This window comes from Bradyrhizobium sp. SZCCHNR1043, assembly GCF_032489675.1.
GTDB lineage: Bacteria > Pseudomonadota > Alphaproteobacteria > Rhizobiales > Xanthobacteraceae > Bradyrhizobium.
In genome coordinates, this window is sequence record NZ_JAUEYN010000003.1 from 1 (window position 1) to 57,671 (window position 57,671).

General features: G+C 64.9%; 47 protein-coding genes, 1 tRNA gene and 2 pseudogenes. 36 read left to right on the plus strand and 14 right to left on the minus strand.

Annotated features, from left to right (window positions below; all coding sequences use genetic code 11):
- The 6 genes and pseudogenes from QX039_RS05385 to QX039_RS33045 form a co-directional block, all read left to right on the plus strand.
- Positions 1 to 1,458 (plus strand): thioester reductase domain-containing protein (locus QX039_RS05385; protein ID WP_315771917.1); only part of this gene is annotated, 1,458 nt, incomplete at its 5' end.
- Positions 1,459 to 1,474: 16 nt separating this feature from the next.
- A complete protein-coding gene (locus QX039_RS05390) occupies positions 1,475 to 2,896 on the plus strand; it encodes a glycosyltransferase (RefSeq protein ID WP_315771919.1) in 1,422 nt (473 codons plus the stop codon).
- 168 nt (positions 2,897 to 3,064) lie between these two features.
- Entirely contained in the window at positions 3,065 to 4,276 is a 1,212-nt protein-coding gene (locus tag QX039_RS05395; protein ID WP_315738709.1) for an efflux RND transporter periplasmic adaptor subunit, read from the plus strand.
- 1 nt (position 4,277) lies between these two features.
- Positions 4,278 to 7,406, plus strand: a complete 3,129-nt coding sequence (locus QX039_RS05400) for an efflux RND transporter permease subunit (RefSeq protein ID WP_315738745.1) — start codon at positions 4,278 to 4,280, stop codon at positions 7,404 to 7,406.
- A 7-nt stretch (positions 7,407 to 7,413) separates the two neighbouring features.
- A pseudogene (locus QX039_RS05405) lies at positions 7,414 to 8,113 on the plus strand (DUF932 domain-containing protein); the annotation flags it as partial.
- Between the two features lie 1,924 nt (positions 8,114 to 10,037).
- Positions 10,038 to 10,328 carry a hypothetical protein gene (locus QX039_RS33045; protein WP_409998865.1) on the plus strand — a complete coding sequence of 97 codons (291 nt, stop codon included), beginning with the start codon at positions 10,038 to 10,040 and terminating at the stop codon, positions 10,326 to 10,328.
- Between the two features lie 45 nt (positions 10,329 to 10,373).
- On the opposite strand, the gene QX039_RS05415 is transcribed toward QX039_RS33045, so the two are convergent.
- The 3 genes from QX039_RS05415 to QX039_RS05425 all read right to left on the minus strand — a co-directional run bounded on the left by QX039_RS05415 (position 10,374) and on the right by QX039_RS05425 (position 17,925).
- Positions 10,374 to 10,937, minus strand: coding sequence for a DUF4399 domain-containing protein (locus QX039_RS05415; RefSeq protein WP_315738744.1), 564 nt, complete (start codon positions 10,935 to 10,937; stop codon positions 10,374 to 10,376).
- Positions 10,938 to 11,321: 384 nt separating this feature from the next.
- A complete protein-coding gene (locus QX039_RS05420) occupies positions 11,322 to 12,836 on the minus strand; it encodes a formylglycine-generating enzyme family protein (RefSeq protein WP_315738708.1) in 1,515 nt (504 codons plus the stop codon).
- A gap of 34 nt (positions 12,837 to 12,870) precedes the next feature.
- Positions 12,871 to 17,925 (minus strand): helicase, encoded by a 5,055-nt coding sequence (locus QX039_RS05425; protein ID WP_315771922.1) that lies wholly within the window; start codon positions 17,923 to 17,925, stop codon positions 12,871 to 12,873.
- A gap of 919 nt (positions 17,926 to 18,844) precedes the next feature.
- On the opposite strand from QX039_RS05425, the gene QX039_RS05430 reads away from it, so the two are divergent.
- From QX039_RS05430 to QX039_RS05490, 13 genes are all read left to right on the plus strand, one after another.
- The gene (locus tag QX039_RS05430; protein WP_315771924.1) at positions 18,845 to 20,683 is read left to right on the plus strand and encodes a porin; all 1,839 of its coding nucleotides are present in this window, start codon (positions 18,845 to 18,847) and stop codon (positions 20,681 to 20,683) included.
- Positions 20,684 to 20,820: 137 nt separating this feature from the next.
- Positions 20,821 to 23,178, plus strand: coding sequence for a type II secretion system secretin GspD (gspD, locus tag QX039_RS05435; protein WP_315771926.1), 2,358 nt, complete (start codon positions 20,821 to 20,823; stop codon positions 23,176 to 23,178).
- Positions 23,175 to 23,702 (plus strand): tetratricopeptide repeat protein, encoded by a 528-nt coding sequence (locus QX039_RS05440; protein ID WP_315771927.1) that lies wholly within the window; start codon positions 23,175 to 23,177, stop codon positions 23,700 to 23,702. The genes gspD and QX039_RS05440 overlap by 4 nt, the downstream gene beginning before the upstream one ends.
- Before the next feature lie 113 nt (positions 23,703 to 23,815).
- Complete coding sequence (locus tag QX039_RS05445) at positions 23,816 to 25,489, plus strand: GspE/PulE family protein (protein ID WP_409998866.1); 1,674 nt, start codon at positions 23,816 to 23,818, stop codon at positions 25,487 to 25,489.
- Between the two features lie 4 nt (positions 25,490 to 25,493).
- The gene (locus tag QX039_RS05450; protein ID WP_315771931.1) at positions 25,494 to 26,708 is read left to right on the plus strand and encodes a type II secretion system F family protein; all 1,215 of its coding nucleotides are present in this window, start codon (positions 25,494 to 25,496) and stop codon (positions 26,706 to 26,708) included.
- Between the two features lie 18 nt (positions 26,709 to 26,726).
- Positions 26,727 to 27,206, plus strand: coding sequence for a type II secretion system major pseudopilin GspG (gene gspG / locus QX039_RS05455; RefSeq protein WP_315771933.1), 480 nt, complete (start codon positions 26,727 to 26,729; stop codon positions 27,204 to 27,206).
- A 2-nt stretch (positions 27,207 to 27,208) separates the two neighbouring features.
- Positions 27,209 to 27,682, plus strand: coding sequence for a prepilin-type N-terminal cleavage/methylation domain-containing protein (locus QX039_RS05460; RefSeq protein ID WP_315771935.1), 474 nt, complete (start codon positions 27,209 to 27,211; stop codon positions 27,680 to 27,682).
- On the plus strand, positions 27,651 to 28,064 hold the full coding sequence (locus tag QX039_RS05465; RefSeq protein ID WP_315813765.1) for a type II secretion system protein: 414 nt from the start codon (positions 27,651 to 27,653) through the stop codon (positions 28,062 to 28,064). The genes QX039_RS05460 and QX039_RS05465 overlap by 32 nt, the downstream gene beginning before the upstream one ends.
- Positions 28,064 to 28,768: a prepilin-type N-terminal cleavage/methylation domain-containing protein gene (locus tag QX039_RS05470; RefSeq protein WP_315771937.1), complete on the plus strand. Its 705-nt coding sequence runs from the start codon at positions 28,064 to 28,066 to the stop codon at positions 28,766 to 28,768. Before QX039_RS05465 ends, QX039_RS05470 begins: the two co-directional genes overlap by 1 nt.
- Before the next feature lie 2 nt (positions 28,769 to 28,770).
- Entirely contained in the window at positions 28,771 to 29,712 is a 942-nt protein-coding gene (locus QX039_RS05475; protein ID WP_315771940.1) for a type II secretion system protein GspK, read from the plus strand.
- Positions 29,713 to 29,714: 2 nt separating this feature from the next.
- Complete coding sequence (locus QX039_RS05480) at positions 29,715 to 30,812, plus strand: PilN domain-containing protein (RefSeq protein WP_315771942.1); 1,098 nt, start codon at positions 29,715 to 29,717, stop codon at positions 30,810 to 30,812.
- Positions 30,809 to 31,366 carry a type II secretion system protein GspM gene (gene gspM, locus QX039_RS05485; protein WP_315738695.1) on the plus strand — a complete coding sequence of 186 codons (558 nt, stop codon included), beginning with the start codon at positions 30,809 to 30,811 and terminating at the stop codon, positions 31,364 to 31,366. Before QX039_RS05480 ends, gspM begins: the two co-directional genes overlap by 4 nt.
- On the plus strand, positions 31,363 to 32,049 hold the full coding sequence (locus QX039_RS05490; RefSeq protein ID WP_315738694.1) for a hypothetical protein: 687 nt from the start codon (positions 31,363 to 31,365) through the stop codon (positions 32,047 to 32,049). The genes gspM and QX039_RS05490 overlap by 4 nt, the downstream gene beginning before the upstream one ends.
- Before the next feature lie 97 nt (positions 32,050 to 32,146).
- On the opposite strand, the gene QX039_RS05495 is transcribed toward QX039_RS05490, so the two are convergent.
- Positions 32,147 to 32,449: a hypothetical protein gene (locus tag QX039_RS05495; RefSeq protein ID WP_315771944.1), complete on the minus strand. Its 303-nt coding sequence runs from the start codon at positions 32,447 to 32,449 to the stop codon at positions 32,147 to 32,149.
- Positions 32,450 to 33,029: 580 nt separating this feature from the next.
- Between QX039_RS05495 and QX039_RS05500 the strand changes: the two genes are divergently transcribed.
- From QX039_RS05500 to QX039_RS05520, 5 genes and pseudogenes are all read left to right on the plus strand, one after another.
- On the plus strand, positions 33,030 to 35,024 hold the full coding sequence (locus tag QX039_RS05500; protein WP_315772088.1) for a multicopper oxidase domain-containing protein: 1,995 nt from the start codon (positions 33,030 to 33,032) through the stop codon (positions 35,022 to 35,024).
- A 628-nt stretch (positions 35,025 to 35,652) separates the two neighbouring features.
- On the plus strand, positions 35,653 to 36,111 hold the full coding sequence (locus tag QX039_RS05505; protein ID WP_315715594.1) for an FMN-binding protein: 459 nt from the start codon (positions 35,653 to 35,655) through the stop codon (positions 36,109 to 36,111).
- Positions 36,092 to 36,982, plus strand: coding sequence for an FAD:protein FMN transferase (locus QX039_RS05510; RefSeq protein WP_315771945.1), 891 nt, complete (start codon positions 36,092 to 36,094; stop codon positions 36,980 to 36,982). Before QX039_RS05505 ends, QX039_RS05510 begins: the two co-directional genes overlap by 20 nt.
- The gene (locus QX039_RS05515; protein ID WP_315771947.1) at positions 36,972 to 37,502 is read left to right on the plus strand and encodes a hypothetical protein; all 531 of its coding nucleotides are present in this window, start codon (positions 36,972 to 36,974) and stop codon (positions 37,500 to 37,502) included. Before QX039_RS05510 ends, QX039_RS05515 begins: the two co-directional genes overlap by 11 nt.
- A gap of 93 nt (positions 37,503 to 37,595) precedes the next feature.
- Positions 37,596 to 38,183 (plus strand): annotated as a pseudogene (locus QX039_RS05520) (tyrosine-type recombinase/integrase); the annotation flags it as partial.
- 17 nt (positions 38,184 to 38,200) lie between these two features.
- Here QX039_RS05520 and QX039_RS05525 read toward each other — a convergent pair.
- From QX039_RS05525 to mobA, 5 genes are all read right to left on the minus strand, one after another.
- Positions 38,201 to 38,273 (minus strand) — tRNA-Ile (locus tag QX039_RS05525).
- A 175-nt stretch (positions 38,274 to 38,448) separates the two neighbouring features.
- Positions 38,449 to 39,420, minus strand: a complete 972-nt coding sequence (locus QX039_RS05530) for a tripartite tricarboxylate transporter substrate binding protein (protein ID WP_315771948.1) — start codon at positions 39,418 to 39,420, stop codon at positions 38,449 to 38,451.
- An 84-nt stretch (positions 39,421 to 39,504) separates the two neighbouring features.
- Positions 39,505 to 40,716 carry an ABC transporter substrate-binding protein gene (locus QX039_RS05535; protein ID WP_315771949.1) on the minus strand — a complete coding sequence of 404 codons (1,212 nt, stop codon included), beginning with the start codon at positions 40,714 to 40,716 and terminating at the stop codon, positions 39,505 to 39,507.
- A gap of 186 nt (positions 40,717 to 40,902) precedes the next feature.
- Positions 40,903 to 41,493, minus strand: a complete 591-nt coding sequence (locus tag QX039_RS05540) for a cation transporter (protein WP_315771951.1) — start codon at positions 41,491 to 41,493, stop codon at positions 40,903 to 40,905.
- On the minus strand, positions 41,493 to 42,116 hold the full coding sequence (mobA, locus tag QX039_RS05545) for a molybdenum cofactor guanylyltransferase MobA (protein ID WP_409998867.1): 624 nt from the start codon (positions 42,114 to 42,116) through the stop codon (positions 41,493 to 41,495). The genes QX039_RS05540 and mobA overlap by 1 nt, the downstream gene beginning before the upstream one ends.
- Positions 42,117 to 42,363: 247 nt before the next feature.
- On the opposite strand from mobA, the gene mobB reads away from it, so the two are divergent.
- The 4 genes from mobB to QX039_RS05565 all read left to right on the plus strand — a co-directional run bounded on the left by mobB (position 42,364) and on the right by QX039_RS05565 (position 46,122).
- Positions 42,364 to 42,897, plus strand: a complete 534-nt coding sequence (mobB, locus tag QX039_RS05550) for a molybdopterin-guanine dinucleotide biosynthesis protein B (protein ID WP_315771953.1) — start codon at positions 42,364 to 42,366, stop codon at positions 42,895 to 42,897.
- A 118-nt stretch (positions 42,898 to 43,015) separates the two neighbouring features.
- On the plus strand, positions 43,016 to 43,255 hold the full coding sequence (locus QX039_RS05555; RefSeq protein WP_315738740.1) for a sulfurtransferase TusA family protein: 240 nt from the start codon (positions 43,016 to 43,018) through the stop codon (positions 43,253 to 43,255).
- A gap of 732 nt (positions 43,256 to 43,987) precedes the next feature.
- Positions 43,988 to 45,643 carry an OFA family MFS transporter gene (locus QX039_RS05560; RefSeq protein WP_315771955.1) on the plus strand — a complete coding sequence of 552 codons (1,656 nt, stop codon included), beginning with the start codon at positions 43,988 to 43,990 and terminating at the stop codon, positions 45,641 to 45,643.
- A gap of 227 nt (positions 45,644 to 45,870) precedes the next feature.
- Positions 45,871 to 46,122, plus strand: a complete 252-nt coding sequence (locus QX039_RS05565) for a hypothetical protein (RefSeq protein ID WP_315738681.1) — start codon at positions 45,871 to 45,873, stop codon at positions 46,120 to 46,122.
- A gap of 36 nt (positions 46,123 to 46,158) precedes the next feature.
- On the opposite strand, the gene dapA is transcribed toward QX039_RS05565, so the two are convergent.
- The 4 genes from dapA to QX039_RS05585 all read right to left on the minus strand — a co-directional run bounded on the left by dapA (position 46,159) and on the right by QX039_RS05585 (position 48,269).
- Entirely contained in the window at positions 46,159 to 47,109 is a 951-nt protein-coding gene (gene dapA, locus QX039_RS05570; protein WP_315771956.1) for a 4-hydroxy-tetrahydrodipicolinate synthase, read from the minus strand.
- Entirely contained in the window at positions 47,106 to 47,381 is a 276-nt protein-coding gene (locus tag QX039_RS05575; protein ID WP_315771958.1) for a hypothetical protein, read from the minus strand. The genes dapA and QX039_RS05575 overlap by 4 nt, the downstream gene beginning before the upstream one ends.
- 132 nt (positions 47,382 to 47,513) lie before the next feature.
- On the minus strand, positions 47,514 to 47,798 hold the full coding sequence (locus QX039_RS05580) for a hypothetical protein (protein ID WP_315771960.1): 285 nt from the start codon (positions 47,796 to 47,798) through the stop codon (positions 47,514 to 47,516).
- Between the two features lie 18 nt (positions 47,799 to 47,816).
- Complete coding sequence (locus QX039_RS05585) at positions 47,817 to 48,269, minus strand: hypothetical protein (protein ID WP_315771961.1); 453 nt, start codon at positions 48,267 to 48,269, stop codon at positions 47,817 to 47,819.
- 301 nt (positions 48,270 to 48,570) lie between these two features.
- On the opposite strand from QX039_RS05585, the gene QX039_RS05590 reads away from it, so the two are divergent.
- The 7 genes from QX039_RS05590 to QX039_RS05620 all read left to right on the plus strand — a co-directional run bounded on the left by QX039_RS05590 (position 48,571) and on the right by QX039_RS05620 (position 56,892).
- Positions 48,571 to 48,729: a hypothetical protein gene (locus tag QX039_RS05590; RefSeq protein ID WP_315771963.1), complete on the plus strand. Its 159-nt coding sequence runs from the start codon at positions 48,571 to 48,573 to the stop codon at positions 48,727 to 48,729.
- A 10-nt stretch (positions 48,730 to 48,739) separates the two neighbouring features.
- On the plus strand, positions 48,740 to 48,829 hold the full coding sequence (locus QX039_RS05595) for a K(+)-transporting ATPase subunit F (RefSeq protein ID WP_018454042.1): 90 nt from the start codon (positions 48,740 to 48,742) through the stop codon (positions 48,827 to 48,829).
- Between the two features lie 33 nt (positions 48,830 to 48,862).
- Complete coding sequence (gene kdpA, locus QX039_RS05600) at positions 48,863 to 50,566, plus strand: potassium-transporting ATPase subunit KdpA (protein WP_315771966.1); 1,704 nt, start codon at positions 48,863 to 48,865, stop codon at positions 50,564 to 50,566.
- 16 nt (positions 50,567 to 50,582) lie between these two features.
- Positions 50,583 to 52,703: a potassium-transporting ATPase subunit KdpB gene (kdpB, locus tag QX039_RS05605; protein WP_315738675.1), complete on the plus strand. Its 2,121-nt coding sequence runs from the start codon at positions 50,583 to 50,585 to the stop codon at positions 52,701 to 52,703.
- 113 nt (positions 52,704 to 52,816) lie between these two features.
- On the plus strand, positions 52,817 to 53,422 hold the full coding sequence (locus QX039_RS05610; protein WP_315738674.1) for a K(+)-transporting ATPase subunit C: 606 nt from the start codon (positions 52,817 to 52,819) through the stop codon (positions 53,420 to 53,422).
- A 66-nt stretch (positions 53,423 to 53,488) separates the two neighbouring features.
- Positions 53,489 to 56,206: a sensor histidine kinase KdpD gene (locus tag QX039_RS05615; RefSeq protein WP_315738673.1), complete on the plus strand. Its 2,718-nt coding sequence runs from the start codon at positions 53,489 to 53,491 to the stop codon at positions 56,204 to 56,206.
- Positions 56,203 to 56,892 carry a response regulator transcription factor gene (locus QX039_RS05620; protein WP_315771967.1) on the plus strand — a complete coding sequence of 230 codons (690 nt, stop codon included), beginning with the start codon at positions 56,203 to 56,205 and terminating at the stop codon, positions 56,890 to 56,892. Before QX039_RS05615 ends, QX039_RS05620 begins: the two co-directional genes overlap by 4 nt.
- A gap of 179 nt (positions 56,893 to 57,071) precedes the next feature.
- Here QX039_RS05620 and QX039_RS05625 read toward each other — a convergent pair whose 3' ends face one another.
- Positions 57,072 to 57,329: a hypothetical protein gene (locus tag QX039_RS05625; RefSeq protein WP_315771968.1), complete on the minus strand. Its 258-nt coding sequence runs from the start codon at positions 57,327 to 57,329 to the stop codon at positions 57,072 to 57,074.
- On the opposite strand from QX039_RS05625, the gene QX039_RS05630 reads away from it, so the two are divergent.
- Positions 57,328 to 57,507 carry a hypothetical protein gene (locus QX039_RS05630; RefSeq protein WP_315738670.1) on the plus strand — a complete coding sequence of 60 codons (180 nt, stop codon included), beginning with the start codon at positions 57,328 to 57,330 and terminating at the stop codon, positions 57,505 to 57,507. The two genes, QX039_RS05625 and QX039_RS05630, sit on opposite strands and share 2 nt — an antisense overlap.
- Positions 57,508 to 57,671 lie beyond the last annotated feature (164 nt).

Below are 57,671 nucleotides of genomic sequence, written 5' to 3' on the forward strand. Positions count from 1 at the left end.
CCCGTGACCGAATACACCCCGCCGCGGACACCACGCGAAGAGAAACTCTGCGCTCTGTTTGCCGAGACCCTCGGGCTCGAGCGCGTCGGGATCCATGACAACTTCTTCGATCTCGGCGGCCATTCGCTGCTCGCCATCCGTCTTGGCCGCCGCATCCGCGACGAGATCCAGCCGGACTTCCCGATCACGGCGGTCTATGCGACACCCATCGTCCGGGACCTCGCAGCGCAGCTCGATCTCGACGGACCTTCGGAGGGGCCGCTGGACTTGTCCGGCGACATTCTCCTGCCGACGCACATCAGGCTGATCGGCGGGCGCGCGCCGCAGAAGCCCAAACGCATTTTCCTGACGGGCGCCACCGGCTTCGTCGGCAGTCATCTTCTCTCCACGCTGATCCAGGAGACGGACGCGCAAATCGCCTGCCACGTTCGCGCCCCAGATCGGCAATCGGCCGAAGCCCGTTTGCGGCAGGCGCTCGATAAGCGAAAGCTTTCGGCGTGTTGGGACGAGGATCGTATCGAGGTTCTGACCGGAAATCTCGGACATCCGGCTCTCGGACTCGATGAGAGGGGTGTCCGCATTGTGCGAGACGAGTGCGAAGCGATCTATCATTGCGGCGCGAGCGTCGAATTCCTCCATCACTATGCTGCGATAAAACCCGCCAATGTGGACAGCGTCCTCACGCTGCTCGATTGGACCGTGAGTGGACGACCAAAGCGGCTGCACTACGTTTCCACCCTTGCGGTGATCGACAAATATCAGTCTGGGCCGGTGTCGGAGCAGACTGATCTGACCTCGTGGCAGGGTCTCGCGAGCGGCTATAGCCAAAGCAAGTGGGTCGGCGACACGCTCGTCCGGCAGGCGCAGCTTCGCGGCCTGCCGCTGTCGATCTATCGCCTCAGCAGCGTCACTGGTGATCGCGCGAACGGAATCTGCAACGAAACGGATCTGATCTGGCGCCTTGTCCGGCTCTATGCGGAACTTGGCGCGATTCCCGACCTGGACCTGATGTTGAACATGACGCCGGCCGATGACGTCGCGCGAGCGATCGTCCGGCTCGCGGGCAGGGAAGCGTCCTGGGGAAGCGTCTATCATCTCATGAACCGTGAACCAATTGATGTGCGGGAGGTCCCACGGATCTTTCGCCGGCTCGGCCTTCGGCTCGACCTCGTGCCGCTCGATCAATGGATCGACATTGGACGACGGCGGCTTGCCGAAACACAGGACGATGATCTCGCAGCCGTCCTGTCGATCGTGTCAAAGGAGGACACGTCGCGATCGCACCCGGAAATTACCTCGGACTTCACGCAGGAACACTTGGCTGCGGTGGGCGCGGCGATCGCTCCGGTCAGCGCGGCCCTTCTCGAACGCTATTTTGTCAATCTGCGGCTCGCAGGAACTGTGTCCGATGCGGTTGCCAGAAACGGCGAAATGAACAGCGATCGGTTGGTGGGTTAGGATAGGAGAGCACAACATGGCGCGGTTTCTCATCGCGGTCACCGCGCTACCCGGTCACGTATTTCCCTTGTTGGCCGTTGCCCAACTCCTCGTTGGTCGCGGCCACGAGGTCGTCGTATATAGCGGGAGCCTGTTCAGAGAGCGAGTGGAGGCGACCGGCGCGCGCTTCGTCGCGTTTCGCCCGGAAATCGACGTCGATTATCGGAAGCTCGACGAGCGCTTTCCCGAACGCCGCAAGTTTGCACCTGGCCCCGCTCAGCTCTGCTTCGGATTGAAGCACATCTTTGCGGATGCAATGCCGCATCAGGCCGCCGGGATACGCGAGCTGCGCCGCGACTTTCCTTTCGATGCGATCATCACCGATACGATGTTCTGCGGGACCTTTCCGCTCGTGCTCGGGCCGCCGGAAAAAAGAGCCCCGATCGTCGCGCTCGGGATCACCGCTCTCGCCTTGTCGAGCGCGGACACCGCATTCTTCGGCACCGCGCTCCCGCCATCCATCACGCCAGCCGATCGCGCGCGCAATGCTGCAATGAACAGCCACCTGCAACAAGCGATCTTCGGCTCGGTGCAGCAATACTTCAACGATGTCCTGGTGAAGAACGGGGCGCGCCCTCTGCCGGCATTTCTGTTCGATAGCATGATCACGCTGCCGGATCTGTATTTGCAGCTTACGGCCAAGGAGTTCGAATATTCGCGTGGCAAGATGCCAGACAGCATCCGCTTCGTCGGACCGCTGCTGCCACCGCCATCGATCGGCTTCCACCCGCCGCCTTGGTGGGACGACGTCGACAAAGCGGGTCCGATCGTACTCGTCACGCAAGGCACTCTCGCAAACGGCGATCTTGGGCAGCTTGTCGGACCAACTCTGACGGCCCTGGCGAACGAGGAACTGACGGTGATCGCATGCACCGGCGGCCCACCAGTCGAATCGATCCCGGTGGTGTTGCAGCCCAATGCGAAGGCGGTGACATTCCTGCCGTTCGACCGCCTGCTCCCGAAGGTGAGCGTCATGGTGACCAATGGCGGTTATGGCGCCGTCAATCACGCGCTCAGTCTCGGTGTGCCGTTGGTGGTTGCCGGGGATAGTGAGGAAAAGCCGGAAATCGCTGCGCGGGTCGCGTGGGCAGGCGCCGGCATCAATCTTGGAACCGGCCGGCCATCCGTCTCGCAGATTCGCGAGGCGGTCCGTGCCGTGCTCACCAAGCCGCAATACCGACGCGGTGCGCAAGCGTTACGCACCGCGTTCGTCCGCCACAACGCTCGTGACGAGATTGCGGAACTGGTCGAACGGCTTGCGGCGGGCGGATCGTCGGCCAGCTCTCAGGGAAATCCGCGTCACAGGTTCGACCCTGTCGGTACTCCTGCGGAGGCCGCCAGCCGCCGGACGATCGACGTCGACGCTGGTTTGATACGCGGGACGTTGGGAACGGTTTGATCCGTCCTGATCCTCGAACGGCGTACGCCATACTCATTCGAAAAGCGGTCGATCGCGGATGCTGACGCCGGCCGTCGGATTCACATCATGCCGGCTTCGCGGTCGGATCCAAAGGAAGGTAGTCGGGTGAAAAGGCCGGTGTTAAGGTTCGCTTGGATCGCCCTCCTAGTGCTCGCCGTCACGGTCTGCGTCTACATCTTCGCTGTGATCGGCGCGGGGCGCCAGCAGGCCGAAGCGGTCGCAACGCAAATCTCCGATCCGCGACGGGACGCAGCCGAGCGCCCGGGGGCCGCACCGATCGCCACGACGCTCGCCCGAGCCGTACGGCATTCGATCACCGAGACACTCGCGGTGACCGGATCCCTCGTGGCCCGAGAGGAGGATGTTGTCGGTGCGGAAGTCGACGGGTTACGTATCGTCGAGATGCTGGCCGACGTCGGCGATCGCGTCGAAGAAGGGCAGGTGCTCGCTCGCCTCGACAGCACGATGCTCCGGACACAGCTCGCGCAAAACACCGCGATGATCGCGATAACCCAAGCGTCGGTCGCGCAGATGAACGCGTCGTTGACGGAGATGCAAGCCAACGAAGCGGAAGCGGCGGAGACGTTGAAACGCACGCAAACCTTGAACGCGACCGGCGCGATATCTCCAGCGCAACTCCTGACGCGTGAGACCCAGGCCAAGGTCGCCGCGGCAAAGTCCGCTGCCGCTGCGGAGAATTTGCGCATGGCCGAAGCCCAGGAAGCGTTTGCGGAGGCGCAGCGTGGCGAGATCGAGCTGAAAATCGCGCGAACCGAACTGAAGGCGCCGTCTGCGGGGATTATCTCGCACCGCGCCGCCCGCCTGGGCGCGGTGGCCGGCACGGGGGGCGAACCTCTATTCCGGCTCGTCCGCAACGGTCAAATCGAATTCGATGCCGAGGTTCCGGAAACGGTGCTTCCACAGATCGAGCCAAGCCAAGACGTCGAGGTTTGGCTGCCCGGCGTCAGCGAGGCCGTCATCGGCCATGTGCGGCTGGTCGATCCCACTGTAGACAAATCGAGCCGTCTCGGCCGCGTCGCGGTCGCGCTCCCGCCGCATACGGCCATGAGGGCCGGTGTTTTTGCCCGCGGCAGCATTACAATCGGCAAGCGACAAGCCATCACTGTGCCGTTGTCCGCCGTGAGCTTCAGCAAGAATGGCACCTATGTTCAGCTTGCGACCAACGATGTCGTCGAAATCCGCAATGTCCAGACCGGCCTCAAACGCGGCACCCGTGTCGAAATTGTCGACGGGCTGATCGAAGGTCAGGAGGTCGTCGTTCGAGCCGCCGCTTTTGTCAGGCCAGGCGAACGGATCTTGCCGGTCCGCAGCGATGCTGGACCAGGGCGGGCAGATTGATATGGCCCTCAACATCTCCGCCTGGTCGATTCGTAAGCCTATTCCGTCATTGGTGTTGTTTGGCGTCCTGATCGTGCTCGGCGCGGTCAGCCTGAAGACCCTGCCGATAACGCAGATGCCCAACATCGACATCCCCATCGTGACCGTCACGATCGCCCAGACCGGCGCTGCGCCGAGTGAGCTGGAAACGCAGGTCACGAAGAACGTAGAGAATGCGGCGACCGGGGTCGTCGGGGTCAAGCACATCACGTCGAGCATCTCTGACGGGGTCTCCGTGACGACCATCGAGTTTCAACTGGGGACGCCGGCGGACCGTGCGGTCAACGACGTCCGCAATGCGATGGCTAACATCCGGTCGGAGTTGCCGCAGAGCATCGAGGAACCCTCGATACAGCGGGTGGAGGTCGAAGGGATGGCAATCGTTACCTATGCCGTGTCGATTCCCTCTTGGACGACCGAGCAGGTGTCCTGGTTCGTCGATGACGTCATCACGGGGGCGCTTCAGGGCGTTCGGGGCGTCGCGCAGGTCAAGCGTGCGGGCGGCGCCGATCGTGAAATCCGGGTATCGCTGCTGCCCGACCGGCTGATCGCACTTGGCATCACCGCGGCGGACGTGAACGAGCAACTGCGAGCGACCAATGTCGATCTCACCGGCGGGCGCGGTGAAGTGGGGTCGGGAGAGCAAACCATACGGATGCTCGCGGGGGCCGCGACGATCGACGGACTGACCAATAGCGCGATCGTGCTGCCGGGCGGTCGAAGGGCTGCGTTGAAGGAGATTGCCACGGTCACCGATGGCGCAGCCGAAGCACGCAGCTTTGCTCGCCTCAATGGGAGTCCGGTGGTCGCCTTCGGTGTCTTTCGTGCAAAGGGCTTCTCCGACGTGGCCGTCGCGGAGGCGGTCGCGAAGAAGTTGCAGGCGCTCACCAACGAGCATCCCGACCTGTCCGTGTCCGAGATCGACAGCACGGTGCGCTATACCAAGTCCGATTATAGAGCCACCATGCAGACGTTGGCCGAAGGCGCAATCCTCGCGGTCATCGTCGTATTGATTTTTCTGCGCGACCTTCGAGCGACGGCGATTTCCGTGCTCGCGATACCACTGTCAATACTTCCGACCTTCTGGGCGATGGACCTCATCGGGTTTTCGCTGAACGCCGTTAGTCTGCTTGCGATCACGCTGGTCACCGGCATCCTGGTCGATGATGCGATCGTCGAGATCGAGAACATCGTCCGGCACATCCGGATGGGCAAATCACCCTATCGCGCCGCGCTCCAGGCGGCCGACGAGATCGGGCTCGCGGTCGTCGCGACGACCATGACCATCGTCGCCATGTTCGTGCCGGTCAGCTTCATGGGCGGCATCGCCGGTCAATACTTCAAGCAGTTCGGCCTCACGGTCGCAATTGCAGTGGCGTTTTCTCTGCTGGTCGCAAGGCTGATAACGCCGCTAATGGCGGCATATTTCCTTCGCGACCGTCAGCACCATGCCGAAGGGCACGGAGTGATCATGCGGCACTATCTTCGCATGCTCGAATGGTCGCTTCGCCACCGCTTCGTCACGCTCGCGCTTGCGGCGCTGGTCTTCCTGGGCTCGCTAATGGTCGCAGGATCCTTACCGCTTGGCTTTCTGCCGACCAATGACCTGTCGCGTTCAGTTCTCCAGATCGAGCTGCCACCGGGCTCGACGATCGCGGATACCGCGGCCGCCGCGGACCGCATCACGGCCCTGCTCGCGAAACGGCCAGAAGTCAGGAGCGTCTATGTCACCGGCGGCGCCGCCGGCGCCAACGGGCTGAGCGTCACCGCCGGTGACGTCCGCAAGGCCACCATCATCGTCGAGCTCGTTGCGCGCAGGAACAGGTCGCACGACCAGAAGGCATTCGAGCACGACATGCGCGCGACGCTCAGCGCGATCGCGGACATACGTTACAGCTTCGGCAATGGCGGCGGCGGACGCGAGTTCACGCTGATCCTTTCCGGACCCGATGGCGCCGCAGTTGAGCAGGCGGCGCTCGCGGTGGAGCGGGACGTCCGGCAGAACGTCTCCGTTCTCGCGAATGTCGTCTCGACTGTGGCTCTTGCCCGGCCGGAGATTCGCATCTTGCCAAGGCTGGAGGAGGCTGCCGATCTTGGAATCTCCGGGACGCAGATCGCCGAAGTTGCACGGATTGCGATGATCGGAGATACATCCGCAAATCTGGCGAAGTTCTCGGCCATCGACCGGCAAGTACCGATCCGCGTGCAACTCGACGAGCGGGCGCGGGGCGATCTATCGACCCTCGATATGCTGCGAATCAGGGCCAAGAACGGCACCGTACCGTTGGCCACGGTCGCCGACGTCGGCTTCGGCGAGGGGCCGACGACCATCGAACGCTATGACAGCAGGCGTCGCGTCGCGATCCAGGCCGATCTCGTCGGAAACACCCCGCTCGGCGAGGCGATCGAGCAGGTTATGGCGCTGCCCTCGGCGCGAAACTTGCCAGCCGGTGTGACGATCGCAAGGTTCGGCGATTCAGAGATCATGGAAGAAGTTTTTTCGAGTTTTTCGCTCGCGATCGCTGCAGGCGTACTCATGGTGCTCTCCGTCCTCGTTCTTCTCTTCGCCGACGCGATGCATCCGATCACCATTATCTTCTCCATGCCGCTTTCGATCGGCGGAGCGTTCCTTGCGCTGCTTCTGACCGGCAATGCCATCAACCTCTCGGCCATTATCGGCTTCCTCATGCTGATGGGAATCGTAACGAAGAACGCGATCCTGCTGGTGGACTTCGCAATCACCGAGGTGGCGAGCGGTGTGGAGCGCACGAAGGCGTTGATCGAAGCCGGCCGCAAGCGCGCTCAGCCCGTGATCATGACCACAGCGGCTATGACCGCAGGCATGGTCCCTTCTGCATTGGGAGTCGGCGAAGGCGGCGCATTCCGTTCCCCCATGGCGGTCGCATTGATTGGCGGGCTGCTCGCCTCGACCTTTCTCAGCCTCGTATTCGTGCCGGCCGCCTTTACGATCATGGACGACGTCGGCCGGATTTTAAGCAGAAAGCTTTCGCGCTTTGTCGGGCCGAAGGATGAAATGAAGCTCGACGAGAGTGACCCGGCCTCACCACGCAGATCGTCTGCACGGCATTGATCGGCTTGAACTCGTTGCGGCCGTTGTGCAGATCGCTGGCAATGGCACCGGTGACACACGATGGAAAGTGCCGGGCGTGCTGGACTGGTCGAGCATGAGCCATAATCCCTTCGTGGACGTGACCAAGGATACGACCACGCTCTATGCCAGTGATCGCGACGTGTCCCTGTTTCTGGTCGACGACACCAATCCAATCGAGGCGGGACGGCTGCCGGACGGCTCGCCCGATGTCTATTTCCGGGGCTTCTACTGTTGGAACAGTGAGGTCGGGAGCAAGACGCTTGGCATAGCGAGCTTCTATCTGCGCGCCGTCTGCATGAACCGCAATCTCTGGGGCGTGGAGAACTTTGATCACCATCCGGCATTCGAAGTTCGCCGCGCAGCGGTTTGCGCATGAAGCTGCACCGGCATTGACGAGTTTTGCCAATTCCTCGCCCGCGCCGTTTGTCGCTGGTATTGCAGCCGCACGGCAGCGGATCGTTGCTCGCACGGATGAGGACCGGGAGAGCTTTCTGCGCAAGAATGGCTTTTCCAAAGCCGAGACATCGAAGGTCATTGAAGCCGTTCTTGGCGAGGAGAACCGCAAGCCGGAGAGCATCTTCGACTTCGTGCAGGGCATCACCGCCGTGGCCCGAAGCAAGGCGCATCAGGACGGAAGACTCGAGCTCGAAAGCAAGGCCAGGCGCCTGATGGAGCGTGCCGCCTGAGCACAAGCCGCGCAACCGGTTGACACCGGTTGCGCGGCCGTCTGCACGCACGGTCTTCAGCGCTGCCGCTCCCGCAAGCCGAACCGGCGGCGCGGCCGCGTGCACACGGCCGGGGGCTCGCCGGTCCTTCAGCCCGGCTCGCGAGAGCATAAATCGAACAGTCGATCACAGATACGACTTCCAGGCGGACGAACGATTCGTCCGACGTTTCTGGATCGCGCTGGTTTGCCAATTTCGCGAGATCATGGGCTTAGTGCGCATCCTGCACGGAACGATATCGCCAACGACGTCGGCATGCAGTGGCGAGCTTGGTGCTGACGTCTGGCCGAAAATCGACTGACAACCGACATCTGATTTGCCGTGGGTGGGCAGAAAGTCAGGCGGCGTGCGTCAGTTGCCACGCGTTGGAAGCGGCTTCATCCTTGGCCCCGCGGCGCTGAATCGTCTTGGTCCAATTTATCAGGCTGACGATTCCCAGGATCGATCGGCCGCTGCGAGCCGCGATCGGTCTGCAGCGGGACTGCCGAGATAGTCTCATTGCTATACGGGGGTAGGAATATGCTCGCCCGATCGTAATGCAAAGAGCCTCCACGAACTTCGCACTCGGAAGGCAGTTTGTTGGCAGCGCAACTGTAGCCATATCGACTTGCCGACCGCAGGACTTAAGCGATTTGTCCGCTGAGATCTGGCTGATCCACAAGCCCCGGAAGAGGACGAGAAGCCAAGCCAAGGATCAAGGAAGGAAGGGAAGGGAGATTTCACACCCTATGCACCCCTGGTGCAGGTCTGAAGCGAGATGATAGTCGCAATTGAACGATATCACCGCCAACCGATGATGGTGCGCTCTCGCCACGGAAATCGATCTGCCTGCTAACTCTTTGCGGCTCGACCGTAAGCCTCTTAGCAATGATCTGACAGAAATTTTTGCCGAAAGATCAGGTGAGAAGAGGGTAGGGTCTGATGGCAAGATAAAAGCGGCTCGCCTGTTGATCAGCAAGCCATTGACATGGCTAGCGTTCAATCGTGCTCGTTCGGTCGAGCTGAGTGCCGCAATCGAGCTTTTTGTCAGCAAAGTGAAAGGCGATTTCGGCACTGATCGCAGTCTAGCGAACTCCGGCGAAAAACTCGGTGGAGCTACGCAACGAGTGCAGGATCTGCGACTCGGAGTGCGGGTTGACCGATCAATCGTGTTGCGCCGCCGTATCTCGGAGCCTTGGCCGATGCGTTCCGCCGCCGCGGCCGGAATGAAATCTTGGTCGTTTCCTTCGGGGGATCACTCGGGTCAGACGGTGCTACTGCCGCCGACCTCGGCCTCCTGTGCGGGCCTATCGATCTCAGCTCCTTATCGCTCCAGCCAAAAGCCAGGGGCATGATACCAGACCCGTTCGGAATCTGCGGACGATGGCTTCCCGCGGTGGAGTGCCCGGATCGGGACATTCACCGTGTTCGCGCTCTTGAGTGCGCTCTTCAGCCGGCGGCTGGCGTCCTCATCGCGGCCATTTGTGCAGGGGTAGATGCTGACCCCACCGGTGGACGAGGCGTCGAAAGAAGTGCCGCGGCGCGCAGCAGGAAGCCGGACCAATCCTCGGTGGTCAGCGGGAGGAGCAGCCGGCCGTTCTCGGCGAGGCCATCGAGCCATCGCGCCGTGGTATGCGTGCAGCCCGCGAACACGATCACGAAGCGCGTGCGACGTCTGCGCAACTGGCCCCGTGGAATCCCCGGGCGGCGACATCGGCGACGACATGGTCGACGAGCGTGTCGGCGCGTCCCCGCGTCTGCTGGGCGAGGTCGGCGCGGCTAACGAGCATTCGCGGGGGTGTGCCGGCTGCCGGGGAGGGCGGCGAGGATCCCTTTCGCTTTGCGCAGGGACCAATGCGCTGAGCAGCGGCTCGGAAGAGGTCACCGGGAGCTTGAGCCGGACTACATGTTCGGCAGGATGGGCGTTGACGCCAAGGTCGGTGGTGCCGCAATCCCAGGCTGGACCGTTACGGCTCTGGTGTTCATTCCATTCGCGGCTGGTTATTTCCTGTCGTACCTGTTCCGGACGATCAGTGGCGTGGTCTCCCAGCGCCTCGCCTCCGAGCTTGGACCGATGCTGATGATCGCTCTTGGCGCTCGCCGAGGCGAAGCAAGCCACGCGTCTGGAGGTCGTATCAATAGAGCCGAGCCGGACAAATGCAGCGCTGCGGTTGGAGGCTTCGGCACGTCGCGATGAACTGATGTGCCGGCCGAACCGGCTCCATGGGGGAGCGGCGGAGGTTCATTTCGCACCCGACAGGAAGCTCTTGATGAAATCGACGGCTCCCGCCGATTTTGCCGGATCCGGCGGCGGCGCTTCGGCGGCCGACGGTTGCGCCGCCTGACGCGCGGTGTGCGCGTGAAGATGCCGCGTCCGCCGGTGGGCGTGAGTGGCGCTCCGCCCGTGCCTCTGCGAAGCACTGCTCACGGTGATCGTGATCTTCTTCGATACCAGCGGCGGATCGAAGTTGAAGTGCAAGCCGTCGCCCAGGACGAGCTGCAGGGTATGCTTGCCGGGGGGCAGCTCGATCAGAGCCTCGGTCTCGCCCGCGCCGTAGTGCAGGTGCTTTCTGTCCTGCGGAATCGGCTCGCCTGGGCTGATCGGCTCATCGGCGTCGATCAGGAGGTGATGATGGCCGGTATTGGCAAAGGCGTCACCGGCATGGGTCACGCCCATGTTGCGAAGTCCGAAGCGGCACCAGAACGCGCTCTTCACGGTGTCGCCGTCGGTTGGCGTGATGAAATACAGGTAGGCGTCCTTCGGCGTCGTTTTCGCCTGCGCCCATGCGAAAGGCGGCAACAGCACCAGCGTGCAGGCCAACACGGTGGACCCGAGCGTCGCGACTGTGGCGAGACGACGTCGTCGCCAGGGCGTCAGATCCAATAGCGGCGCGCGACGCGTAGATTTCTCACTCCACATAAATCCCCAACTCATAAACAACGACGATCATCGATCGCAAATATCGAACGGTGTAGCCGGTCCATGAATGGGGCGTAGCGCGGCAAATTTGAGGTTTCGATCGGTCTCGTCCTACGATTCCCGATAAGAATTTGAATAAAGAGGCTCGGCAGAACAGGCGTCCTGCGGATCTGCGACGCTGGTGTTCGCTGTGGTGCGAGACATTTGCGGGCGCAGGCCCAGCATCGGTGTCGACGGCACCCTGGCCTGGCTCAGCATACAGCGGCCGCATCAGAGCGAAAGAGCGAGGCGGAAGCCATGGGTCGGATACCTGACGCGCCCATCATAGCGATCGCGGCTCCCGCTGCGGGCATAGCCCGCATCCTTCTTCCATGAACCCGAGCGAATGACATGGACGAAGCTCTGCTCGTCGATCCATGCCGAGCCATCGGACGGCGCGCCCTGATAGCTCTTGTGCCAGCTGTCGGCCACCCATTGGTCGACGCTCCCGCCCATGTCGAACAGGCCAAACGGATTGGCCGCAAAGCTTCCGACCTTCATGAGCTGCGCGGGCGCGCCGGGCTCGTTGCATCCGTTGCAATTGGCCATGCCGGAGCGCATCTGGTCGCCCCACCAGAACGCCGTCGTTGCGCCGCCGCGCGCTGCATATTCCCATTCGGCCTCGGTCGGGAGCCGGAACGGCTTGCCGACGGCCCGCGAGAGCCAAGCCAGATAGCCCCTGGCGTCGTCGTAGCCGACATTTGTCACGGGGTTGTCGTCCGGGCCGCTCATCACGTCGGCGCATGCCCTGTCAGCCACGCACGCCTTCCACTCGCCAATCGTGACGGGGTATTTGCCGAGCGCGAACGGCTTGATCGTGACGCGGTGGACCGGAAGCTCGGAGCTCTCGACGCCGCCCATTGCGAATGCCCCTCCTGGAATCATCACCATGTCAGGCAGGCGAATCGCCGCTGCCTCCGCCGGCCCTGGGGTCGCAGTCGACTCTGCCGCCGGCGCAGTCTCGGGAGTAGTCGCAGCGCTTGCCGACGCGAGCAGGGCGGGCGCCTCGAGCGGCGCGGTTTCCGCGGAACGCGAGAGCGTTGCAGTGTCCGAGGGCGCGTCCGGCATCGGCGCCGGGGCGGGGGCGGTCGCGGCCGACATGGCCTCTGCCGTGACGACGCGCACCGAACTCTCGACGCTTGCGCGGCTCGACGCGGCCACGGAGGCCTCGGCGGCTTGCGGCTGTGTTGGCGGGGGAGCGGCCGGCTCCCGCGCCAGCATGAACCAGCTAGCGGCGGCAGCGAGCAACAATGCGCCGAGGCCGGCCGCCGCAGCGCGGGTCCAGACCAGCGGCCTGCGCTCCGCCCTCGCCGCGGCCGCACGAAGCGTCGTGGCCAGCTTGTCGTAGCCGTGCGCCTGCCAGATCTCCGCGCGGCTGCGCGCCTCGTTCGGGGCGTATTGAGCGATCGAGACGCCGGGAATGCTGCAGACGACCCGTCCCGCCTGTCCGCCACCGGGAGCGGTGGCCTCGACCTCGGCCGCATCGCATCGTGCGGCGAGCGATTGCTTCAAGGGGCCGCACATCATCAACAACAGTCCGCCGTCGCCCCTGCTGCGGCGTTCCTGGATCTCGGGGCAGGCGACCTGCTCGTCGACACGGTGGAAACTGGGCGGGCGCAGCGTGTTCATCGCCACCCGCACGATCCGGCCGCACTGCTCGCAAGGCACCGGATAGGTGACGGCGGTCAGCGGTCGCTCGTCCCGATCGGTGGCCGGCGCCTGCGCTGGCGCGACGACGTCGATCATCGGACGCCTTTCGTGCGCCGGCCTTGCCGCCGGGTCATTGGCCCCAGGCGGCAAACGCATCCTTGAATGCGCGCTCACCGTCCGCTCCCTTCTCGATCGCCAGCACCGCCCGGCCGCCGCCATTGTAGACGATCGGGATGTCGATCCAGTCCTTGCCCTTGAGCAGCAACACGTTCCGCTTCATGTCGACATCACCCGCCGACAGCGCGATCATGAAGAACTCTGGCGTCACTTTGGCGGTCATGGTGGTCAACGGGGTCCCGCGGCCCGCTTCCTTGGGTTTCATGCTGACGCCCTTCAAAGTCTCCACCCCGACGTGAGACGGATCGTCCGGCCAGTTGAACTTGATCTCCATGATGTGGCTCGCTGGCATTTCGGTTTCCTTGTTTGGACGCAGCGACAACGTCGCCTTCATCCTCTTGTCGATCTCCACATCGCCTTTGATCGATGCCGGCACCGCTCCTGCCTCAGGCTCGACATGCCAGGTTACCTTCCCGAGATAGCGCTTGCCGTTCGGATCCTGCGGATCCTCCTGATACAGCACGGCGTGGGATACCATCGTCGCGGTCGCGTTCCCCGTGGTGATCGCATCGCCGCCTGCACCGCCCCTGACGTCGGGCGTGATCCGATCCGCGGTGACCTTGCGGGGCTCGGTGCCGGCCGGTAGCGCGGCGGCCGGCGAGGCCGCATTCCAGGAGAGCGGGAGTCGGTTCAAGACCGTCTGCCAGGACGTCGTGATCCGGCTCGCCGCCGGCTGCCAGTAGATCGATGCGCCAACCACCGCGACCGCCAAGCCGGCGGCAGCGGCCATCATGTGCCGGCGGAGCGAGCGGTGTGGACGCCTCGCTCCATGATCAGGCCGCGGACGCCGACCCGGCGACAGCGCGCGATGATCGATACGGACAGCGGCAGGCTCCGACTCGGCTTGACCGGGTGTCATCGTCTCGGACGTTTCCACCTCGTGGGCGAGCACGGCCACTCGTGCGACGGCGACATCGTCCGCCGGCGACCTTGCAGCCTGCGCAAAACGATCGGCCACGGGCGGCTCATTCTCCGCGATTTCGACCGGCCCTGCGGGCGCGACGGACGCTGGCGGCGCAGAGGCGAGCGTATCAGACGACGAGGCGGCAGGCGTTTCGTCGGTCGCGACCTCACGCGCCCCGCGCCGCGATGGGCGTGCATCGATGCCGGCGCCTGTCCTGTTGCTCAGCCAATCCGGCACCGGACTCTCGATCGAGATGGCCGGCTCGTCGCGTTGCTCCGACAGCCGGGCCATCGACAGGCTTTCGGCCACCGTGGCGATCTCGTCTTCCAGCGAATAGGCGCGGCGCGTCAGGGATAGCGCAGATGCAGGGTGATCCGCCGCCGTGCCAGCAGCGGGTCCCGTGGCAGCCGGATGCATACCGGTCGCCGGCTGTGCCGATGGCTGCGGTGAGCCGACGGCTGCAAGCGCGACCGGATCGACCCGGCGAGCGTGCTCCCGAAGTCTGATCATCCGATCGGGAAACAGCATCTTGACGAAATCGCAGAGCGCTGTGCCCGGCAGCAGGAACTGGCGCATGGCAGCCGGACCGCTGCGCAGGATGCTGCGTGCGATGGTTTCGATGTCGTGCTCACCTTGCGCGACGCGCTCGCCGGTCTGCCGATCGTCCTCGATGACGACGACCTTGCGGGCCCGGAGCATCGCAGTGAGTTCGCGCAGATCGGATTGCGAGGCATCGTCGATGACGACGAGATCAAATGCGCCGAGCCGGGCCGGTAGCTGCTCGGCCACGCGCCATGCCGGCACGAGCTGGCATGGGATGCCTTCGTAGCAGCTCTCGAGTGCCTCGCGTGTAACCTGACGCAACCGGCATGCGGTGGGGCCGGAACAGGTCGCTGCCATTTTTCGCAGCGTGGTCATGAACACGGTGAGGGCCTGCCTCATGGCGCTGCCGGTGTTCTGTACCAGGCCGAGATGCATCCGTGCCACGACCACCTGGCCGAACAGCTCGCGCAGTCGCATCTCCATAGCCGCGCGCTGGTCGGACAGATCTCGCAAGCGCTGATGCTGACCGATGCCTTCGTTCTGCCGCATCAGCACCGCCCAGTTCCAGGCCATCATCCAATCTGCAACGAGCACCGGATCGCCGGTCTGCGGATGTGCCGGCTCGGTCCTGAGCCGACGGGCGAAGGCATCTGCTCCGGCCTCGGTCATCGCTCGGCAGACCTCGTCGAGCAACTCGAGATCCTGGCGCCGGTCGTGCAGCGACTTCAGCCGGGTGCGAAGGGTGGTCCAACGCGTCTCGATGTCGCGCGGCTCGACACCATCGCAGCCGATCTGCGACAGCACGTCGGCATGAGCCAGCGTTGTGAGCTTACCGCTGCCGCGAAACAGCCCGTTCAGCCGGGTGAGCTCCAGCCGCTGCTTGGTGATGCGGAGAGCCATGCTCCTCACCGCAGCTGCCAGCGCAGAAAGTCGTCGGCCGTCAGCGAGCAATCCGGCGATCGCGTCGTCCGGCATCGACAGCTTCGGTGCGGCGGTGAGAACATTGCGCTTCGCCAGCGCCGCCAGCACGATCGCGGCCTCGACGCTTTTGACGACGCGCTCGTGACCGTGAAACGTATGAGAGGAGTCCGGCTCAGGCGTAGGCGCACCGATTTCGGCCGCCAGCGATCGCCATCTGGCGTCGAGCGAATGCAGGTGACGACGCCAGGTCAGATAGTCGCGAACATGGCCCCAGTCGGCCGCGCCGTTCGGCGCGAAGCCAGCCACCCTGATCGCCTCCACGGTCTGCTTCAACGCACGGCCGGACAGGGAGAATGCCGCGAGCGGCCTTGCTCCGGCCGACAGCCGTTCGACAATCGTGAGCAGTTCCTGGCTGGCGAAGGCGTCCGCCGGCGTTTCCACCGGCCGAACCAGGAAGCCGGCACGTTGCGACAGCAGGGACGACGCATCGCGGGCAAAATCGACGAGGATGCCACCGTCAACCGACATTGCATCGGCCTTGCGGCCGACCGGCGACAGCGCTGCGAGCCAGGGCTCGTCGGCAATGACCCGGTGGGCCGCCGCGAGCGCGTCGAGGTCGCCGGCGAGCAAGTCCGCTCCGTCCGGCCCGAGCTCCGCGATGATCTGGCAGGCAAGCCGGCCGTCACGGCTTTCGCCGTCGATCCGCGCCGGCTGCAGGTCCTGGTGCAGACGTCTCACTGTCGCGGCGTCCGGCAGGGCCGCGATTTCCGGGAGCGCGTCGTCGACATATGCGAGATCGGCACCCAGCCGAACACGCGCCTCACGGGCCTGCTCGACCGCCGCGACCAGAAGGTCGTTCTCACTCACGAATCGTGACGGCTGGTCGGTGAACCAGGCATAGGCGTCGCGGTCGGCGATCAGCGTCGTCAACGCGTCGAACGGCAGGTCGGGGACACCGGATGACCGCAGCATGCTGCGGCTGGCGATGTCTGCGAACGCATCATCGAGACGTGATATCTCGACGCTGGTCGCGATGATGTCGCGCTCCAGCCGATTGACCTGTTCCGCCTGCGCGCGCGGGTTCGTGGTCTTGAGGATCGACAGCAGCCGGCTGACGACTGTCTCTGCATGCTTCAAGACGTCCTTGTCGGAGCCGGTCAGATCGACGGTCAGATCACGGACGGCGCGCGGCAGCTTCTCGGACAACAGTCCGAGCGCAGCCTCGTTGCGCGAGACGACGAGAACGCGCAGGCCCATTGCGAGGTGATGGCAAACCAGGTTGACGAGGGTGGACGTGCGCTCGGACCCGCGCGCGCCTTGCACGACAAGTCCGTCCGATCGCCGGAGCTGTCGCACGATCTCCATCTGGTCGGAGTTCGTCGGCAGCGGAAAGAACAGGTCGCCGTGATCCGCCGCGATCTGCGCATCCGGCCCGACGTCGATCGGGTCACCGATCACGCCGGATAGACGACGGCGCGCGCCGTCATGGGCTTCGTGGTCCGGCGCGCCAAGCAGGAGGCGAGACAGTGCGGCCAGGCAGCAAGCGTCGCCGGGCGCGTATTCGATCGCTCGCTTCAGTCGGTCGATGTCGCGCAACAGCAGTGCGTCCGAGCGCGGCCGCGCAAAGATCACCCAGCGATCGGAGACGACCAGTTGCTCGTCCTCCTCGGGAAGCAGCAACGCGGAGTCGGGCATGGTGGGACAGTAGATCCCATGCGGGTCGAGCTGTGAGCCGATGGCGCTGAGAACCGGCTCGAAGCTGGCGGGCTGGAATGGCGAAAGCTCGTTGCCGCGCTCGATCGTCTCGAGCAACTGCTCGGCCGTTTGCCCCGCCAAGCCGGCCGCTGATGTCAGCGGTTCGAACGCCTTGAGATTGGCCGTCGCGCCGACCATGCGGGGCCGGATTCTGATTTCGGTGTCGGAGCCATCGAGGACCTCGATCTCGACCAGGCGTTCGAGCAGCGGCAGATCCAGCTCGCGGCCTTGTCGCCGCCAGCGTGACACGCCAACGCCCCACACGATTTCGCAGCTGCCATCGTTGCCTCCGGCTCCCGCCACGCGAGCCATCTCGCGCAATCGCTGGTGAACCGTGATGGTCTTGCGGCGTGGCCGCTCGGCCGCGGCCCAATTGGCCCACGAGCCGGCGAGATAGCGGTCCAGACGCTCGACGATGTCCGGGCGCTGCTCAAGATGCAATCGCACGCTCCAGAGCCCGGCGGCCACCCCCGGGCCGTTCGCCGGCGAGCAGTGCTCGGCGCGTGCGTGACCGGCCGCGATCAGCAGGTCTTTTTCCGCCGCGTGCACCGTGATCGTCACGCGCTGCCGAACCAGAGGGCGACGGTCCGGATCGGCGGACACGTCGATCCACATCGCCAGGTCGTACTCGACGGCGGGAGGATCGGTGGCGACCAGGCGTTCGATGGAGAGCCACACGGGGCCATCAGCATCGAACGTGTTGTAGGTAATGCCGGGCAGCTTCTCCAGCTCATGCTGATGAAACACGAAGCATTGTCCGCCCGCAAGCCGATGGTCAGACAGGCGCGCGACCGCACGTGCATCGCGCAGGATCATCTCGGTGAGATATCCAAGAACATTCTGCAACGGTCCGGCCGCCGGCTCCAACCGATGGACAGCGTTCATAGTGCCTCTCCGATGATAGCGGCGACCAAGCGAAGCAATCGGTTCACCCGCAACTCCCGTCCTGACGTTCGTCCCGCTTTGCAGAAAATTCCGTCACGCGCGTCGAAGAAGATGGACGTATCTGACTATTCACGATCCCGATGTGGCCAGGCGACGTCTTTCGTCGACGGCATTCGAGGGAATACTGAAGCCAACGTCAGATAGACCGCACTAACTGGCGAATAGTAGCGTCACGCAATGCGGCGTAATGATGGGAGCGATTCCGGGCGTGTCGTCGATCCTGAAAACTGTGCCAACTGATTTGTTGTCATTTCGAGAGTCACCGCTGTCGGTTCGCGTAACCGGTTTAGAATCTATTTAAAGAAGCCGAGCGCCTTTCCGGTTTGACTGCCTTGATCGGAAGGGGCTGGTATTCGCGTGCGTAGATGCGACATCTCCATGAGTGAAGCGTGCGGCGTCTTGCCGCAATCTCAGTCGCGTCCGCTTGCGGTTTTTCGTTGGATTCCATCGCTTCGTCCGAGCTGCGCCATCGCGCCAACGCAATTTATTTCGGAGTAGGGCCGTCGTTGGCGAAGTGTGACGTCGCGTATTACTTCGCGATGCAAAGGCATGAATGCAGCTCTACGCTGCGCTGCTCGACGCTCCGCACGCCGGACATGAACCCAGCAGCAATTATCAATGACTGAAAACACTTAGCCAGATCTCGGCAGGCGTCCAAGCGATTGGTAGGCCCAGCCGCGCCTCTGCCGCGCAACGAGCGCCGCCCAAGTGCTGACACGCGAGCATCCCCGACGAGCCCAAGTATCGACATCGCGGGCTTCTAGCGCGAATGGCTCGCAGTCGCGCACGAATTCTGTGCTCACGGCGGCGCGGGCGAAGGGGATGCACGTCCGCGCATCATCATGGGGAGGTTTGACTGATGGTCTTGATTAGCTGCAGCGGAAGGCGCGCAGATTGCTCCGCGTCTTCACACGACGGCGCTTTGAGTATTGGCAAAGGCGGCGGCCCGCTTCGCGGCCGCGACCGACTCCTGCCATCTCTGCTTGCCGCGGTATCGACATTGGCGTTGAGCGCGGCAGCAGCCCAGGCGGCCGAAGCCGGCTCGGCGCGGTCCACGGACGGAGCAGCCGTCAAAGCGCTGATGGCGAAGCTGGAGTCTATGGAGCAGCGCATCAACAGCCTTCAAGTCGAGCTCAAGGACGCCAAGGCAAAGAAGACGACCAGCGTCGGGCAGTCCGCATCACTTGCATCCCGCCGCCCGTCCGATCCGATGCCTCTGATCGGCGCCAAGGACGCGCGTGCCGGCGGCGCGAAAGCATCCGACAACGCACAGGCTGCATCCAGGCTGCCGGTCGGCAATGCCATGGCGCTCGCCGACCCGAAGGACGTCAAGGCCAGTGGAACGAAGGCGGCTGATGCCGCACCATCGTCGTCCCCGGCATCACGGCTCGCGGCAGCGTTCGCCGATTCGGATTCCAAGCCGCGATCTCTCCCGGCAGCCGATCTGAAAGCGCCTGCGCCGCAGCCCAGCAGAGACCTGTTCGGTGCCGCGCCGTCGCCGGTCCCCGGCATGAAGATCGGCATGTACGGCGAGATCAAGTTCGGCTCGGTGCAAAATCCCGCAGCTAACGGTCAGTGGCAGAACGGCTTCGACATGGCCCGCCTGGTCTTGCTGCCGACCTATCAGGTCAATGACTCCATCACCTTCAACGCGGAGCTGGAATGGGAGCATGGCGGCATCGCGTTCGACAATGACGACAAGCTCCACGGTGCGGTCGAGGTCGAGCAGGCCTTCTTCGACATCAAGTTCAACGACCACTTCACCCTGCGCTCGCCGGGTATCGACCTGATCCCGATCTCCTTCACCAACCTGTATCACGAGCCGACGCTATTCTACAGCGTGCATCGGCCGGAGCTCGCCAACGGCCTGATCCCGACGACGTGGTATGCGCCATCGGCAGGATTTCATGGCAAGATCATCGATGGCTTGAACTACCAGTTCCAGGTCAGCCAGAGCGCGGAGGACTTCGGTGACGGATTCGATCATCGCGGCGACAATGGCCACATCAATCCGGGCGGCTATGAAGGCGGCATCAGCGGCTCGGAAGCGCTCGCGCTGTCGCGAGCGCCGATCGGCGACTATCGGCAGCTGAGCAACGAGCTCGCCTATACGCTCCGGCTGAGCTACACGCCATCGTTCCTCCCCGGCTTTGCCGGAAGCTCGGCGATCTATTATTCGCCGAATGTCACGCCGCGGGGCGCCTATGCGACGCTGCCGGACGGCAGCGAGGTGCCGCTCGGCAAGAACGCGATGACGATCTTCAATACCGAGGCTCGCTATCGCGTTCCGAACACCGGGCTGGAGCTGCGGGCTGAATATGCCCATGTAAACTTCTCCAATCCGGAGAACCTCCGCGCCAACAATGATCTCGTCGACGATAACAACGTCGGCAAGAACATGTGGGGCTATTCCGGCGAGATCGCCTACCACTTCAGGGCGCCGAACGACTACGACATCGTGCCGTTCTACCGCTATACCCGACAGAATTTCCAGACGTCTGGCATGCTCGGCTCCGATCTCACCAACGGCCTGAACAATATCACGGGCAGCGGTGACATGACGTTCCACGATGTCGGCATTGCCGTGTTTCCCAATCCGAGCCTTGTCTACAAGCTGAACTACACCAAGGTGATCGATCACAGCGCGGCGGGGGCGATGTCCGATCGGGTTCTCGCGGGCGTCGGCTGGCTCTGGTAGCCGACCGGCGCGAGCAGGGGCCGCGGCCTGACGGCAGCGGCGTCTCCTCGCAAGACACAGGTTGGAGGACCCGGGCGGAAAGCAGTCGCTCTCCGCCCGGGCGTGCCTCGAAACGAAGAACGGACTCGGCAGATCGGGTGGGCGGGCGAGTGGTTGAGATTGCTGATTTGAGCGCAGGTTGGCTGCGATGCCGCACGCTCGCAACGCTGGTCATGACGTCGATCGCGTTGGCGGGCTGCAACCCGGCGACGCTCGGCAGCGATAGCCGCGGTGATGACGTGCTTGACAAGGTGGGCCGGATCGACCTTTCGCCGCGCTATCCCAGGCAGGCGATGCCGGAGCAGTCGCCGGCGGCGCGGCGCGCCCGTGCCGAAATCTATGGTGGCAACGACGATGCACGAGATGCCAGGGATGCGCGAGCGGAAGCGCCGGCCGCGGGCTCGCTTCCGATCCAGCAGGTGGCGGCGCATTCGCAGCCGGTTGGCAACGGGTTCGAGCTGAACTTCGAGAATACGCCGATCGCGACGGTGGCCAAGGTCGTGCTCGGCGACGTCCTCGGCGTCGGCTACACCATCGATCCAAGGATCCAGGGAACGGTCAGCCTGTCCTCGGTGCGCCCGGTCCCGAAATCGGACGTTGCCTACGTGCTCGAGAACGCGCTCCGGCTCTCGGGGACGGCGCTGGTTCGCGACAACTCCGGATACCGGCTGATTCCGCTCGGCGACGCGGTCGGCGCCGGCAACGTCGATCCGGCCGGAGGCTCGGCAGAGCCTGGCTACGGCATCTCCGTGCTGCCGCTGCAATATGTCTCCGCCCCGACATTGCTGAAGCTGCTCGACAGCTTTGCGCTCAAGCCGGGCACGGTGCGCGCCGATCCGGGTCGCAATCTGCTGCTGATCCAGGGCACCGGAGCCGAGCGTCGCACCGCGATCGATGCCGCGCTGAGCTTCGATGCGGACTGGATGCGGGGACAGTCGGTCGGGATCTTTCCGATCGTCAATGGCAATCCCGAGCCGATCGTCGCCGAGCTCGAGAAGATCATGGACACCGGCGACAGCGGGCTCGGCCAGAACATGGTCAAGTTCCAGACTGTCAGCCGGATGAACGCCGTCATGGTCATCAGCCGCAAGCCGGCGCTGCTGCACACGGCGGAGACCTGGATCAAGCGGCTGGATGCCGGCAACACGCTGCGCAACAGCGTCCATGTCTACCGTGTCAAGTATGGCGAGGCGCGCCAGATGGCGCGGGTGCTGAACGACATGTTCACCGGAAACGCGGGCAGCGCGGCCGAAGCGTCGTCCTCGGACCTCGCTCCTGGGTCTGGAGCATCGTCGACCTCGAGCAGCGAGCGGCTCTCGGCTGCCGGCACGACGGCCCAGTCGGGCGGCTTCTCGAGCCAGCAGCAAGGCAACAGCGGCCTGGTCGCCAACCGCGGCTTCGGCGGGGCGCCGCCGCCGACCCAGGCCGGCCTCGATGCGGGATCGGAATCGCGCGCATCGGGTTCGGGCGGCAAGCCGCTCATGGAGGGCGTGCGGATCACGCCCGACGTCGTCAACAACACGCTTCTCATCTACGCGGACAGGGAAAACTACCGGCTGATCGAAGCCACCCTGCGTCAGTGCGATCGTCCGCAGCTGCAGGTCGCAATCGACGCGACGATCGCCGAAGTCACGCTCAACGATTCGCTGAACTACGGCGTGCAGGCCTATCTCACCAGCAAGAATCTCGGCCTGAAGCCCGACCAGGGGTCAGTGCTCAACACCACCTCGACATCGGCGCCGGCAACGGTTGCCTCGGCCGCGGGAACGATCACCAACGCCTTTCTTAGCCGCGCTTTCCCCGGGTTCAATTTCCTGGTCGGGTCGGAATCCCAGCCGAGCGCGATCCTGAGTGCGTTGCATACGGTCACCGACGTCAAGGTGCTGTCCAACCCATCGCTGGTGGTGATCGACAACCAGGCGGCGACTTTGCAGGTCGGCGATCAGGTGCCGGTGTCGACCGGCAGCGCGACGGTGCTCACGACCAACAACACGGTCGTCAACACGATCGATTACCGCAACACCGGAATCATCCTGCGGGTCGCTCCGCGGGTCAACGAGAACGGCAACGTCCGGCTGGAGATCGAGCAGGAGATCAGCAACGTCTCGCCGCAGACCGCCAACAGCCTCACGCCGACGGTTGCGCAGCGCAAGGTGAAGAGTTCGGTCGCAGTCGCCAGCGGCCAGACCGTGCTGCTGGCCGGTCTCATCAGCGAGACCCATCAGGGCAGCCGCAGTGGCATTCCGGGGATCGACCAGATCCCGGGTCTCGGCGACCTCTTCAGCAACAACGACCGCAGCCGCGGGCGGACCGAGCTGATCATCTTCATTCGCCCCCAGATCATCCGCGACGGGACCGACGCCCATTACGTCGCCGAAGAGCTGCGCTCCAAGCTGCGCGGCACGATCAGGCCGGTGTCGACGAGTGCGCTCCAGGCGCCGCGGAGCAATCGATGACGAGGCAAGCGACGACCGCGTTCGCCATTCTGGCGCTTGCCTTGAGCACCGCTCCGTCCGGCGCGCGGTCGAAGGGAGACGGATGGGCGGCGCTCGCGCATGGCGACTATGTCAGGGCGGCGGCGTTGCTGGCGCCGATGGCGCAGCGCGGACATCCTCGGGCCATGACAGCGCTGGGCTACATGTACGACAACGGGTTCGGTGTCCCGCAGTCCTACGAGGCCGCGGTCGAGCTCTATGCCGGAGCCGCCGAACGCGGCGATCCCACGGCGCAGCATCATTTTGGCCTGAGCTACGACAAGGGGCATGGCGTGTGGCGGGACCATGTGCTGGCCTACAAATGGCTGAGCCTGGCAGCGGCTGCCGCGCCCGTTCCCTTGCGCGAGCCTTATCTGCGAATTCGCGATGCGGTCGCATTCAAGATGTCCTCCGATCAGATCGTCGACGGTCAGCGCCTCGCGCTCGAATGGCGGCAGACACAGACGACCAGGGTTGGTGCGGCTGATTCGGGATCGGGTTTGTAGTTCTTCTAATCAGGTCACCGCAGAAGTGTCATCTTTGGCATCGACAACGAACCGTTCAACGATCCGGCCCTCGGCAATGAGGTGATCGACAACGATCCATCACGGGACGCGCCATGAGCTCGACTCCTCTTCTCCGATTTGCTGACGATCTGCAGGGTGGCGGAGGGGCGGACGGTCTCGCCGCTCGACCGGTCGGCGCGGCGCGCGAAAGCGCGGGGATGAGATCACCGGCGGCGACCGATGCCGCAATTCCCGAATCCGCCGACGACATCGCGCGACAGCTCGGATTGCCTCGGATCGCGCTGTCGGATCTGCTGGCGTCCAAGCCGCTGGCCGAGCATTTTTCACGGCGCTTCCTGCGCGAGACGATGGTCTTTCCGTTCCAATCCGCCGCGCATGGACGCTGCCTTGCGGTGGCCGATCCCCGCGACACCGCGGCTGCACGCGCCGCGGAGCTGGTGTTCGGTGGCGCGGTCGAGCTGGCGGTGGCCTCCACCGAGGACATTGCCACCGCGCTGAACCGGCTCGCCGGTGATGACGAGGTGCCTGCGCGCAACGAGGTGGCCGCGCCGCAGCTGCGCGACGACGACATCGAGAGCTTGCGCGACCTCGCCACCGGAGCGCCGGTGGTGCGCGCCGTCAACGATCTGTTCGAGCAGGCGGTCGAGCTGCGCGCCAGCGACATTCACGTTGAAGCGATGCGGAGCGGGTTGTCGGTCCGGATGCGCGTGGACGGCCTGCTGAAGCCGGTCCCTGAGCCGTCGGGCGTGCTGCCCCAAGCCGTCATCTCGCGCATCAAGATCGTCGCCGGGCTGAATATCGCCGAACGGCGCCTGCCGCAGGATGGCGCTGCGCGGCTCCGCGCCGGCCGCTTCGAGCTCGACGTGCGCGTTGCCGTGATGCCGACGCAGCATGGCGAGTCGGCGGTGATCCGGCTGCTGCCGAAGGACCGGGGCCTGCTCGCCATCGAGAAGCTCGGCTTTGCCCCGCACGACGATCGATCGCTCCGCCGGCTGCTGGCGCTGCCGCATGGCATGATCGTGATCTGCGGGCCGACCGGCAGCGGCAAGACCACGACGCTCGCGACCGCGCTGTCGATCCTCAACGAGCCGACGCGGAAGATCCTCACGATCGAGGATCCGGTCGAGTACGAGATTCCCGGCATCAACCAGTCGCAGGTCAAGCCATCGATCGGGTTGACCTTCGCCTCTGCCTTGCGGTCCTTCGTGAGGCAGGACCCGGATGTCATCATGGTCGGCGAGGTGCGCGACGACGAGACCGCCCATGTCGCGGTCCATGCGGCGCTGACCGGCCATCTCGTGCTGACCACGCTGCACACCGAAAACGCTGCGGCGGCGGTGCCGCGGTTGCTCGATCTCGGCGTCGAAGATTTTCTGTTGCGATCGACGCTCCGCGCGGTGATCGCGCAGCGGCTGGTGCGCCGGCTGTGCGAGCGCTGCAGGTCGAAAAGGATGCTGAGCGCCGCCGATCTCTGCGCGGACCCGCGCTACGCCGCGGTAGGCTTCGACGTCGGCGAGACGGTCTATGAGCCGGCGGGCTGTGAGAGCTGCGGCGGTACCGGCTATCGCGGCCGGCTCGGCATCTTCGAGGTCCTGGAGCTAAATCCGGAGATCCGATCGCTGATCCAGGGCACGGCCGATGCGGCCGTGATCGACCGCAGCGCCATTCTGAACGGCATGACCACGATGCTCGACGATGGCCTCGAAAAGTGCCGGGCCGGCGCCACGTCGGTCGCGGAAATCCTGCGCGTTACAACGTTGCGGTGAGCCGGTGAGCAAGTTCCGCTATCGCGCACTGACCGAGAACGGCGACGTGGTGCGCGGCACGATCTCGGCTGCGACGGCCAAGGAGGTGATTGACCGGATCGAGTATCTGCGGCTGTTGCCGATCGAGACGATCGAGGAAAGGACCGCGAGCTTCGTCGCGCGCGACATGCTTGCGCTGCTCGGCGGTCCGACCCACGGCGATGTCACGACCTTCACGCGCGATCTGGCGCTGTTGTTGAAAGCCGGGGCACGGCTCGAGGAGTCGCTCGAACTGCTGGCCGGCGACGCCGATATCGGGCGCCTGCGTCCGATCATCAGCCGGTTGCGATCCAGCGTGCTGGCGGGAGAAAGTTTCGCCGAAGCGCTGTCGCATCATGCTGTGCAGTTTCCTGCGATGTATGTCGCGCTGGTGCGGGTCGGCGAGGTCTCGGGCACCCTCGATCACGTGCTCGACGTGCTCGGCGCCGAGCGGGCGCGCGCGGAAGCCATGCGTCGCAAGCTCAGTGACGCGATGCAGTATCCGTGTTTCGTCCTGATCGCCGCGTGTCTGGTGATGCTGTTCTTCTTCATCGTCGTGCTGCCGCAGTTTTCGGCCGTGCTGCGCGACTTCGGCGCCAGGACCGATGCCACTATCAACACATTTCTGGACATCTCTGATTTTGTGCGCGGCAACGGCACGGCGATGGCGCTATCGGCAAGCGCGCTGATCGCTGCAGGTCTTCTCGCTTTCAGCCGCGCCGGCGTACGGGCTGCGGTGGTTGCGCGGGTCTGCCGACTTCCGGGTCTTGCGACCGTGTTCCGGTCGTATCGCACGAGCGTGTTCTGCCGCAATCTGGCGATCCTGCTTGGCAGCGGGCTGACATTGACGGCGACGCTGCGCATCCTGGTCGACATCATGTCGGTCACCGGCAGCGGTGCGGCGTGGAACGCCGCCGCCGACCGCGTTCGTCACGGCGGCAAGTTGTCGGAGGCGCTGGCAGCGACCAACATCCTGCCGGCGATGGCGACGCGGATGATCCGGATCGGTGAGGAGACCGGACAACTGCCGGTCCTCGCCGGCCGCATCGCCGAGTTCTACGAGGCGAAGCTGCAACGCGGCCTCGATCGGATCGTCGGCATCGTCGGTCCGGCCGCGATCATTCTCATCAGCACCGTCGTTGGCGGCCTCATCGTCTCGGTGATGACCGCACTCCTGTCGGTGACGCAACTCGTCGGGTAGCACAAGATGGACCATCGCATGAAACAGGCAGGGATCAGCGGCACCGCGCGGCGGACCAACATTGCGCGCGACGACCCTCAGAGCGGCTTCACGCTCGTCGAGATGCTGGTCGTCATTGCCATCATCGGAATGATCATGGGTCTGATCGGACCGCGTGTGCTGTCCTCCCTGAACGAATCCCGGGTCAAGACGGCCCGGATTCAGATTCAGAGTTTTTCCAGCGCGCTCGATCTGTTCTATCTCGACACCGGCCGCTATCCGACCTCGTCGGAGGGCCTGACCGCGCTGGTCCGGCCCGCCTCGACCATCCCAGGCTGGGCGGGACCGTATCTCAAGGGAGGAAACGTCCCGAGCGATCCCTGGAGCCACGCTTACGTCTACCGCTCGCCCGGGCAGCATGTGCCCTACGAGATCGTGTCGTACGGATCGGACGGGCAGGAGGGTGGCGTGGATCTCGCCGCTGACATCTCCTCGTCGATGACGATCGGTGCCAAATAGCAATGGGGGGCCGCGACGGCTGCGAGGCCGGCTTCACTCTGATCGAGGTGGTGTGCGTGCTCGCGATCGTCGCGCTGCTGGCGTCCGTCGTGGTCCCCGCCGTATCGCGACAGACCTCGCGGCCGCAACTCGAAGCCTATGCGGTCGAGGCTGCTGCGCTGTTGAAGGCCGATCGCAATGCCGCGATCAGGCGGGGCCTCGAGGTCACGACTCGCATCGATGCGCAGGCGCGGTCGCTCCGCTCGGGCGCGAACGGGCAGGTCGTCCGCTTACCTGCGGACGTGCGGTTCGAGACGGTGCTGCCGCGCAGTTGCGACGAGCGGCCCGCCTTCGAGACCATCAGCTTCTTCGGATGGGGCAGGTCGTGCGGCGGCGTCATCACGCTCACCCATCTCGACGCCGGCTACCAAATTCGCGTCACTTGGCTGACAGGAAGGATCGAAGTTGTCTCAAACGCTGGTCTGTCGAAGCGATAGGGCGACAGCAGGATTCACGCTGATAGAGACGCTCGTCACGCTTGCGATCGTGGCGGTGTCGCTCGTCGCCATCGGTGCGCTCATGGGGTCCTCGGCGCGCGGCAGCAGGAAGCTGGAGCAGCACGTCGCGCTGGTGCAGGCCGCCTACGACGCGCTGTGGCTGGCCTTTCCGTCGCGCCTGCCGCCGGCATCTCCGACGCAGTCGGGGGAGGCGACGGCACATCTCTGGCGCGCGCAGGCGGAGCCCTTCCCCGTCGATATCGGCGCGCCGGGCGGCGCATCCGCCTGGATCCCGCAGAAGATCATGCTCCAGGTGCGATCGCCATCGGGCGCGACCATGGAGCTGGAAACCGTCCGGCTGTTCCGGAGGCGGGCCGAGTGATGACGACACGGGTCAACGATCGTCGAGCAGGCTTCACGCTGGTCGAAGCCCTCGTCGCAATGGTGGTGATGGGGCTGCTGGTCTCCGCGCTGTTCGCGATCACGGCGCAATGGCTGCCGAACTGGAATCGCGGTCTGCATCGCATCCAGCGCAGCGAATCGGTGAGCGTGGCGCTCGACCGCATTGCCGCCGATATCGCGGCCGCCGAGTTCATGAGGCCCGATGGACAGGCCAAGTCCGTTCTGTTCGACGGATCGGAGACGTCGATCACGCTCGTCCGAACGGCGCTCGGACCGCAGCGGGGCCGGGGTCTCGATGTGATCCGCATCGCCGAAAGCGGCGGTGGCGACGACGTGGCGTTGACGCGGACTCGCGCGGCCTTCGCACCTGGCAGTGTGTCCGCCTGGGAGTTCGCCGATCCGGTCGTGCTGCTGCAGGCGCCGTACCGGGTGTCGTTCGCCTATGCGGGGTCCGACCGGATCTGGAGTCCGTCGTGGCGCAATGCAGAGAAGCTGCCGGCAGCCGTGCGGGTGACGGTGCATGACGGAAGCCGCGGGAGCGCGCCATCGCTGTCGCGGATCGCGGTCATTCGTGTCTCGGCGTCGGCCGACAGCGTCTGCCGGCCCGCGGACACCAATTGCGACAGGCAGGCGCTTTCCGCCGATGCGACGGTCGGGCGTGCCTCCGCGGCATCGAAGCAATGATCATGTGCCGAGACAGCCATCCGCGAGAGTCTGATCCCGATGATCGGGAAGGTGGCTTCGTCCTCGTGGCGGTGCTCTGGCTCCTTGTCTCGCTCGCAGGACTCGCGGGAGCCCTGTCCGTCTATCTCGTCAGCACCGCCCAGCGGCTGTCGCTCGACGATGCGCGCCTGCGATCCGCCGCGCTGGTCCCCGCCGGCCTGGAGCTTGCGGCCTACAAATTGTTGGCGTTGCCGAAGCCGCAGCGCCCCGCTGCCGGGGCCTTTTCGTTCCGGCTCGATCATGCGCAGGTCTCGGTCGCGTTTCGGTCGGAAGCAGCTCGCATCGATCTCAATCATGCCTCCAAGCAGATGCTGGCCGCCTTGTTAGAGGGTCTCGGCGCGCGCGCTGACAGGGCCGGCGAATATGCCGAGCGGATCGTCGGCTGGCGAACGCCGCCGGCCGAGACCGGCGCGGACACAGAGCGCGATCTCTACCGCACAGCCGGTGCGGACTACATGCCGCGCACCGCGCCGTTCGCCAATGTCGAGGAGCTTCGGCTGGTGCTCAACCTGCCGCCGGCGCTGGTCGACAAGGCGATGCCCTTCGTGACCGTCTTCAGCGGCCGCAGGGAGGTCGACCCGCTGGAGGCCGCCCCCGAAGTGGTGGCCGCGCTTCCCGGAATGACGCCGGATCAGCTGAAGAGCTTCCTCGAGCAGCGAGCCGGCCTGCGTCGAGACGTCAGGTCGCTCAACGCGGCGCTCGGTCCCGCACGCGCCGCAGCGACGCTGGAGGTCGCCGATGCCGTCCGCGTGTGGATCACGATCGGCTTTGACGGCGGTCGCCGGGCCGCAACGGAGGCGGTCATCCTGCTGGGCGATGGTGACGATCCTTACCGGGTGCTGTCGTGGCGCGATGACGTCGATGCTCCGGGGATGCTCAAACAAGCGGGGAGGGCGCCGAGATGACGATGTCGACGAGAGTGCGCCACGAACTGGCGGCCTGGATCGGCTCCGTCGCCGAAACCATCGTCGCCGCGATCGGCCGGCTCAATATCAGGCCGGGGATTCGGCTGATCGAGACCGAACGGAACGTCTTCATCATGCGGATGGTCGCGCGGCCTCGGCGACCGGTCCCGCCGGATTGTCGCGTTCGTCTGCCGGACGGCCACGAGGCCTTTCCCGCACTTCCCGAGAGCTGGAAGACAGTCCTGCGCGGCAGCCGGATCGAAGTGGCGCTGAGATCGGACCGCTTCCTGTGGCGGCCGCTCGATCTGCCCAAGCGGGCCGTCGAGTTTCTCGATGCCATGATACGCTCGCAGCTCGATCGGCTGACGCCGTGGTCGGCCGAAGAGGCCGTGTTCGGCAGGACTGCGCCAGTAGAGATATCGGGTGAGCGCATCCGGACCATGGTGATCGCAGCACCAAGAGCGAAGCTGGATCCGCTCATTCGCCTTGCCGAGTCCTGGCGTGCCGGATCGATCGTCCTGTTTGCTGCGCCCGAGACGGCGCCGACGCCGCGTGACGACCGGCTCATTGCGTTCAGCGAAACGAGGCTGACCGAGCAGCGCTTGGAGGGAGCGTTCGACGTCGGCCGTATCAGTCGCGTCCTCACCGCGCTCCTGATGGTCGCCGCCCTCGCGGCGGCGCTGTCGTTCGCGACAACGAGCCTGCTGGGAGGACATCTGGACGAGCAGCAACGCCAGCTCGCGCAGAAGATCTCGGATCGGCGCGCAGCGCTGCGCCTCGATCTGCAAGGGGCCGACAGTGCCGCGCTGCGTAGCCTGATGCGACGCAAGCAGGAGACTCCCGCAGCGGTCGTGCTGCTGGAGGCGCTGTCCCGGATCCTACCGGACAACACCTACGTGACCGAGTTGCGGATCGAGAAGGACAGGATGCAGATCGTCGGAATGACCCAGGATGCGCCGGCGCTGGTCAAATTGATCGAGCAGTCGGCGCACTTCACGCGTGCGACCTTCTTCGCGCCGACCACGCGTTCGGCTGAGGATCCCGGAGAACGGTTCCATATCGAAGCTGGCATCAAGCCCCATTTTGGACTTGGCACATGAGCGTCGCAAAGCTCGTCACGGATAATTCCGCATCGCCCTCGATCGCCGCGGTCGCCTATGCGGGACTGCTGATCGTGCTGATCTCGGTCACGGTGCTGTCGATCAAGAGCATGATCGATCAGCGCAGCGAAGTGACCTCGCTCGCCGATACACTCCACCTGCTGGACGCCCACAGCATGGCGGCCGCGCGTCAGGACAGCAACGGCGATGCCGGCATGACGGGATCGGCCTTTCTCGAAGGACCGACCGTGACCGTAGCAGGAGCAGCGCTGCTGCAGCGCCTCGGCGACGTGGTGACGCGTCATGGCGGCAGCGTGTCGTCGTCGCAGCTCGATGTGCAGGGCCCCCGTGCCAAGGACGGTCATATCAGCGGGAGCGCGAACTTCGAGGCCGGTCAGTCCGACCTGCAGCCGATCCTCTACGATCTGGAGGCCGGCATGCCCTGTCTGTTCGTCGACGAGCTGGTCGTCGAGGGGCACGCCCCTGCGGCGGCATCCAGCGGAAAACTGCGCGTGCTGATCACGGTCTCTGGACAGTGGCAGGGCCCGCAATGAGCAGTCTCGCCAAGCTTTGCATGATCGGCTGTTGCAGCGTTCTGGCGGTGGGGTCGGCGTTCGGCATCGCTCATTCGACCGGCCTGGACGTCTCGGAAGCGGTCTCCGCCGAACAGCCGAGCGGATCGGCGCAAGCCTCGTCCATCGCGCAGCGACCGCCGTCGCGCACCGGCAACCCATTGTGGGGCATTCCGCTCGAGCAGCTGTCGGCAACGCGCGAACGCCCGCTGTTCTCGCCGTCTCGCCGTCCTCCGCCGACCGATGTCCCGCCGCCGGCCGTCGTGGCCGCTCCGGTGGTGCAGGAGCCGTCCGTTCCGGAACGGCCGCAGCTCGCGCTCGTCGGCACCGTCGTGAACGGGGACCGCGGCCTTGCCGTGTTCGTCGATACGAGCAGCAAGACGCCGTTGCGGATCAGAACCGGCGCAGACTATCGGGGTTGGACGCTGCGTCTCGTCGAGGCGAGATCGGTCACGCTGCAACGGGGCGAAGACGTCACCGTTCTCACGCTGCTGCCGACGCCGGCGCCGGCCCAGCCGACAAATTCAGCTAACGAAAGTTTTGCGCAGATGCCGTCAACCCCCACGGCGCCTCCGCTGGCTCAAGCAGGGCCGCCCTTTCTGTCGCCTGAGTCCAGGCTACTTCGGATGCATCAACGCCAACGTTCGGGACGCCGCCAATTGTGAGGATGGATCCGATCTGGATCGAGGCGCGACGGTGGACGCCGGACGGCCGCACCGGCATGCCCCGATCGAAGCCGATGCGGCTGTCGGTCGGTGGCGCTCAGCGCTTGCACAATCCGCTCGTCAGAACCCATCCCTTGTCCGTGAGAGCGGCGGAAACGATGTCGAAATACAGGCGCTTGTCGGGGTCGTCCTCCGACACGAACGAGACCTGACACAGGAAGCGCCCGCCCTCGTCGCCCTTGTCGCATGTCGCCTCGACAATCCTCAGTCCCCTGTCGTGGCGCACGCCGGATGACGGCGCTTCCTGCTCGTAGGCCTTCTGGATGATCTCGGTAGTCGGCGCTCCGCAGGCAATGCCGGTCACATTGCAGGCCCATGCAAGAACAACAGCAAGCAGCATCCTTCGGTCTCCTTGGAGCAGGGCACTCACAAATCCGTCCGACAGCGTCCGCGTCCGGCACGATCTAATGAGATCCATCGCGAGCTACGAGAGCGGGTTGTCGTTTTTGTGTCGGCGCTTGTCCGCCACGCGCACAACGCAAGCGGCCGGCCATGTTGTTAGATCGATTCTTAAACGCCGGTCGGCAATTCTCACAAAACGAAGAAAATCGTCACAAAGGAGCCACCCGACATCCATAGCGACGAAGCTGAGGGGACGATGGCGGTCGATCTGCTGATGAGTTCGGACGACTCATTCGATTGTCACGCGCCGGAGACCGTCATCGTTTTTACCGGGTGTATCTCGAGCCAGATGGGGATCAGGCATGTTAGTCGGGCGTGTGCACAAACCAACTCTGCGAACACTGACATCAGCGGCGGCGGTGTTGGCCGGCTTGACCGTTGCGGGTCCTGCGGCGCAGACCCATGATCTGGCCGAGCCGACGGTGTTCAGGAGCTGGCACGGCGTGCTCGATCTGCTGATGATCGCACGCCCCAAGCCGATCTCGACGATCACCTATGCGCCCCCTGGGGGCTCGCCGATGAACCCGACCGGCTGGGTCTACGAGATCTGTCGGCGGCCCGCCTCAGGCGACAAATGTCCGGCCGGCGCCGCGGTGGCGGACTACGGTGGCGTGCGACTTGCCCTGCAGAAGGGGGATACGCTGAAGATCAGGCTGGTGAACCAGCTGCCGCAGCTCGATCCGGCCAAGGTGAACCACAACACCGATCCCGGTCAGGCCAATCTGTTTCGCAACCCGACCAACCTGCATACCCATGGGCTGATCGTCGAGCCGCGCGCGCCGACGCTGACCGACCAGACCTTCGGGGACTACGTCTTCGTTCAGGTCTTCAACTCGGCCAACGGCATGCCGGTGCCGCAGACCACCCACCAGCACGGCTCCAACAAGATGGACTCCGCGGATTTCCGCATCGAGATTCCGCGCAACCACCCGTCGGGCCAGTTCTGGTTTCACCCGCACATCCATGGCATTTCGCTCAACCAGGTCTCGCAGGGGCTGGCCGGCATCATCTCGGTCGGCGAGGTCTCGGACTACGCGCATGGCGATGCCAGGCATTCGCCGTTTCCGGACGCGAGCGTGCGCCATCTGATCCTGAAGGATCTTCAGGTCGCGCCCGGCGGCCCGGTGCAGTTCGACAGCGGTCCGGTGGACGTCCAGCCGGGCGAGGTGATCAACCAGCAGGATCCGGGCTTCTGCGCCCAGTTTCCGGCAGGCAGCTCCGAAGTGCGTGAAGGGTCGTGCCCGGGCGTCGATCTGTCGGCCGATGGCGGCTCCAACTTCTCCGGCGGCAAATGGTTCTTCACGGTCAACGGCCAGACGTTCCCGAAGATCAAGGTCACCGATCCCGATGGCGAGATCTGGCGGCTCACCAATGCGTCCGGCAGCCTGTCCTACAATCTTCAGCTGACCGATGACGAGACGCAGAAGCCGATGGTCATGCAGCTGATCTCGGTCGACGGCGTGAGCGTGAACCTGCCGCAGGATACGACGATGGACACCATGGTTCGTCTCGGCGGCGCCCGCTTCAGGGTCGTTCCCTGTCCGCCGTCGCCGACGTCGGGCTTCCATTCGAAGCCGGTCTGCGTCACCCAGATGGTCATGATGCCGAGCTCGCGCACCGAAGTGTTCGTCACCTATCGCGATCCCGCGACGGGTGCGATCGCCAGCCTCGGGCGGTCTGCCTCCGCGACCTTCAAGATGGCCGGACTGACGATGGGCAGCGGCGATCAGTGGCCGGCGGTCGATCTCGCCAAGGTGCACTTCCACCAGCGCGGTTGGCGCAACCACATCGCCTACGCCATGGACATCAGGGGCGACGCCTTGGCGACCATGCAGCCATCAGGCATCCTCGATGCCAAGGTGCCGTATGCGAACGCTGCGCCGCTGCGTGCCGGCTGCCGTCCGCTGCCGGCGGGACATCGCCGCCGGATCTTCTTCGGCATCGCCGACCTGACCGACGACGGCACCTTCGGTCTCGGCTATGAGGAGGTCGATCAGAACGGCAACCCGGTGCCCGGCACCCAGCTTCCGGTGAGCCAGTTCGACCCGTCGCAGAACATCGTCTGCCTACCGCTCGCGCCGGGACAGCGCCCCGTCCACGAGACCTGGGAGCTGGTGCAGCTGTCGACGGAAAATCACAACTTCCACATTCACCAGACGCGCTTCCGGACCGTCAACAGCAAGGCGGGGGAGAACACGCCACTATCAGTATCGCTGAACAGGAGCATCGGCGGGGGCATGCTGCAGGACAACGTCCCGCTCGGCGTCGCGACTCCGAACGTCCCGGAAGTAATGGAATCCCAGAGCGGGGTCTGCAGCATCGAGCAGTGGCGGAACGGGCAGTGCACGTCGAAGCCCGTGGTGGTTGATATCCCGTTCTCACAGGTCGGCGAGTTCGTCTATCACTGCCATATTCTCGAACATGAGGACGGAGGCATGATGGCGAAGATCAAGGTCGTGCCCTCGCCCTATGGCGGCAATCCATGGGAGGCAATGAACCAGATGCCGTGGTAGTTGCGGCAGCGGTCTTCTGCCATGTCGTTCACGAGGTCGGCGCCACATCTGTGGCGCCGACCTTCGTTTGTGCGCAGCGATGCTCTTGCGCGGCCGCCTTACCGCCGCGAAGGACGATCGCCTGCCAAACGCGACGCGCTTTCCAGGTCTGGTTCGAAGAAGGAATTGCGCATTTTGAATCGGTCTAAACGGCTGCAAACGTCTTTGCATGACTTTGAAATGTCAGGCTCGCGTGCCGCAAGCTGCACGAGCGCGGTCCCCGCGACGTGGCGATCTGCAGCAACATTGTTATTCCTCAGCCGCTCCGGCAAATCGCCAACATCGACGTGGCAATTCGCCGCAATCGAAACACTACTCTCTCGACTGACATTCGGAGCCATTTGCAGCGCGCTTGGTTGCGAACGTCGCAAGGACGGAGGCAGACCCGCGAACGGGTAGGGCTGTTGCCGAGGCAAAGTGTGATCGATCGCTCGGGTTCATTGTCGCACTGAACTGGATGGTTCGGAGCGTCGCTGCTGCCGTTTAGACGGCTTCGCAGGAGAGGTTGACAGCGATTGATGCCCTGAGAAGACGAAAATGCGTTCGGCGAGGGAGGGCGTACCATGGAAACAAAGTTGAGGTGGACGAGATGAGCGATTGGTTGAAATGGACGGCGCCCGCAGTGGCCGTCATGTCGATCGCCGCACCGGCCCATGCCATTCAGTACATGAGCGTCGAAGAGGCGCAGAAGGCCGCTTTTCCGGGAGCCAGCTTTTCCGAAGTCCAGCCGGGCAGGGTATGGAAGGCGAGCAATGGCGGCTACTTCTATTACGATCACGTCGTCGGCAAGCACCTCCTGATTGACTACACGGTTGCCGTCGGACCCGACGGGCGGGTGCGTCGCGTCGACATTCTGAACTATCGCGAATCCTATGGCGGCGAGGTGCACGATGCCAGCTGGCTCGGTCAGTTCGTCGGCAAGAGCAGTCAGAACGAGCTTCGCATCAACTCCGACATTCGCAACATCTCGGGCGCCACGCTGTCCTCGACCCACTTGACCGAGGGCGTTAAGAAGGTGCTGTCGTATCATGCCAGCCACTTCCGCTAACCTTCGACGAGCACGGGCTCTGCTCGGGACATTCGTCGAGATCGACGTCACGGATGCACACCGCTGCGATGCGGAGAATGCCGTTGAAGCTGCGTTTTCCGCGGTGACCGACGTGCATCGGCTGATGAGTTTCCACGATCCCGACAGCGACGTGTCGCGGCTGAACCGCGCGGCATCGAGCGGCGTCGTGAATGTGCATTCTTGGACCTACGCCGTGCTGAAGATGGCGCTCGATGTGACCCATCACTCCGACGGCGCCTTCGACGTTGCCGTCGCCGGCGCGGGAAGGCCGTCTGTGGGCTCGACGGCGCAAGCGGATGTCCCACAGTCGACTGCGATCGAGTTGCTCGCCGACGACCGCGTCCGTTTCCGCGATTCCGCCGTCAAGATCGATCTCGGCGGCATCGCCAAGGGGTTCGCCGTGGACCGCGCGATCGCGGCGTTGCAGAGCCGCGGCGTGCGCTCCGCAATGGTCAATGCAGGTGGGGACCTCGCCGCCTTCGGGCCCGATGCTCGCATCGTCCACATTCGCGACCCGCGTTTCCCAGACAGGCTTTTGTGCCAGGTCGAAGTAAGCAATGGGGCGCTCGCGTCGTCGGCGCGCCGCTTCGACCCGTTTCGATCGATGGAAACAATGGATACAGCGGTCGTCACGCCTTCGACCCGGCTGCCCACAGGGGTGGCCCACGGCGCCACCGTGAGCGCGCCAACCTGCATGGTTGCCGACGCCCTCACCAAGGTCGTGATGGTGGCTGGCCAACAGGCTGCGGCGCCACTGGCGCGCTTCCAGGCGAGCGCGATGTTGATTGCGGCGAACGGCGCCATTCATACGACACCGGACTGGCAAGGAGTTCACCAGCATGCGGCTTAAAGGCTTGTTTCGGTTCGCCCTCTACGGAATTCTCGGACTCTTGTTCGCCAGCGGGGCGCTGTGGATCTATGCCGATCAGATGAAGACCCGCACGGAGCTGGACAGCGAGATGTGGCAGCAGGCCGCCGCATTCCTGCTGAGCATGCATGGCGGAACTGCAATGGTGACGCTGATGCTGCTTGGGGCGCTCGGTCCCATGCACGTCCAGCGCGCGTGGCGTGCCGGGAAGAATCGAGCGACCGGTATCGTCAGCCTCGCGATGTATGGTCTGCTCATCGCGACGGCGTTCGGGCTCTACTACGTCGGATCCGAAGCGCTTCGGCCCTGGATCAGCACGGTCCACATTGCGTTCGGGCTCGGCGTTCCGGCTGTCATCACCGCCCACATCATCGTCGGCCGCTCGAGCGTTGTCGCCACGGCTCAGTCCGTGCGGCCACAACGTGCGACCTCTCCGACCCTGGCTCCTGCCGACGCGCCTGCCGATGCCGATCTGGTCAACGTCATGAGCAAGGTAGGTTGACCGCATCCGGCGTTGGGCCGAGCAGGTCTCCATCCCGGCAACGACTTCCTTGCTCGCAGTTGGCCAGTCGCCGCATGGAGGAATTCTCCGAGCCGGCGGCCGCTGCACCATATCGCCCGTTTCTTGCTGATCGGGTTGTACACTGGTACGCGCGCTGGGGCCATCGCGTCGGCTTCGCCTGAGCGCGACGGAGGCCGGTCATTCGTCGATCTCGATCGGGGGATCTTCTATCGCCTCGCGGAGGGCAAGCGAGCGACTAACAAGCGGCAGCCTCCAGTACCGATACCAGGACGGCTTTTGGCGCACATGCGGCGCTGGACGCGGCGCGGCGCAGTGCGTTCGCACTTCGTCGAATGGAACGGCCAGCCGGTCAAATCCGTCAAAACTGGATTTGCGACCGCGGTGCGGCTGTCAGGGCCGTCGCTGAGGGAGGGGAATATCTCGCCGCACACGCTGCGCCACACGGCAGCGACGTGGCTCATGCAGAGGCGCGCCGACCCCTGGCAGGCCTCAGGTTTTCTCGGAATGTCGGTCAAGGTACTGCTCGACACATATGGCCATCATCATCCGGATTACATGCGCGAGGCCGCGGCCGCGATTGCGTCAAAGGACCGCAAGCAGAACGTATCGGTGGTCGAACCAGTGGTTGACCTGGAGAGGCACTTGGCCCGCAAGCCGTAAACTATTGACTGTGCGAGTGGGCCCGGCAGGACTCGAACCTGCAACCAGACCGTTATGAGCGGTCGGCTCTAACCATTGAGCTACAGGCCCCGCGGCGCGGAGGTCTTGCTGGCGGCGGGCAGGAGCGGGCCTGTCCGGCGCGGTGTGGAACCCCAACGACGGTTCGGGCTCCGTTTACAGCCTGGCCAGCCATCCGGCAATGCCGCTACCGGATCGTTTTGGCGCGCCGCCGTCGCCGCCGGCCCGGTCTCGGCCCGCCGCGACGCTAGTCCACCGAAACCCCGGCGAATTCCACCACCTTGCGCCACTTCTCGGTCTCGTCGACGACCAGCTTGCCGAACTCCGCCGGCGTCATCGCGCGCGGGATGCCGCCGGTCTCGGTGAGCCGTGCCACCAGCTTGGGGTCCTTCAGCGCCTCGCCGACCGCCTTGTTGAGAATCTCGACGATCTCAGGCGGCGTGCCCTTGGGCGCCGAGATGCCGTAGAAGCCGACCGATTCGTAGCCCGGCACGGTCTCGGCGATCGCCGGGACGTCCGGCACCGTCGGCCAGCGCTGCGGCGAGGTGACGCCGAGCGCGCGCACGCTGCCGCCGCGCGCCTGCTCCAGCGCCGTCGGCAGATTGTCGAAGATCAACTGCACCTTGTTGGAGATGATGTCCGGGAACGCCAGCGCCGAGCCGCGATAGGGCACGTGCAGCATGTCGCATTTGGTCATCGCCTTGAACAGCTCGGCCGCCATGTGCACCGAGGTGCCATTGCCCGAGGAGGCGAAGGCGATCTTGCCGGGGTTGGCCTTGCAATAGTCAATGAACTCCTTGACGGTCTTGGCCGGCACGTCGTTGCTGACCACCAGCATGTTGGTGAGCTGCATGATGCTGGCGACCGGCACGGTGTCGCGGATGAAGTCGTAAGGCAGCTTCTTGTAGAGCGAGGTGCTGATCGCGTTGTTGGGCGCGACGAACAGCAGCGTGTAGCCATCCGGCGGCGCGTTGATCGCGGCGGCGGCCGCGATGTTGCCGCCCGAGCCGGTGCGGTTCTCGACCACGACCTGCTGGCCCAGTCGGTCGGACAGCCACTGCGCCATGATACGGGCGACGATGTCGACCGGCCCGCCGGGGGCGAAGCCGATCAGCCAGCGGATGGGACGGTCCGGATAGGCGGCGAGCGCCGGCCCCGGTTTGGCGGCGAGTCCCGCCGCCACGATCAGCCCGAACAGCAGCGCGCGCGCCAGCTTCATGCTCGTCTTCCCCCATCGATTGTTGTCATTCAGCTCGCGTGCGGCGGCCCGGTCGCCCGCGGCCGCCGATCGTTCAGTGCGCCATCACTTCTTGATCAGCGGACACGCCGGATCTGGCGGGCCGAACGCGTCATCGCCTTTGATGGTCGCGAGGATCTTGTAGTAGTCCCAGGGATATTTGCTCTCCTCCGGCGATTTCACCTGCGCCAGCAGGAGATCGTGCACCATGAGATTGTCGGCGCGCAGCTTGCCGTTGCGGGCGAAGAAGTCCTCGACCGGCGTGTCCCGCATCTTCGCGGCGACCGCGAGCGGATCGTCGCTGCCCACCGCCTTGATGGCGTTGAGATAGTGCATGACTGCGGAATAGACGCCGGCCTGCCACATCGTCGGCATCCGGTTCATCTTGGCGAAATAGCGCTTCGACCATTCCCGCGTCTTGTCGTCCATGTCCCAGTAGAACGAGGTGGTGAGCAGGAGCCCCTGCGCCGCCGGCAGGCCGAGCGAATGGATGTCGGTGACCAGCGCGAGCAAAGCCGCCATCTGCTGTCCGCCCTTGAGCAGGCCGAACTCGGATGCGGTCTTGATCTCGTTCATGTTGTTGGGCGGGCCCGCGGCGATGCCGATGATCTTGGCCTTGGAAGCCTGCGCCTGCAGGATGAAGGACGACAGATCCGGCGTCGCGAATGGCGGCCGCACCGCGCCCACGACCTTGCCGCCATTGGCGGTGACGACGCTCGACGCGTCGCGCTCCAGCGAATGGCCGAAGGCGTAGTCGTCGGTGATGAAGAACCAGCTGTCGCCGCCGCGCTTGACGACCTCCTTCGCCGTGCCGGTGGCGAGTGCGCGGGTGTCGAACACCCATTGCATCGCGTAGGGCGAGCAGAACTTGCCGTGGAAATCGGCGGAACCGGTCGACTGGGTGATGAACAGCTTCTTCTTCTCGGTGGCGATGGTCTGCACCGCGAGGCCCACCGCGGAGACGGGCACGTCGACGATGAGATCGACCTGCTCGGTGTCGTACCAGCGGCGCGCGATCGCCGCGCCGATGTCGGGCTTGAGCTGATGATCGCCGACGATGACGCTGATCGGCTTGTCCAGCACCTTGCCGCCGAAATCATCGACCGCCATCTGCGCCGCGGTGACGGACCCTTGTCCGGTCGGCGTCGAGGCCGGGCCGTTCATGTCGCTGAGCACGCCGATCTTGACGACGTTGTCGGAGATCTCGGCCTGCGCGGCGGTCGTGACCAGCAGCGCGGCTGCGGCCCACGCCGCCCGCTTCAAACAGCTGAGTTGCAATCAGTCCTCCACCGATACCGGCATGATGCCGTTGTTTGTTCCGGCTCTGCCGGCCGGTCCGCCTATCTGCAATCAATCCAGGGCGGCCGTCAATCATGCCGGACGGCGGAGCGGTGGAGCGATCCTGTGCGCTGCAATGCCGCAAGCAGTGAGCTCATCGCGCACGCGCGCAGGCTCCTCGGCCGTTCAGGCCTTGGCGGTCTTTTGCTCCTCGTGCGCAGCCTCCCACACCTCGCGTGCGGCGTCGGCGTTCATCAGTGCGATGCCGACGCCCACGATCAGGTCGGGCCAGATCGAGGGCCACACAAAGGCGGTCACGAGACCGATCGCGATGATCGCGATGTTGGCGAAGGCGTCGTTGCGTGCGGACAGGAAGGCGGCGCGGGTCAGGCTGCCCCGGTGGTCCCTGACCCGCGCCAGGATCAGCGCGCAGCCGAGATTGACGATCAGCGCGCCGAGGCCGGTCTCGGTGAGCGGCAGCGGTGCGGGCACGATCGGCGTGAAGAACTTCTCCCCGGCGGTCCACAGTCCGGCGATCGCCGGCGCCAGCAGGATCAGCGCCAGCACCTTGCCGAGCAGCGCCCGCCGCGGCGGACTCCAGCGCAGCGCCAGCGCAATCAGGATGTTGACCGAGGCGTCTTCCAGAAAGTCGACGCTGTCGGCGAACAGTGACACCGAGCCGATCGCCAACGCCACGGCGAACTCGATGCCGAAATATCCGAGATTGAGCACGGCAACGGCGAGCACGGCGCGGCGGACCATGGTTGTCGCGTCCATCAGGCGTCCTCAATCCTCGAGAGCCGCTCCGCCTCGGCGAGGTCGAGCGCGGTATTGGCATTGAAGAACGGATCCAGCGGAAGCGACGGCCAGCTCACGGTCGCGACCTTGTAGCGCGCCGTGAAGCGGGTGACCTTCCGGATGTCCTCCGCGACCAGGGCGTGGCGAAGGTCCTCGCGCAGCCCGACCGGCCACAGCCCGATCACTGGGTGGATCTGTCCGCCGGACGCCGCCAACGCCAGTTCGGCCTGCTCCGCCGCCCGCGCTGTCGCCAGCCGTGCGACCAGGTCACGCGGCAGGAATGGACAGTCGCCGGCGGCGCTCAGCATCCACCGTGCCTCCGGCATGTGCGCCGCAACCCAGTCGAGGCCGGCGAGAATGCCGGCGAGCGGGCCCGGAAAGCCGACGACACCATCCGGCACGACTGTCAGGCCGGTGCCTGCGAAGCGCGCGGGGTCGCCATTGGCATTGAGGATCAGCCGGCTGCACTGCGGCGCCAGCCGCGCGATCACGCGCTCCAGGATGGTGCGGCCGTCGACCATGCGCAACGGCTTGTCGCCGCCGCCCATCCGCTGCGCGCGACCGCCGGCGAGCAGCACGCCGGGGATCGAAGTCGAGGTCATGGCTGTCATCGCGGGTTCGTTACCACGACTGCTGCCAGGGCGTCAGCGTTGGCGCGCACGATCCACCATTTGCGCCTGCGCGGCGGCCGCACCGGCATGCCCCTCGCTTACGGGCCTTGCCTGGTCCGCGGGGCTGCTGGCATGACAGCGCGAAGCGTGGATATGGCGTTCCACCCGGCCTTCGGGCCATCGATCGATCCCGCGCTCCTGGCTGTGCGAAAGCGCCGGGGCTTTTCTGGAGACCGCGATGAAAGTCATCGGCCTCGCCGGCTGGAGCGGCGCCGGCAAGACCACGCTGCTGACGCGGCTGATTCCTCATCTCAAGGGGCAGGGACTGCGCGTCTCGGTGATCAAGCATGCCCATCACAAGTTCGACGTCGACGTTCCCGGCAAGGATTCGTGGCGGCATCGCGAGGCCGGCGCCGAGGAGGTCCTCGTCGCGTCGGGCACGCGCTGGGCGTTGATGCACGAGCTGCGCGGCGCAAGGGAGCCGGCACTCGCGGAGCTTCTGGCGAAGTTGTCTCCCGTCGATCTGGTCGTCATCGAAGGCTACAAGGCCGGGCCGCATCGCCGCATCGAGGTGCATCGCACAGCCAACGGCAAGCCGCTGCTGTTTCCCGATGATCCAGGCATCGTCGGGCTCGCCAGCGACGGCGATGTCGAGACCGTGCTGCCGCGCGTTCATCTCGACGATATCCCGGCGATCGCGGCGCTCGTCCACCATCTGGCGATGCCGCTGGCGGACGTTCTGGCGTTGTGCGACAAACTTGGTGTTCCGTGATGGAACTCGCGCGAGTTCGCAACGCCAGTGTTCCTGGCATCCCAGGAACCCAGTTCAAGGTTCCCGTGATGGTGCGGCCCGGTTGACGTGCCGGAACCGCTTGGCCATGGTCGCGCACATGATGATGACGAGGCTGGATCTGACGGGCCTGAAGTGCCCACTGCCGGTGCTGAAGACCCGGAAGGCATTACGGACGCTCAAGGCGGGAGAGCGGCTCGAAGTGTGCTGTACCGACCCGCTTGCGGTGATCGACATCCCGAATCTGGTACGGGAGACCGGAGATCGGGTGGAGAGCGTCGATCGCACCGAGCGCGGCATTCTGTTTCGGATCGAGAAGGCGGCGGGACCGGCCGGATGACCCGTGCGGCGGTGAACATCCTCTGCTGCAGGTTGCTCGAACTACGTAGTTCGTGCGTGCGATCTCGACGCATCGATGTGTCAAGGGATCGTGCTGCTTCCTATCGTCGCAGCGGCGTCAACCCGAGCTCACAACAATGCCGCGTTCTCAGTCCAGGCTTGCGACGCTGTTGCCAGGCAAGGACAAGTTGCTTCTTCTTCACGTTTCCGCGAGCGCGCGCATGCGGCCTTAAGCCGTGTCCCGTCGCTGATCGCCCGGACATCTCATTAGTTGATTCCATCAGGAATGGTCGTGACGCGTCCGGAAAGTAATCGAGAGCAATGCGGCTACAGCCGTGAGTGGCGGTCGCGTTGGTTGCACGTGAATTTGTGTGTTTGTTAGCAACACATTCCCGCTGCATTGCGATCAATCCACGAAGATCGACCGAATATTACCATTTTACTATCGACAATTTGCCTCAGTTCTGCACCAATTGAGACGCTTCCGCGGAGGTTGCGGGAGACGAGTCATGCCCGCTGGGGAGCGGGCCAGGCAGAACAGCGGCACAAAGATGGTGAGGGCATAACGTCTCGGGTGGAGTGTTATGCGCATCGAGCCAGTGATGAGCGTTTGTGCGTTGCGAGACTGCTCTGGTACGCGATAGCGGGCGGGGTGAGTGGGCGTATTGATTCTGATCAAGGGGACAGAACATGACGTTGTTGCGTTGGACGGGAGTCCGTAGGGGAGGAATGCATGGCTACCATTGAAAGCGCGGGCACGCTCCCGGGCTCGCAAGCGGGGATCTTCGATCGTGAGCACACGGTCGCCAAGGCGGGGTTCAACCGCTGGCTGGTTCCTCCGGCTGCGCTGTGCATCCATCTGTGCATCGGCATGGCGTATGGCTTCTCGGTGTTCTGGCTGCCGCTGTCGCGCGCGATCGGCGTGACCAAGACCCAGGCCTGCCCGGACATGACCCTGGTGCAGGAGCTGTTTACGACGACCTGCGACTGGAAGGTCGCAAGCCTTGGCTGGATGTACACCCTGTTCTTCGTACTGCTGGGTGGCTCCGCGGCGGTCTGGGGTGGCTGGCTCGAGCGGGCCGGACCGCGCAAGGCGGGTGCCGTTGCGGCCTGCTGCTGGGGTGGCGGCCTGCTGATCGCAGCGCTTGGCATCTATGTGCACCAGCTCTGGATGATGTGGGTCGGCGCCGGCGTCATCGGCGGCATCGGCCTCGGCCTCGGCTACATCTCGCCGGTGTCGACCCTGGTGAAATGGTTCCCGGACCGGCGCGGCATGGCGACCGGCATGGCCATCATGGGCTTCGGCGGCGGCGCGATGATCGGTGCTCCGCTCGCCAACCTGCTGATGAACTACTTCAAGACCCCGACGTCGGTGGGTGTCTGGGAGACTTTCGTCACGATGGGCGTGATCTACTTCGTCTTCATGATGATCGGTGCCTTTGCCTATCGCGTCGCTCCGGTCGGCTGGCAGCCCGAAGGCTGGACGCCGCCTGCGGTCAAGAAGGCAATGATCTCGGAGCACCATGTGCATCTCGACAACGCGCACAAGACTCCGCAGTTCTGGCTTGTCTGGTGGGTGCTCTGCTTGAACGTGTCGGCAGGCATCGGCGTGATCGGCATGGCCTCGCCGATGCTGCAGGAGATCTTCGCCGGCAAGCTGATCGGTCTGCCCGACGTCAGCTTCAACCAGCTCGACGCCGGCCAGAAGGCCGCGATCGCGGGCATCGCGGCAGGCTTTGCCGGCCTGTTGTCGTTGTTCAACATCGGCGGCCGCTTCTTCTGGGCGTCGCTTTCGGATCACATCGGCCGTAAGAACACCTATTACTGCTTCTTCCTGATCGGCATCGTGCTCTATGCGCTGGCGCCGACCTTCGCAGCGATGGGGTCCAAGCTGCTCTTCGTGGGGGCCTTCGCCATCATCCTCTCGATGTATGGCGGCGGCTTCGCGACCGTACCTGCCTATCTGGCCGATCTGTTCGGCACCCAGTTCGTCGGTGCCATCCACGGCCGGCTGCTGACCGCGTGGGCGACGGCCGGCATCATCGGTCCGGTGGTCGTCAACTACATCCGCGAGTTCCAGCTCGCCGCCGGCGTGCCGCGCGACCAGCTGTACAACACGACGATGTATATCCTCTGCGCCATGCTGCTCGCCGGCCTGATCTGCAACTTCCTGATCAAGCCCGTCGATGACAAGTGGAACATGAGCGCGGACGAAGTCGCGAAGTACCAGGCGGAGCTCGCCAAGAACGAGTCGGCGATCCAGCACGGGTCGTTCGGCATCGGCAAGGGCGGCCTCGACGTCAAGGCCGCCCTGTTCTGGGCCTTCGTCGGCGTGCCGCTGGCCTGGGGCGTCTGGAAGACGTTGGAAAGCGCGGTCAAGATCTTCTGACCGATCGACGATGATACAAACGGGGCGGCCGGATCGGCCGCCCCTTTTTTTGCGCGGTGCTGCGCGGCCGCTAGGTGGAAGCTCGCTTACCGCGAAAGCGCCGAACCTCCTTGCACTTATTGATTTCCTATACGAGACGAATTCGGCCTCTCTCGCATTCCTACGCTGCTGGGCTCCATCTTCCGCCTTGCCGGCCGGATCTGGCGCCGGCCCGACGGAGAATGGACATGAGCGCGGTTGACCTGTTTCGCGAAGCCCGCGGCGCTATCGGCCTGAGAGCCATCCGGCGGCCGCATCCAATCAAGACGCTGCGCGGCATCTTCAGGACCATTCATGCCGCGATCGCCGCGGCCAAGCTGCGGCGCTTGCGCAACGAGCTGCTCTGTCGGCGCAGTTCCGTGGCGTCTCCGTCGCTGCCGGGTGATGCGAGAGTCCGGCCGCGGTCGCCGCAGATTGTTGACGACAAAGGGAGCTTCTGAACGATCGGTCCTCGCGGCACCGCGCGGTGGGCCCTCTCAACACCGGACCTCTTGCCTCCGTGACGCGGCTGCGGTGTGAGCGCTGAGCAGCGTCATGGCCTGCATGACGGCTGCCATCGTGGGAGAGTCCAAAGCTGTCAATGGCAGACGAACGCCGACAGCGATGAGCCCCTGGAGACTGAGCGCGTATTTGACTGCGGCCGGCGTATCGCGGCTGAACGCCTCGATCAGCGGCAGCAACTGATGATGCAGCCGTCGCGCAGCGCTCCAGCGGGCGCGCTGACAATAGGCGAAAAGCGCGCCGCAGAGCTGCGGTGCGACGTTGGCCACCAGCGAGATGTTGCCGTCGCCTCCGGCGGCTGCGAACGGCACCGCCGTCGCATCGTCGCCTGACAACAGGCGGAAGCCGACCGGAAGCCGCGATCGCAGATGTACGGTCCGTGCGATATCGCCGGTGCCGTCACGCAGGCCGACGAATTGCGCCCACCGCGCAAGGCGCACCAGTGTATCGTCGGGCAGTGCGCGTCCCGTGCGCGACGGGCAATCGTGCAGAATGACCGGCAGCGCCGTCGCGTCGCCGACGGCGCGGAAATGCGCGTAGATTCCCTCTGCCGTAGGTCGGTTGTAGTAAGGGACCACCGACATGATCGCATCCGCGCCGGCGGCTGCCGCCTGGCGGGTGTTCTGCACGGCCTGGAGCGTCGCGTTGGATCCTGCTCCGGCGATGACGTGGACCCGATTGGCGGCCGCCGTCACTGCCGTGCGAATGACCTGTTCGCGCTCTGCCGCGGTGAGCGTAGATGCTTCGCCTGCGGTCTCGCAGACCAGGATCGCGCTGGCGCCCGCTTCGATCTGCCGCTCGCACAGTCTGGCGAGCGCCGGGCGGTCGAGCGCACCATTGGCATCGAACGGGGTTGGAATGTCCGCGATGGTGCCGGCGAGCCAGCGTGCGGCCGATCCAGGCTGCATCCTGAGCGCATCGCTCATGCGACCGGTCGCCTTCCGCTCGCGAACAGCAGACCGATCGGAGCAAGCCGGCCATCGGCATCGAGCTCGATCGTGCGCGCGAGCTCGACGATGGTTTCCGGATGGTGGCCGTTCTCGAACAGCGCATATTTCATCGCCTCGGCGCGGCTCACGAACAGCCCGCCATAGAGCCCATTCTGCTCCTGGGCGACCCACTGGCCATGTCCGTTCTTGCCGATGAAGACGAGCGCGGGGGCCGGCATGTTGTACGATGGGGGTTCGAGACTTTTCACGGGACTGTTCCTTGTTGTGGTGTGAGCAGGCCGGTCGGAACGATCGGCGCTCATGGACGGCAATATCGAAGGCGAGGGGTAGGAATTCGAGATGGCGCCGCGTGCGATCGCATAAGAGCGGTGTAAGGGCGCTTAGTTTCCGGACGGCTGGATCAGCGCCATCACCGCGCAATAGAGCGCGGTGTAGCCGATCATCTCGTCCCAATGGTTCAGGCTCGCGGCGAACACGCGCTCCCGGCGCAGCGTCGCGAGCACGGCACACAGGATCGTCGTCATCCAGAGCAGGGCAGCGAGGCTGCGACCGAAGCCGATGCTGCCGAACGCGGCGAACAGGATGAGGACCAACATTCGTAGCAGAAATCGAAGCAGCACCCTGGCGGCCGGAAGCTCCGTGGCCTTGTCAGCGGAAAGCAACATCGCGGCAATGACGGCGGCTCAGAAATTGTCGCAGCAGAGCAGGTCGGCGACCGCCGGCTCCGTCGTGATGCCGCGCCTTGCGTCAGGCTGCGAGACGCTTGGCTCGAGACGGCGGGCTTCGGCCGCGGCGTGGAGAATGGCGAGGGCGAGATCGCTATGGCGGGCTTCAGCGCAACGATCGAGCCAGTCCGGCAATTCGCGCTGTTGCGACAATGCGCAGTGCCATTCGCCGTCGTCATAGGCAATGCGGCGAAGCTGCCATCGCGGCAGCTGCAACGCGACCAGTTCGAGCGCGGCATCGACGCGCGCCTCGGTCTCCAGCAATTTTGCGATCCGCAGCCGGCGCCGCCCGCGCGCCGACAAGGGTGAGACTCCCTCGTCGTCGTCAAGCAAAGCCGTCAGCATCGCCGTGGTGGTCTGCGCGAGCTGTGCCGGCTCCAGGACATCCGGTCGTGTTGTCAAGGCAGCCATGCTGGCCTCCCGTCGTCAGTGAGCGTTGGCCCGATGGGCCCTGATCGGCAATGTGGCCGACGGCGCCGTAGGAATGCGAGAGGGGCGGGGGCTGAGAGAAATAAGCGGCGCATAAAGATGCCTCGGTGCTGTGGCTGCCTCCATATGCGATCGCCGCGGCGACCAGGCGAAAGCCACTGCGGGAATGCCGTGGTCTTTATGAAATTCCTATAACTTTCCCGGCAGCGCTGTCTCGAAAACCTATGGTTCCGGATGCCATCTGTCGCGATGGAGCGGATCGTGGGGCACGGCGACGGGATGCTTGATCTATCACAAGTCGCGCGCCTCCGGCTGTCCTTACGCTTTGCGCGTCTCTCGCGCGCATGAGGAGCACACCATGCTTGACATCCTGATGCTGGCGCTGGCCGCCGGCTTCTTCGCCTTGGCGATCGGCTACACCTATGCCTGCGAGCGACTCTAGGAGACGGGCCATGATCTTCGACTATTCGCTCGCCGGCGCCGTGTCGCTCGGCCTTCTGTTCTATCTCACCTATGCGCTGCTGCGGCCCGAGCGGTTCTGACCGCCGGCTGTCGCGCCTTCAAGGACATATCCCATGACTGTGATCGGCTGGATCCAGATCCTGCTCTTTTGCGCCGTCATCGTCGCGCTCGCCAAGCCGCTCGGCTGGTACATGACGCGCGTCTTCAATGGCGAGCGCACCTTCCTGTCGCCGGTGCTGCGGCCCGTGGAGTCCGCGATCTACTGGGCCGGCGGCGTCGACGAGCGCCGCGAGCAGCATTGGCTGACCTACACGGTCGCGATGCTGCTGTTCCATGTCGGCGGCTTCCTGATCATCTACGGCGTGATGCGCTTGCAGGCCGTGCTGCCGTTCAATCCCGCAGGACAGTCCGCGGTCGCTGAGGATCTCTCCTTCAACACCGCGATCAGCTTCCTGACCAACACCAACTGGCAGAACTACGGCGGTGAGAGCACGGTCTCCTATCTCGTGCAGATGCTCGGCCTCACGCACCAGAACTTCCTGTCGGCCGCAACCGGCATCGTGCTCGCGATGGCGCTGATTCGCGGCTTCTCACGCGCCTCGGCGCGGACCGTCGGCAATTTCTGGGTCGATGTCGTCAGATGCACGCTCTATGTGCTGCTGCCGCTCTGCATCGTCTACACGCTGTTCCTGGTCTGGCAGGGCATCCCGCAGACGCTCGGGCCCTATGTCGAGGCGACCACGCTGGAAGGGGCGAAGCAGACCATCGCGGTCGGCCCGGTGGCCTCGCAGGTCGCGATCAAGATGCTCGGCACCAATGGCGGCGGCTTCTTCAACGCCAACGCCGCGCACCCGTTCGAGAACCCGAACGCGCTGTCGAACTTCATCCAGATGCTCTCGATCTTCGCGCTCGGTGCCGGCCTCACCAACGTGTTCGGCCGCATGGTCGGCAATCAGCGCCAGGGCTGGGCGATCCTCGCCGTGATGGGCGTCCTGTTCATCGCCGGCGTCGCCATCACCTACTGGGCCGAGGCCAACGGTACGACCACGTTGAACGCGCTGGGACTGACCGGCGGCAACATGGAAGGCAAGGAGGTCCGCTTCGGCATCGTCGCGTCGTCACTGTTCGCCGTGATCACGACGGCCGCCTCCTGCGGCGCGGTCAATGCGATGCATGACAGCTTCACCGCGCTGGGCGGCATGATCCCGCTCATCAACATGCAGCTCGGCGAGATCATCATAGGCGGCGTCGGCGCCGGCCTCTACGGCATGCTGCTGTTCGTCGTGCTCGCGATCTTCGTCGCCGGCCTGATGGTCGGGCGCACGCCGGAATATGTCGGCAAGAAGATCGAGGCGCGCGAGGTCAAGATGGCGATGCTGGCGATCCTGGTGCTGCCGCTGATGTATCTCGGCTGGACCGCGGTCGCCGTGGTGCTGCCCTCGGCAGTTGCCTCGATGGCCAATGCCGGTCCGCACGGCTTCACCGAGGTGCTCTACGCCTACACCTCGGCGACCGCCAACAACGGCTCGGCCTTCGGCGGCCTCACCGGCAACACCTTCTTCTACAACCTCACGCTCGCGTCCTCGATGTTCGTCGGCCGCTTCTTCATGATCGTCCCGGCGATGGCGATCGCCGGCTCGCTCGCCGCGAAGAAGTCGATCCCGCCCTCGGCCGGCACGTTCCCGACTACGGGCGGGCTGTTCGTCGGTCTCGTCGTCGGCGTCATCCTGATCATCGGCGGCCTCACCTTCTTCCCCGCTCTCGCCCTTGGTCCAATCGTCGAGCATCTCGCGATGGCCGCCGGCACCGTGTTCTGATCCCGGAGCAACCTCCATGGAAACCATGAAACTGCAGAAGCGCTCGTCGATGTCGACGATGCTCGACCCGAAGATCGTGCTGCCGGCCATCAAGGCCGCTTTCGCCAAGCTCGATCCGCGGCTGATGATCAGGAACCCCGTGATGTTCGTCGTCGAGGTCGTCGCCGCGCTCACCACGGTGATCTTCCTGCGCGACGTCGTCACCGGCGGAGCGAACCTCGGCTTCACCTTCCAGATCATTCTCTGGCTGTGGTTCACCGTGCTGTTCGCCAACTTCGCCGAAGCCGTCGCCGAAGGCCGCGGCAAGGCGCAGGCGGATTCGCTGCGCAAGACGCGCACCGAGAGCCAGGCCAAGCTGCTGACGGGCGCGAGCCCGGCCGATCACACCTACAAGCTCGTGCCCGGCACCAGCCTGAAGGTCGGCGACATCGTGCTGGTCGAGGCCGGCGACACCATTCCCTCCGACGGCGAGGTGATCGAAGGCGTCGCCTCGGTCAACGAGGCCGCCATCACCGGCGAGTCCGCTCCCGTCATCCGCGAATCCGGCGGCGACCGCTCGGCGGTGACCGGCGGCACCCAGGTCCTGTCGGACTGGATCCGCGTCAAGATCACGGCCGCACAAGGCTCGACCTTCATCGACCGCATGATCAAGCTGGTCGAGGGCGCGGAGCGGCAGAAGACGCCGAACGAGATCGCGCTCAACATCCTGCTCGCCGGCCTCACCATCATCTTCGTGTTCGCGACCGTGACGATCCCGAGCTACGCGGCCTATGCCGGCGGCTCGATCTCGGTGGTGGTGCTGGTGGCGCTGTTCGTGACCCTGATCCCGACCACGATCGGCGCGCTGCTGTCGGCGATCGGCATCGCCGGCATGGACCGCCTGGTGCGCTTCAACGTGCTGGCGATGTCCGGCCGCGCGGTCGAGGCCGCCGGCGACGTCGATACGCTCCTGCTCGACAAGACCGGCACCATCACGCTCGGCAATCGCCAGGCGACTGCGTTCCGTCCCGTCAGGGGCGTGAGCGAGCAGGAGCTCGCCGACGCGGCGCAGCTCGCCTCGCTCGCCGACGAGACACCGGAGGGCCGCTCGATCGTGGTGCTCGCGAAGGACAAATACGGCATCCGCGGCCGCGACATGGCCGAGCTCGGCGCGACCTTCGTGCCGTTCACGGCGCAGACCCGCATGAGCGGCGTCGATGCCGGCGGCTCCTCGGTGCGCAAGGGCGCGGTCGACGCCATCCTCAACTCCATCGGCGGCGGCGGCCCGACCCAGCCCGTCTCCGGCAACACGGTGCGCGCGGTCCAGCCGGTCGAGAGCGAGCTTGTCCGCGAGATCCGTGCAATCTCCGACGACATCGCCAAATCCGGCGGCACGCCGCTCGCGGTCGCCAGGGACGGGCGCCTGCTCGGCGTCGTCCAGCTCAAGGACATCGTCAAGGGCGGCATCCGCGAGCGTTTCGCCGAGCTGCGCCGGATGGGCATCCGCACCATCATGATCACCGGCGACAACCCGATGACCGCGGCGGCGATCGCCGCCGAAGCCGGCGTCGACGATTTCCTGGCGCAGGCCACGCCCGAGGACAAGCTCAGGCTGATCCGCGACGAGCAGGCCAAGGGCAAGCTGGTGGCGATGTGCGGCGACGGCACCAATGACGCGCCGGCGCTGGCGCAGGCCGATGTCGGCGTCGCCATGAACACCGGCACGCAGGCCGCGCGCGAGGCCGGCAACATGGTCGACCTCGACTCCAATCCGACCAAGCTGATCGAGGTGGTGGAGATCGGCAAGCAGCTGCTGATGACGCGCGGTGCGCTGACGACGTTCTCGATCGCCAACGACGTCGCCAAGTATTTCGCCATCATCCCGGCAATGTTCCTGGCGTTCTACCCGCAGCTCAACGTGCTGAACGTCATGAACCTGGCGAGCCCGCAGAGTGCGATCCTGTCGGCGATCATCTTCAACGCGCTCGTCATCATCGCGCTGATCCCGCTGGCGCTGAAGGGCGTCGCCTACCGCGCCATCGGCGCCGGCGCGCTGCTCGGCCGCAACCTGATGATCTACGGGCTGGGCGGCATCATCATCCCCTTCATCGGCATCAAGGCGATCGACCTGATCGTGACCGCCTTGCATTTGGCTTGACCACTTACCGGCGTCATTGCGAGCGAAGCGAAGCAATCCAGAGTCCCGCGCGCAGCCCTGGATTGCTTCGTCGCTTCGCTCCTCGCAATGACGGAGAAAAATAGGAGATTCCCATGCTCAAAGAAATCCGTCCCGCCATCTTCGTCCTGCTCGCGCTGACCCTTATCACCGGGCTGCTCTACCCGCTCACCATGACCGTCGTCGCCGGCACCATCTTTCCGGCGCAGGCCGAAGGCAGCCTGATCACGCGCAACGGCCAGGTGATCGGCTCGGCGCTGATCGGCCAGGAGTTCAAGAACGACAAATATTTCCACGGCCGCCCGTCCGCGACCTCGGCCGCCGATCCGAACGATGCGACCAAGACCGTGCCGGCACCCTACAACGCCGCCAACTCGTCCGGCTCCAATCTCGGCCCCACCAGCAAGGCGCTGGCCGACCGCGTCAAGGAGGACGTCGACAAGCTGAAGGCGGAGAATCCCGCGCAGGCCGTGCCGGTCGATCTGGTGACGACCTCGGCGAGCGGGCTCGATCCGGACATCTCGCCGGAGGCAGCGCTGTTCCAGGTGCCGCGGGTGGCCAAGGCGCGCGGCTTGCCGGAGGCAAGCGTCCAGGCCGTGATCGCCCGGCAGACCCAGGGCCGTCTGCTCGGGCTGCTCGGCGAACCCCGCGTTAACGTGCTTGCGCTCAATCTGGCACTCGACGCTGCCAAACCGCAGTGACGCCCTGAAGGTCCTGCCTTGAAGGTCCTGGCCTTGGCGCCGAGGTCCCTCCGTCTATAATGCCGCATGGCCAGTCAACGCCGCGATCCTGACCAACGTCCCTCGCCGGAAGCCCTGCTCGAAGCAGCCCGGCGGGAGGACAGTCCTGCCGGCAAGCTCAAGATCTTCGTCGGCGCGGCGCCCGGCGTCGGCAAGACCTATGAGATGCTGTCGAGCGCGCATGCCAAGCTGAGGGCCGGCGTCGATGTCGTCATCGGCTTCGTCGAGACCCATGGCCGCGCCGAGACCGAGGCGCTGGTGCGCGGCCTGGAGGTCGTCCCGCGCAAACATATTTCCTACAAGGACCAGATCGTCGAGGAGATGGATCTGGATGCCGTGATCGCGCGCCGTCCCAAGCTCGCGATCGTCGACGAGCTTGCGCACACCAATGCCGCCGGCAGCCGCCACCCCAAGCGCTATCTCGACGTCGAGGAGCTGCTGTCGCACGGCATCGACGTCTACACGGCGGTCAACGTCCAGCACATCGAGAGCCTCAACGACGTCGTCGCCCAGATCACTCATGTGCGCGTACGCGAGACCGTCCCGGACTCGATCCTCGACCGCGCCGACGCCATCGAGCTGATCGACCTCACGCCCGACGATCTGATCCAGCGGCTGAAGGAGGGCAAGGTCTATGTCCCCAAACAGGCCGAGCGCGCGCTGGAGCATTACTTCTCGCCCGGCAATCTGACCGCGCTGCGCGAGCTCGCGCTGCGCCGGACGGCCGAGCGCGTCGACGAGCAACTGCTCACCCACATGCAGGCCAACGCCATCGCCGGACCCTGGGCGGCCGGCGAGCGGATCCTCGTCTGCGTGTCGGAGGATCCGCGGGCGACAGGGCTGGTGCGCTACACCAAGCGGCTCGCCGACCGTGTCCACGCGCCGTGGACCGCCGTTACCATCGAGACCCGGCGCAACCTGCAGCTCACCGACAAGCAGCGCGACCGCCTCGCCGATACGCTGCGGCTGGCCGAGACCCTCGGCGGCGAGGCGCTGACGATTCCGGGCGTCGGCCGGCGCATCGCGGATGACCTCATCAGCTTCGCGCAGGCCAACAACGTCACCCAGATCATCATCGGCAAGTCGAGCCGCTCGCGCCTGTTCGAGATCATCAGGGGCTCGGTGGTGCATGACCTCGTCAGGCGCGCCGGCAACATCAGCATCCACGTGATCGCCGGCGAGGAGGCGCTGGACACGCCGAGCCCGTCGGTGCAGACGCGCCCGCGCAGCGAGCCGCTGCGGCCAAAGCCCTATCTGATGGCGCTGCTGATCACGGCTGTCGGCCTCGGCCTCGCCGAGCTCATCCAGCCCTTCTTCGGTATCGAGAACGTCGATCTGGTGTTCCTGACCGCCGTGGTCGGCGTCGCCGCGCGTTACGGTCTTGGGCCGTCGCTGCTGGCGAGCCTCGCCGCCTCGCTCTGCTACAACTTCTTCTTCCTGCCGCCCCTGTATACGTTCACGATCACCGATCCGACCAACATCGGCGCGTTCTTCTTCTTCATGCTGATCGCCATCCTGGTGTCCAACGTCGCCGCGCGCGTGCGCGTTCAGGCTGACACCGCCACCCACCGCGTCCGGACCACCGAGCAGCTCTACGCCTTCAGCCGCAAGCTCGCGGGCACCGCGACCCTCGACGACGTGCTGTGGGCGACGGCCTATCAGGCGGCGTTGATGCTGAAGGTGCGGGTCGTGCTGCTGCTGCCGCAGGACGGCAAGCTCACGGTCATGACCGGCTACCCGCCGGAGGATCAGCTCGACGACGCCGATCTCGCCGCTGCGAGCTGGGCCTGGAGCAACGACCGCGCAGCGGGCCGCGGCTCCGACACGCTGCCGGGCGCCAAGCGCCTGTTCCTGCCGATGCGCACCGGGCGCGGCTCGATCGGTGTCATTGGCATCGACGACGATCGTACCGGGCCGCTGCTGACGCCGGACCAGCGCCGGCTGCTCGATGCCCTGGTCGATCAGGGCGCGCTCGCGATCGAGCGCGTGCTGCTGGTCGAGGACATGGACAAGGTCAAGCGCACCATGGAGCAGGACCGGCTGCGTTCGGCGCTGCTCACCTCGATCTCGCACGATCTGAAGACGCCGCTTGCCTCCGTGCTCGGCGCGGCTTCGACGATGCGCGATCTGGCAGCCAGGCTGTCCGACAAGGAGAAGCTCGACCTGCTCGCCACCGTCATCGACGAATCCGAGCGACTCAACCGCTTCATCGCCAATCTCCTGGACATGACCAAGCTGGAATCGGGCGCGATCGTGCCGAATGCCGCGCTCCACGACGTCGGCGAGATCGTCGGCAGCGCGCTGCGGCGCGCGAGCAAGATCCTCGCCGGTCATCATGTCTCGCTGGAGCTGGCGCCCGATCTGCCGATGGTTGAGGTCGACGCGGTGCTGTTCGAGCAGGTGCTGTTCAATCTGCTCGACAACGCCGCCAAATATGCGCCTCCCGAGACCTCGATCGCGATCCGTGCGGCCCGCGACAACAACTGGGTCGTGCTCGAGATCCGTGACGAAGGCGACGGCATTCCCGCCGCGGAGGTCGAGCACGTGTTCGACAAGTTCTATCGTGTGCAGAAGGGCGACCAGGTGCGACCCGGCACGGGGCTAGGGCTTGCGATCTCGCGCGGCTTCATCGAGGCGATGCATGGCCGCATCTTCGCCGGCAACCGCACCGATCGGCGCGGCGCGGTCCTCACCATCCGCCTGCCCGTTCTGGCGCAGGCCAGACCGCTGGATACGGCCGCATGACCGGCGCTCCGATCAAGGTGCTCGTGATCGACGACGAGCCGCCGATCCGCAAGCTGCTGCGGATGGGCCTGACCACGCAGGGCTACGAGATTCTCGAAGCCTCGAACGGCAGGATCGCGCTGGATCTGTTGGGTCAGGAGCCGGCGCTGATCATTCTCGACCTTGGCCTGCCCGACATCGACGGGCTCGAGCTGCTGCGTACCATCCGTGGCCGCAACGAGGCTGTGCCGGTCGTGGTGCTGTCCAGCCGCGGCGACGAGGCGGGCAAGGTCCAGGCGCTCGATCTCGGCGCCGACGACTACATCACCAAGCCGTTCGGCATGGATGAATTGCTGGCGCGGTTGCGCGCGGCGTTGCGGCATCAGTTGCAGGTGCAGGGCGAGCGTCCGGTGTTCCGTACCGGCGATCTCTCCGTCGATCTCGTCCGCCGCATCGTCAAGGTCGGCGAGCGCGAGATCAAGCTGTCGCCCAAGGAGTACGATCTGCTCCGCGTCCTGGTGCAGCACGCCGGCAAGGTGCTGACGCACCGCTTCCTGCTCAAGGAGCTGTGGGACGAATTGACCGACGCGCAATATCTGCGCGTCTATGTGCGCCAACTGCGGCAGAAGATCGAGGTCGATCCCGAGCGCCCGCAATTCGTATTGACCGAGACCGGCATCGGCTATCGGCTGCGCGCGCCGGACTGAGCTTGGCCGTATCGGCCGACTGGTCCTATGTGTCAGGGGCGTTGACATCGCCATTCGATGGGCGAGCTTGCGTGTCCCGCGGGCGGCATCAGCTCGTTTCGTTAAATTTACGAGCAATTTTGACCAACCGGTCATGTCGCGCTGCGGCACAGTACGTCCGCAGGCGCCCGTTCTCTGGATCAACGGATGATCGAGACTGCGGTCGTGCCACCTGATCGGCGCAGCTGATCGTGCGTTTGCATGCACGATGGTGTAAACACGGGACGTGCCATGTCTCGGCTTGTCAGAACGCGATCTGAATTTTGGGGGGCGAGGCTGCCGACTGCGGCGCAGAGATTGTCATCGGCGATACCGGGAAGAGCATCATGCCCGAAATTCATCTCAATCAAGGTCAGCCCGACGCGTTGTTCTTGGCTCCCATCAGTGAGGTCGGTCATGGAAGAATACATTCATCTGCAGAACCTCATCCTGTTCAGGAAACGTCTCGCTGAATTCAACGATGAGTCCAAGCGGACGGTGCTCCTGAAATTGCTGACTGAGGAAGAGGCCAGGGACGCATCATTCGGAACGTCGCCTTGTCCAGTTGCGCCTCATGCGGCGGATCAGAACGTCTGATTGGCTTCTCGGTCTATCCGTCATCGAAGCGACGAGCGCGAAGCTGCATTGGAATCTCGATGTATCGACGGGCTTCGATTCCCGCGATCGTGAAAGCATGTGTGGAGGTACGCGGCATCAGCTTGCGCTTTGGAACTTTCGTCTCGCCGACGCGGTTTACGTGT

What these genes read in the sequence shown, in the direction of transcription:
- QX039_RS05390 (WP_315771919.1), top strand. Translation starts at nt 1,475, where the DNA reads ATGGCGCGGTTTCTCATCGCGGTCACCGCGCTACCCGGTCACGTATTT.
- QX039_RS05400 (WP_315738745.1), top strand. Translation starts at nt 4,278, where the DNA reads ATGGCCCTCAACATCTCCGCCTGGTCGATTCGTAAGCCTATTCCGTCA.
- QX039_RS33045 (WP_409998865.1), top strand. Translation starts at nt 10,038, where the DNA reads ATGTTCGGCAGGATGGGCGTTGACGCCAAGGTCGGTGGTGCCGCAATC.
- QX039_RS05420 (WP_315738708.1), bottom strand. Translation starts at nt 12,836, where the DNA reads ATGATCGACGTCGTCGCGCCAGCGCAGGCGCCGGCCACCGATCGGGAC.
- QX039_RS05425 (WP_315771922.1), bottom strand. Translation starts at nt 17,925, where the DNA reads ATGAACGCTGTCCATCGGTTGGAGCCGGCGGCCGGACCGTTGCAGAAT.
- QX039_RS05430 (WP_315771924.1), top strand. Translation starts at nt 18,845, where the DNA reads ATGGTCTTGATTAGCTGCAGCGGAAGGCGCGCAGATTGCTCCGCGTCT.
- QX039_RS05440 (WP_315771927.1), top strand. Translation starts at nt 23,175, where the DNA reads ATGACGAGGCAAGCGACGACCGCGTTCGCCATTCTGGCGCTTGCCTTG.
- QX039_RS05445 (WP_409998866.1), top strand. Translation starts at nt 23,816, where the DNA reads ATGAGCTCGACTCCTCTTCTCCGATTTGCTGACGATCTGCAGGGTGGC.
- gspG (WP_315771933.1), top strand. Translation starts at nt 26,727, where the DNA reads ATGAAACAGGCAGGGATCAGCGGCACCGCGCGGCGGACCAACATTGCG.
- QX039_RS05460 (WP_315771935.1), top strand. Translation starts at nt 27,209, where the DNA reads ATGGGGGGCCGCGACGGCTGCGAGGCCGGCTTCACTCTGATCGAGGTG.
- QX039_RS05470 (WP_315771937.1), top strand. Translation starts at nt 28,064, where the DNA reads ATGACGACACGGGTCAACGATCGTCGAGCAGGCTTCACGCTGGTCGAA.
- QX039_RS05475 (WP_315771940.1), top strand. Translation starts at nt 28,771, where the DNA reads ATGTGCCGAGACAGCCATCCGCGAGAGTCTGATCCCGATGATCGGGAA.
- QX039_RS05480 (WP_315771942.1), top strand. Translation starts at nt 29,715, where the DNA reads ATGTCGACGAGAGTGCGCCACGAACTGGCGGCCTGGATCGGCTCCGTC.
- gspM (WP_315738695.1), top strand. Translation starts at nt 30,809, where the DNA reads ATGAGCGTCGCAAAGCTCGTCACGGATAATTCCGCATCGCCCTCGATC.
- QX039_RS05490 (WP_315738694.1), top strand. Translation starts at nt 31,363, where the DNA reads ATGAGCAGTCTCGCCAAGCTTTGCATGATCGGCTGTTGCAGCGTTCTG.
- QX039_RS05495 (WP_315771944.1), bottom strand. Translation starts at nt 32,449, where the DNA reads ATGCTGCTTGCTGTTGTTCTTGCATGGGCCTGCAATGTGACCGGCATT.
- QX039_RS05500 (WP_315772088.1), top strand. Translation starts at nt 33,030, where the DNA reads ATGAACCCGACCGGCTGGGTCTACGAGATCTGTCGGCGGCCCGCCTCA.
- QX039_RS05505 (WP_315715594.1), top strand. Translation starts at nt 35,653, where the DNA reads ATGAGCGATTGGTTGAAATGGACGGCGCCCGCAGTGGCCGTCATGTCG.
- QX039_RS05510 (WP_315771945.1), top strand. Translation starts at nt 36,092, where the DNA reads ATGCCAGCCACTTCCGCTAACCTTCGACGAGCACGGGCTCTGCTCGGG.
- QX039_RS05515 (WP_315771947.1), top strand. Translation starts at nt 36,972, where the DNA reads ATGCGGCTTAAAGGCTTGTTTCGGTTCGCCCTCTACGGAATTCTCGGA.
- QX039_RS05530 (WP_315771948.1), bottom strand. Translation starts at nt 39,420, where the DNA reads ATGAAGCTGGCGCGCGCGCTGCTGTTCGGGCTGATCGTGGCGGCGGGA.
- QX039_RS05540 (WP_315771951.1), bottom strand. Translation starts at nt 41,493, where the DNA reads ATGGACGCGACAACCATGGTCCGCCGCGCCGTGCTCGCCGTTGCCGTG.
- mobA (WP_409998867.1), bottom strand. Translation starts at nt 42,116, where the DNA reads ATGACCTCGACTTCGATCCCCGGCGTGCTGCTCGCCGGCGGTCGCGCG.
- mobB (WP_315771953.1), top strand. Translation starts at nt 42,364, where the DNA reads ATGAAAGTCATCGGCCTCGCCGGCTGGAGCGGCGCCGGCAAGACCACG.
- QX039_RS05555 (WP_315738740.1), top strand. Translation starts at nt 43,016, where the DNA reads ATGATGATGACGAGGCTGGATCTGACGGGCCTGAAGTGCCCACTGCCG.
- QX039_RS05560 (WP_315771955.1), top strand. Translation starts at nt 43,988, where the DNA reads ATGGCTACCATTGAAAGCGCGGGCACGCTCCCGGGCTCGCAAGCGGGG.
- QX039_RS05565 (WP_315738681.1), top strand. Translation starts at nt 45,871, where the DNA reads ATGAGCGCGGTTGACCTGTTTCGCGAAGCCCGCGGCGCTATCGGCCTG.
- dapA (WP_315771956.1), bottom strand. Translation starts at nt 47,109, where the DNA reads ATGAGCGATGCGCTCAGGATGCAGCCTGGATCGGCCGCACGCTGGCTC.
- QX039_RS05580 (WP_315771960.1), bottom strand. Translation starts at nt 47,798, where the DNA reads ATGTTGCTTTCCGCTGACAAGGCCACGGAGCTTCCGGCCGCCAGGGTG.
- QX039_RS05585 (WP_315771961.1), bottom strand. Translation starts at nt 48,269, where the DNA reads ATGGCTGCCTTGACAACACGACCGGATGTCCTGGAGCCGGCACAGCTC.
- QX039_RS05595 (WP_018454042.1), top strand. Translation starts at nt 48,740, where the DNA reads ATGATCTTCGACTATTCGCTCGCCGGCGCCGTGTCGCTCGGCCTTCTG.
- kdpA (WP_315771966.1), top strand. Translation starts at nt 48,863, where the DNA reads ATGACTGTGATCGGCTGGATCCAGATCCTGCTCTTTTGCGCCGTCATC.
- kdpB (WP_315738675.1), top strand. Translation starts at nt 50,583, where the DNA reads ATGGAAACCATGAAACTGCAGAAGCGCTCGTCGATGTCGACGATGCTC.
- QX039_RS05610 (WP_315738674.1), top strand. Translation starts at nt 52,817, where the DNA reads ATGCTCAAAGAAATCCGTCCCGCCATCTTCGTCCTGCTCGCGCTGACC.
- QX039_RS05615 (WP_315738673.1), top strand. Translation starts at nt 53,489, where the DNA reads ATGGCCAGTCAACGCCGCGATCCTGACCAACGTCCCTCGCCGGAAGCC.
- QX039_RS05620 (WP_315771967.1), top strand. Translation starts at nt 56,203, where the DNA reads ATGACCGGCGCTCCGATCAAGGTGCTCGTGATCGACGACGAGCCGCCG.
- QX039_RS05630 (WP_315738670.1), top strand. Translation starts at nt 57,328, where the DNA reads ATGGAAGAATACATTCATCTGCAGAACCTCATCCTGTTCAGGAAACGT.
- QX039_RS05625 (WP_315771968.1), bottom strand. Translation starts at nt 57,329, where the DNA reads ATGACCGACCTCACTGATGGGAGCCAAGAACAACGCGTCGGGCTGACC.